General features: G+C 70.7%; 50 protein-coding genes and 2 riboswitches (2 of these 52 running past the window's edge). Of the genes, 31 read left to right on the top strand and 19 right to left on the bottom strand.

Annotation, left to right across the window (positions count from 1 at the left end; all coding sequences use genetic code 11):
• Positions 1–7 carry the end of a ferritin-like domain-containing protein gene (locus MED01_RS11050; protein ID WP_238668419.1) on the top strand. 1205 nt of this gene lie to the left of the window's left edge, so the window shows 7 of its 1212 coding nt (coding positions 1206–1212); its start codon lies off the left edge, out of view; its stop codon occupies positions 5–7.
• Positions 8–70: 63 nt separating this feature from the next.
• Here MED01_RS11050 and MED01_RS11055 read toward each other — a convergent pair whose 3' ends face one another.
• Both MED01_RS11055 and MED01_RS11060 read right to left on the bottom strand, forming a co-directional pair.
• Positions 71–421 (bottom strand): DUF1330 domain-containing protein, encoded by a 351-nt coding sequence (locus MED01_RS11055; protein WP_238668420.1) that lies wholly within the window; start codon positions 419–421, stop codon positions 71–73.
• A gap of 123 nt (positions 422–544) precedes the next feature.
• Complete coding sequence (locus MED01_RS11060; protein ID WP_238668421.1) at positions 545–1135, bottom strand: TetR/AcrR family transcriptional regulator; 591 nt, start codon at positions 1133–1135, stop codon at positions 545–547.
• 118 nt (positions 1136–1253) lie between these two features.
• Here MED01_RS11060 and MED01_RS11065 point away from each other — a divergent pair, with 118 nt between their 5' ends.
• Positions 1254–1607 (top strand): TraR/DksA family transcriptional regulator, encoded by a 354-nt coding sequence (locus MED01_RS11065; protein ID WP_238668422.1) that lies wholly within the window; start codon positions 1254–1256, stop codon positions 1605–1607.
• Between the two features lie 46 nt (positions 1608–1653).
• On the opposite strand, the gene MED01_RS11070 is transcribed toward MED01_RS11065, so the two are convergent.
• Positions 1654–3045 carry an FAD-dependent oxidoreductase gene (locus MED01_RS11070; protein ID WP_238668423.1) on the bottom strand — a complete coding sequence of 464 codons (1392 nt, stop codon included), beginning with the start codon at positions 3043–3045 and terminating at the stop codon, positions 1654–1656.
• A 45-nt stretch (positions 3046–3090) separates the two neighbouring features.
• Positions 3091–3588: a GNAT family N-acetyltransferase gene (locus tag MED01_RS11075; protein WP_238668424.1), complete on the bottom strand. Its 498-nt coding sequence runs from the start codon at positions 3586–3588 to the stop codon at positions 3091–3093.
• 96 nt (positions 3589–3684) lie between these two features.
• Between MED01_RS11075 and MED01_RS11080 the strand changes: the two genes are divergently transcribed.
• From MED01_RS11080 to MED01_RS11090, 3 genes are read left to right on the top strand one after another with little or no spacing between them, the layout of a single operon-like run.
• Positions 3685–4038, top strand: coding sequence for an ArsR/SmtB family transcription factor (locus MED01_RS11080; protein WP_238668425.1), 354 nt, complete (start codon positions 3685–3687; stop codon positions 4036–4038).
• Positions 4035–5126 (top strand): ACR3 family arsenite efflux transporter, encoded by a 1092-nt coding sequence (arsB, locus tag MED01_RS11085; protein ID WP_238668426.1) that lies wholly within the window; start codon positions 4035–4037, stop codon positions 5124–5126. Before MED01_RS11080 ends, arsB begins: the two co-directional genes overlap by 4 nt.
• Positions 5127–5144: 18 nt before the next feature.
• Positions 5145–5585, top strand: a complete 441-nt coding sequence (locus MED01_RS11090; protein ID WP_238668427.1) for an arsenate reductase ArsC — start codon at positions 5145–5147, stop codon at positions 5583–5585.
• Here MED01_RS11090 and eno read toward each other — a convergent pair.
• A complete protein-coding gene (gene eno / locus MED01_RS11095) occupies positions 5567–6832 on the bottom strand; it encodes a phosphopyruvate hydratase (RefSeq protein ID WP_238668428.1) in 1266 nt (421 codons plus the stop codon). The two genes, MED01_RS11090 and eno, sit on opposite strands and share 19 nt — an antisense overlap.
• A 118-nt stretch (positions 6833–6950) precedes the next feature.
• Between eno and MED01_RS11100 the strand changes: the two genes are divergently transcribed.
• Positions 6951–7865: a MerR family transcriptional regulator gene (locus MED01_RS11100; protein WP_238668429.1), complete on the top strand. Its 915-nt coding sequence runs from the start codon at positions 6951–6953 to the stop codon at positions 7863–7865.
• On the opposite strand, the gene MED01_RS11105 is transcribed toward MED01_RS11100, so the two are convergent.
• Both MED01_RS11105 and MED01_RS11110 read right to left on the bottom strand, forming a co-directional pair.
• On the bottom strand, positions 7862–8857 hold the full coding sequence (locus MED01_RS11105; RefSeq protein WP_238668658.1) for a ribonucleotide-diphosphate reductase subunit beta: 996 nt from the start codon (positions 8855–8857) through the stop codon (positions 7862–7864). The two genes, MED01_RS11100 and MED01_RS11105, sit on opposite strands and share 4 nt — an antisense overlap.
• Before the next feature lie 56 nt (positions 8858–8913).
• On the bottom strand, positions 8914–11232 hold the full coding sequence (locus tag MED01_RS11110; protein WP_238668659.1) for a ribonucleoside-diphosphate reductase subunit alpha: 2319 nt from the start codon (positions 11230–11232) through the stop codon (positions 8914–8916).
• Positions 11233–11425: 193 nt separating this feature from the next.
• A riboswitch (cobalamin riboswitch) is annotated at positions 11426–11642 on the bottom strand.
• A 431-nt stretch (positions 11643–12073) separates the two neighbouring features.
• On the opposite strand from MED01_RS11110, the gene MED01_RS11115 reads away from it, so the two are divergent.
• On the top strand, positions 12074–13471 hold the full coding sequence (locus MED01_RS11115; protein ID WP_238668430.1) for an enolase C-terminal domain-like protein: 1398 nt from the start codon (positions 12074–12076) through the stop codon (positions 13469–13471).
• 7 nt (positions 13472–13478) lie between these two features.
• Complete coding sequence (locus MED01_RS11120) at positions 13479–14201, top strand: FadR/GntR family transcriptional regulator (protein WP_238668431.1); 723 nt, start codon at positions 13479–13481, stop codon at positions 14199–14201.
• Between the two features lie 10 nt (positions 14202–14211).
• Here MED01_RS11120 and MED01_RS11125 read toward each other — a convergent pair whose 3' ends face one another.
• From MED01_RS11125 to MED01_RS11145, 5 genes are all read right to left on the bottom strand, one after another.
• Positions 14212–15231, bottom strand: a complete 1020-nt coding sequence (locus MED01_RS11125) for an aldo/keto reductase (RefSeq protein WP_238668432.1) — start codon at positions 15229–15231, stop codon at positions 14212–14214.
• Positions 15228–16046, bottom strand: coding sequence for an ATP-binding cassette domain-containing protein (locus MED01_RS11130; protein ID WP_238668433.1), 819 nt, complete (start codon positions 16044–16046; stop codon positions 15228–15230). Before MED01_RS11130 ends, MED01_RS11125 begins: the two co-directional genes overlap by 4 nt.
• A complete protein-coding gene (locus tag MED01_RS11135; protein WP_091406812.1) occupies positions 16046–17098 on the bottom strand; it encodes an ABC transporter substrate-binding protein in 1053 nt (350 codons plus the stop codon). The genes MED01_RS11130 and MED01_RS11135 overlap by 1 nt, the downstream gene beginning before the upstream one ends.
• A gap of 40 nt (positions 17099–17138) precedes the next feature.
• Positions 17139–18146, bottom strand: a complete 1008-nt coding sequence (locus MED01_RS11140) for an ABC transporter permease (protein ID WP_091406814.1) — start codon at positions 18144–18146, stop codon at positions 17139–17141.
• Positions 18147–18467: 321 nt separating this feature from the next.
• Positions 18468–19346: an amidohydrolase family protein gene (locus MED01_RS11145; RefSeq protein WP_238668434.1), complete on the bottom strand. Its 879-nt coding sequence runs from the start codon at positions 19344–19346 to the stop codon at positions 18468–18470.
• A 276-nt stretch (positions 19347–19622) separates the two neighbouring features.
• Positions 19623–19764: riboswitch (cobalamin riboswitch) on the top strand.
• A 35-nt stretch (positions 19765–19799) separates the two neighbouring features.
• Between MED01_RS11145 and MED01_RS11150 the strand changes: the two genes are divergently transcribed.
• Genes MED01_RS11150 through MED01_RS11160 form a run of 3 tightly spaced genes read left to right on the top strand, consistent with a single transcriptional unit; the run spans position 19800 to position 21354 of the window.
• Positions 19800–20003 carry a CbtB domain-containing protein gene (locus MED01_RS11150; protein ID WP_238668435.1) on the top strand — a complete coding sequence of 68 codons (204 nt, stop codon included), beginning with the start codon at positions 19800–19802 and terminating at the stop codon, positions 20001–20003.
• A complete protein-coding gene (locus MED01_RS11155; RefSeq protein WP_238668436.1) occupies positions 19994–20761 on the top strand; it encodes a CbtA family protein in 768 nt (255 codons plus the stop codon). Before MED01_RS11150 ends, MED01_RS11155 begins: the two co-directional genes overlap by 10 nt.
• Positions 20758–21354, top strand: a complete 597-nt coding sequence (locus tag MED01_RS11160) for a histidine phosphatase family protein (RefSeq protein WP_238668437.1) — start codon at positions 20758–20760, stop codon at positions 21352–21354. The genes MED01_RS11155 and MED01_RS11160 overlap by 4 nt, the downstream gene beginning before the upstream one ends.
• A 78-nt stretch (positions 21355–21432) precedes the next feature.
• Here MED01_RS11160 and MED01_RS11165 read toward each other — a convergent pair whose 3' ends face one another.
• The gene (locus tag MED01_RS11165) at positions 21433–22935 is read right to left on the bottom strand and encodes an MFS transporter (protein ID WP_238668438.1); all 1503 of its coding nucleotides are present in this window, start codon (positions 22933–22935) and stop codon (positions 21433–21435) included.
• A gap of 233 nt (positions 22936–23168) precedes the next feature.
• Here MED01_RS11165 and MED01_RS11170 point away from each other — a divergent pair, with 233 nt between their 5' ends.
• Positions 23169–23801 (top strand): TetR/AcrR family transcriptional regulator, encoded by a 633-nt coding sequence (locus MED01_RS11170; RefSeq protein WP_238668439.1) that lies wholly within the window; start codon positions 23169–23171, stop codon positions 23799–23801.
• Positions 23802–23869: 68 nt separating this feature from the next.
• Here the strand turns inward: MED01_RS11170 and MED01_RS11175 are convergent, their stop codons facing one another.
• From MED01_RS11175 to MED01_RS11185, 3 genes are all read right to left on the bottom strand, one after another.
• On the bottom strand, positions 23870–24529 hold the full coding sequence (locus MED01_RS11175) for a phosphotransferase (protein WP_238668440.1): 660 nt from the start codon (positions 24527–24529) through the stop codon (positions 23870–23872).
• Between the two features lie 59 nt (positions 24530–24588).
• Positions 24589–30204, bottom strand: a complete 5616-nt coding sequence (locus MED01_RS11180; RefSeq protein WP_238668441.1) for a GH92 family glycosyl hydrolase — start codon at positions 30202–30204, stop codon at positions 24589–24591.
• 274 nt (positions 30205–30478) lie between these two features.
• Positions 30479–31558, bottom strand: coding sequence for a glycoside hydrolase family 19 protein (locus tag MED01_RS11185; RefSeq protein WP_238668442.1), 1080 nt, complete (start codon positions 31556–31558; stop codon positions 30479–30481).
• 451 nt (positions 31559–32009) lie between these two features.
• On the opposite strand from MED01_RS11185, the gene MED01_RS11190 reads away from it, so the two are divergent.
• From MED01_RS11190 to MED01_RS11220, 7 genes are all read left to right on the top strand, one after another.
• Positions 32010–33032, top strand: coding sequence for a polysaccharide deacetylase family protein (locus tag MED01_RS11190; RefSeq protein WP_238668443.1), 1023 nt, complete (start codon positions 32010–32012; stop codon positions 33030–33032).
• A 97-nt stretch (positions 33033–33129) separates the two neighbouring features.
• A complete protein-coding gene (locus MED01_RS11195) occupies positions 33130–34089 on the top strand; it encodes an acetamidase/formamidase family protein (protein WP_238668444.1) in 960 nt (319 codons plus the stop codon).
• 61 nt (positions 34090–34150) lie between these two features.
• Positions 34151–35569, top strand: coding sequence for a WGR domain-containing protein (locus tag MED01_RS11200; protein WP_238668445.1), 1419 nt, complete (start codon positions 34151–34153; stop codon positions 35567–35569).
• A 68-nt stretch (positions 35570–35637) separates the two neighbouring features.
• Entirely contained in the window at positions 35638–36741 is a 1104-nt protein-coding gene (locus tag MED01_RS11205; protein WP_238668446.1) for an endonuclease domain-containing protein, read from the top strand.
• Positions 36738–37460: a hypothetical protein gene (locus MED01_RS11210; protein ID WP_238668447.1), complete on the top strand. Its 723-nt coding sequence runs from the start codon at positions 36738–36740 to the stop codon at positions 37458–37460. The genes MED01_RS11205 and MED01_RS11210 overlap by 4 nt, the downstream gene beginning before the upstream one ends.
• Positions 37457–40702 carry a helicase HerA domain-containing protein gene (locus tag MED01_RS11215; RefSeq protein ID WP_238668448.1) on the top strand — a complete coding sequence of 1082 codons (3246 nt, stop codon included), beginning with the start codon at positions 37457–37459 and terminating at the stop codon, positions 40700–40702. The genes MED01_RS11210 and MED01_RS11215 overlap by 4 nt, the downstream gene beginning before the upstream one ends.
• A 9-nt stretch (positions 40703–40711) precedes the next feature.
• Positions 40712–41044: a putative quinol monooxygenase gene (locus MED01_RS11220; protein ID WP_238668449.1), complete on the top strand. Its 333-nt coding sequence runs from the start codon at positions 40712–40714 to the stop codon at positions 41042–41044.
• Between the two features lie 91 nt (positions 41045–41135).
• On the opposite strand, the gene pdxY is transcribed toward MED01_RS11220, so the two are convergent.
• The 3 genes from pdxY to MED01_RS11235 all read right to left on the bottom strand — a co-directional run bounded on the left by pdxY (position 41136) and on the right by MED01_RS11235 (position 44127).
• Entirely contained in the window at positions 41136–41987 is an 852-nt protein-coding gene (gene pdxY, locus MED01_RS11225; protein WP_091406844.1) for a pyridoxal kinase PdxY, read from the bottom strand.
• A 177-nt stretch (positions 41988–42164) separates the two neighbouring features.
• Positions 42165–42959 (bottom strand): S1 family peptidase, encoded by a 795-nt coding sequence (locus MED01_RS11230; RefSeq protein ID WP_238668450.1) that lies wholly within the window; start codon positions 42957–42959, stop codon positions 42165–42167.
• A gap of 151 nt (positions 42960–43110) precedes the next feature.
• The gene (locus tag MED01_RS11235; protein ID WP_238668451.1) at positions 43111–44127 is read right to left on the bottom strand and encodes a LacI family DNA-binding transcriptional regulator; all 1017 of its coding nucleotides are present in this window, start codon (positions 44125–44127) and stop codon (positions 43111–43113) included.
• 255 nt (positions 44128–44382) lie between these two features.
• Here MED01_RS11235 and MED01_RS11240 point away from each other — a divergent pair, with 255 nt between their 5' ends.
• From MED01_RS11240 to MED01_RS11295, 12 genes are all read left to right on the top strand, one after another.
• Positions 44383–46737, top strand: a complete 2355-nt coding sequence (locus MED01_RS11240) for an AbfB domain-containing protein (protein WP_238668452.1) — start codon at positions 44383–44385, stop codon at positions 46735–46737.
• Between the two features lie 348 nt (positions 46738–47085).
• Entirely contained in the window at positions 47086–48507 is a 1422-nt protein-coding gene (locus MED01_RS11245) for a cytochrome P450 (protein ID WP_238668453.1), read from the top strand.
• Between the two features lie 263 nt (positions 48508–48770).
• Positions 48771–49253 (top strand): helix-turn-helix transcriptional regulator, encoded by a 483-nt coding sequence (locus MED01_RS11250; protein ID WP_238668454.1) that lies wholly within the window; start codon positions 48771–48773, stop codon positions 49251–49253.
• 253 nt (positions 49254–49506) lie between these two features.
• On the top strand, positions 49507–50646 hold the full coding sequence (locus MED01_RS11255; RefSeq protein WP_238668455.1) for a nitrate- and nitrite sensing domain-containing protein: 1140 nt from the start codon (positions 49507–49509) through the stop codon (positions 50644–50646).
• Between the two features lie 26 nt (positions 50647–50672).
• Positions 50673–51896: a sensor histidine kinase gene (locus tag MED01_RS11260; protein ID WP_238668456.1), complete on the top strand. Its 1224-nt coding sequence runs from the start codon at positions 50673–50675 to the stop codon at positions 51894–51896.
• A gap of 16 nt (positions 51897–51912) precedes the next feature.
• On the top strand, positions 51913–52317 hold the full coding sequence (locus MED01_RS11265; RefSeq protein WP_030490280.1) for a roadblock/LC7 domain-containing protein: 405 nt from the start codon (positions 51913–51915) through the stop codon (positions 52315–52317).
• A gap of 54 nt (positions 52318–52371) precedes the next feature.
• On the top strand, positions 52372–53565 hold the full coding sequence (locus MED01_RS11270; protein WP_238668457.1) for an ABC transporter substrate-binding protein: 1194 nt from the start codon (positions 52372–52374) through the stop codon (positions 53563–53565).
• Positions 53562–54458, top strand: coding sequence for a branched-chain amino acid ABC transporter permease (locus MED01_RS11275; RefSeq protein ID WP_238668458.1), 897 nt, complete (start codon positions 53562–53564; stop codon positions 54456–54458). Before MED01_RS11270 ends, MED01_RS11275 begins: the two co-directional genes overlap by 4 nt.
• On the top strand, positions 54455–55474 hold the full coding sequence (locus MED01_RS11280; protein ID WP_238668459.1) for a branched-chain amino acid ABC transporter permease: 1020 nt from the start codon (positions 54455–54457) through the stop codon (positions 55472–55474). Before MED01_RS11275 ends, MED01_RS11280 begins: the two co-directional genes overlap by 4 nt.
• Positions 55471–56214 (top strand): ABC transporter ATP-binding protein, encoded by a 744-nt coding sequence (locus MED01_RS11285; RefSeq protein ID WP_238668460.1) that lies wholly within the window; start codon positions 55471–55473, stop codon positions 56212–56214. The genes MED01_RS11280 and MED01_RS11285 overlap by 4 nt, the downstream gene beginning before the upstream one ends.
• A complete protein-coding gene (locus MED01_RS11290) occupies positions 56214–56984 on the top strand; it encodes an ABC transporter ATP-binding protein (protein ID WP_238668461.1) in 771 nt (256 codons plus the stop codon). The genes MED01_RS11285 and MED01_RS11290 overlap by 1 nt, the downstream gene beginning before the upstream one ends.
• Positions 56985–57016: 32 nt before the next feature.
• Positions 57017–57404, top strand: partial view of a class I SAM-dependent methyltransferase gene (locus MED01_RS11295; protein ID WP_238668462.1) — the 5' portion only. The gene runs 416 nt beyond the window's last position; 388 of the gene's 804 nt are visible here — the first part of the coding sequence; it begins with the start codon at positions 57017–57019; its stop codon lies off the right edge, out of view.

A 57404-nucleotide genomic window follows, 5' to 3' on the forward strand; every position in this document is an offset into this window, starting at 1 on the left:
CATGTAGCCGATCCCCGCGCACGGCACGGCGTGCGCGGGGATCGCGGTACGGCAGGTCAGCGAGCGCTGGTCACTGGCCGAGCAGGGTCCGGATCTGACGCGCGTAGCCCGCCACAGTGAAGTCCGGGCCGACCGAGTCCACCAGGACCAGGTCGTTGATGGTGTGATCGACGCGCAGCGACAGGATCGCCTGGTACTCGGGTGAGTTGTACCAGGTCCTGGCGGTTTCCGCGTCCGGGAACTCGATCAGCACGACCGAACCGGGCCAGCTGCCCTCGAGGACCTGCACCTCGGCGTCCAGGACGAGCCACTTGGCGCCGTACGCCTCGGTGGTGGCCTGCACCTGCTCCAGGTAACGCAGGGAATCCTCGGTCGGAACTCCGCCCGGGATACGCAGGTGGTTGATCAGGTAGGTGCTCATGTCTCACTCCTCAGGTGCGGGGTGCTGCTTCCCGGTCGAAGGCGTACGACCGGTCGTCTTGGATTGGGTACGCGCCGCGCCGATGGGACGACGCGGGCTGTCACCGCTGGGATCGGACCCGGATCAGGTGAGGATCCGGGCCGTGGTGATCGTGAAGAACTCCTGGAGTGCGGCCGGGTCACCGGATGCCTTCGCCCGCGCTGCCGCGCCCTCGTAGCTGGAGACGACGAAGCCGGCGAGATCGGCGGCGGGTTCGTCGCCGTGCAGTTCACCGGCGGCCCGCGCCTGCTCGATCGCCGTGGCGAGCGCGGCGACCCAGCGGCCGAAGCCGGCGTCGACCGCGTTCCGCAGAACATCGCTGTGTGCCGGGATCTCGGTGGCGAAGTTGCCGAGCAGGCATCCGCGATCACCCATGGTGTCGCCGAGGCCGGTGATGTATCTCAGGTGAGCGGTGATCCGCTCCAGCGGCGTGCCGCCCCGCTTCTCGTCGAGCATTTCCAGCCCCATCGCCGCTGAGTATCTCGCCACCGAGTCGAGGGCGAGGTCTTCCTTGCTGGCGAAGTGGTTGTAGAAGGTGCCCTTGGGTGCCCCGGCGGCGGCGACGATGTCCTGGACGCTCGTGCCGTTGTAGCCGCGCAGGTGGAACAGGTCCAACGCCGCGTCGGACAACCGTTGCCGGGTTCCGACGGAGGCCGGTGACTTCGGTCGTGGCATCTCGTGGCCCTCCTCTCGCCCGGGGTGCCGGCTGACTGACAGACACCACGATATGACCGGTCGTCTCGGAATGCCAGTGATGTGACCGCTGTCATCCCCCAGGTACTGTGGAATGGTCATGAACAGCGATTTCAGCGCGGTCCGCGAGGAGTTGCTGCGGCTTCGCGAGCAGACCGAGGCTCAGGCCACCGCCCTGGACGGCGACCTGCGGAGTCTTTTCGAGGCGTCCCGGTCGTCCAACGCCGATGACGAACACGACCCCGAGGGCAGCACCATCGCCTTCGAACGCGCGCAGCTCACCGCCGTCCTGGACGCCACCCGCCGACGCCTGGCCGAGCTGGACGTCGCGCTGCGACGGGTCGACGACGGCAGCTACGGCCTGTGCGAACGGTGCTCCCGTCCGATTCCCGCCGAGCGGCTCGTCGCCCGCCCGTCCGCGCGTACCTGCGTGGCCTGCGCCAGCCGACGGTGACGGCGCCCGCCGACCGCGAGGGCCACGGGCACCGTCGTACCGGTGATCAGCTGGCGCAACAACCTCCTGCTGGCGCGGCGTTGAGGGCGACGAGGCTGATCGGCGCGGACCGCAGCCCACCGGAGATGCCCGTGGACAGTCCACGCCCCGTCGGTTGCGACCCACAGCAGTCGTCGCCCGCCGAGACGGCGGAATCACTGCTGCACACGCCGGTTTCGGGCAGGTCGAGCTGGACGTCGCGGGCGGCCGCCCAGTCACCGGCGAGCGCGGCGACCACGGAGCGGACCTGCTCGTAGCCGGTGGCCATGAGGAACGTCGGCGCCCGGCCGTAGGACTTCATGCCGACGGCGAAGTAGCAGTGCTCCGGGTGGGCGAGCACGTCCACGCCGTGCGGCGGCACCGTGCCGCAGGAGTGCTCGTTGGGGTCGATCAGCGGGGCCAGGGCACGGGTCGCGCCCAGCACCGGGTCGAGGTCCAGCCGCAGCTCGGCGGCGATGCCGTGGTCGGGGCGGAAGCCCGTGGCCGCGACAACACGGTCGACGGTGATCGACTCGGCGCTGCCGTCGCCATGCCGCAGGGCCACACTCACCCGGCCGTCGGTCGGGGTGAGCGCCCGCACGGAGAAGCCGGTGAGCAGCCGGATCCGTCCGGCGTCGACGTGCGCACGCAGCCGTGCGCCGAGCGCGCCCCGCGCCGGGAGGGCGTCGGCGTCTCCACCACCGTAGGTACGCGTCGGCGCGGCGGCCCGGATGGCCCAGGTCACCTCGGTGCCGGCCTCGACGGCGGCCAGCTCCGCCAGGGACAGCAGGGTGTTCGCGGCCGAGTGACCGGCGCCGACCACCAGTGTGTGCCGGCCGACGAACCGGCCCCGGTCGGCGCCGAGGACGTCCGGCAGCGCGTGCTCCAGGTACGCCGCCGCCTCCGCCTCCCCTCGCGCGCGCAGACCGGACGCGCCGAGGACGTTCGGCGTGCTCCAGGTGCCGGAGGCGTCGATGACGGCGCGGGCGACAAGCTCGTCGCCGTCGGCGAGGCGGAGCAGGAACGGTGCGGTGTCGCGCCCGGCGGTACGCAGCCGGTCGAGGCCGAGCCGGCTGATCGCCTCGACCCGTGCCCCGTACCGCACGTGTGGCTTCAGTTGCGGCAGTTGCGCGAGGGGCCGGAGGTAGTCGTCGACCAGCTCCGCGCCGGTGGGCAGTGTCCCCGGGTCGGGGGCGACCCAACCGGCCTCGTCGAGGAGCCGACGGGCGGCCTGGTCGATGTTGTAACGCCACGGCGAGAAGACCCGCACGTGCCCCCACTGGCGTACCGCGGCGCCCGGGGTGTCGCCGGCTTCGAGGACGGTGAAGGGCAGTCCGCGTTCGTGCAGGTGCGCGGCGGCGGCGAGACCGGTCGGACCGGCGCCGATGACGATGGTGGGAAGGTCGTCCAGAGCGGTCATCAGTGGCTCCTCGGTGTGGTGGCCCGGGTCGAGGGCCACGGCTGGTCAGGTGATGGTGGGGCTGCGGCGTTCCAGCAGGACGACGTCGCGCCAGCGGTCGTGATGGCGACCGACCCGCTCGCGTACGCCGATGACCCGGAAGCCGGCTCGTTGGTGGACTGTGAGGCTGGCGGTGTTCTCCGGGAAGACTCCGGATTGGATGGTCCAGATGCCGGCGGCCTCGGTGGAGGCGATCAGCGCGCTCAGCAGCAGTCGGGCGATGCCCCGCCCCTGGGCGGCCGGGTCCACGTAGACGGAGTGTTCGACCACTCCGGCGTAAACAGCGCGGGTCGAGGTCGGCGAGACGGCGATCCAGCCGAGCACCACCCCGTCGCTGTCGACGGCCACGAAGCGGTGCGCAGCCAGGCGCGCGGCGTCGAACGCCGCCCAGGTCGGGGCGGTGATCTCGAAGCTGGCATTGCCGGCGTCCAACCCGGCCTGGTAGATCGCCAGGACCCGGTCGGCATGGGCGTCGGTCATGGGCCGCACGGCGAGGTCGACCATCAGCGGGGTTCCCTTCCGGAAGAGATCAGAGGACTGTCTCGACGTCCATCGAATCAGACAGTTGCACACTGATTAGAGAAGTGTCAACCTAGAGCAATGTCGAATCAAGCAGGTCCGGCGGCTGACGTGTCGTGCTGCGCCCCGCTGGCCGAGCGACGCGTACCGGCCGAGGCCGCTGCGGTGCTCGCGCCCGCGTTCAAGGCCCTCGGCGACCCGGTGCGGCTGCAACTGCTGTCGATGATCGCCTCCGCCGAGACCGGGGAGATCTGCGTCTGCGACCTGACCCCCGCGTTCGACCTGACCGGTCCGACCATCTCGCACCACCTCAGGACACTGCGCGAGGCGGGGCTGGTCGACGCCGAACGCCGGGGCACCTGGGTCTACTACCGCGCCCGGCCGGGCATCCTGCGCCAGCTCGCCGCACTGCTCACCGTGGCGCCGGCGACATGACAACGACCCTGCGGAGCGAGCCGGGCGAGAGCGCCGTCGTCGGCCGACTCTCCCGACTCGACCGGTTCCTGCCCGTGTGGATCGGGCTGGCGATGGCCGCCGGCCTGCTCCTCGGTCGGCTGATACCCGGGTTGAACAGCGTCCTGGACGCGGTGCAGATCGGCGGGATCTCGCTACCGATCGCGATCGGCCTGCTGATCATGATGTACCCGGTCCTGGCGAAGGTCCGCTACGACCGGCTCGACACCGTCACCGGCGACCGCCGGCTGCTGATCTCCTCGCTGGTCCTCAACTGGCTGGTCGGCCCCGCCGTGATGTTCGCCCTGGCCTGGATCTTCCTGGCTGACCAGCCCGCGTACCGCACCGGCCTGGTCATCGTCGGCCTGGCCCGGTGCATCGCCATGGTCATCATCTGGAACGACCTCGCCTGCGGTGATCGGGAGGCCGCCGCCGTCCTGGTCGCCCTCAACTCCGTCTTCCAGGTCGTCGCCTTCGGTGTACTCGGCTGGTTCTACCTCTCCGTGCTCCCCCAGTGGCTGGGGCTCTCCGGCACCGAGTTGACGATCTCGGCCTGGGACATCGCCGCCAACGTGCTCGTCTTCCTCGGCATCCCGCTGCTCGCCGGTTACCTCACCCGCCGCCTCGGCGAGCGCGCCAGGGGCCGCGCCTGGTACGAGGCCCGCTTCCTGCCCAGGATCGGCCCGGCCGCCCTATACGGGCTGCTGTTCACGATCGTGATCCTGTTCGCCCTGCAAGGCGACGCCATCACCAGCCGGCCTCTGGACGTCGTCCGCATCGCCCTGCCCCTGCTGGTGTACTTCGCGCTCATGTGGGCCGGCTCCTACGCCCTCGGCCGGGCCATCGGTCTCGGCTACCAACGCACCACCACCCTCGCGTTCACCGCCGCCGGCAACAACTTCGAACTCGCCATCGCCGTCGCGATCGGCACCTTCGGCGTCACCTCCGGCCAAGCCCTCGCCGGGGTCGTCGGCCCGTTGATCGAGGTGCCCGTCCTGGTCGGGCTCGTCTACGTCTCCCTGTGGGCGCGCCGCCGCTTCTTCACTCCCCCGCGATCCGCGACCACGTAACCGGAAGGCAACCCCGACATGAGCGACAGACCCAGCGTCCTGTTCGTCTGCGTCCACAACGCCGGCCGCTCCCAGATGGCCGCCGGCTGGCTACGCCACCTCGCCGGCGACACCGTCGAGGTCCGCTCGGCCGGCTCCGCTCCGGCCGAGACGATCAACCCCGCCGCCGTGCAGGCCATGCGCGAGGTCGGCATCGACATCACCGACCAGACCCCCAAACTCCTGGAGTACGCGACAGCGCAGTCCTCCGACGTCATCGTGACCATGGGCTGCGGCGACACCTGCCCGGTCTTCCCCGGCAAACGCTACGAGGACTGGAAGCTCGACGACCCGGCCGGCAAGGGCGTCGACGCCGTCCGCCCGATCCGTGACGAGATCCGGGACCGGGTGGAGAAGCTCCTCACCGAACTGAGCCCCACCACTCGACCGGAGCACAGCCGTCAGCGACCTCCGGCGTAGACAGCGCGGTGGCCGAGTTCCTCCTCGATGCGGATGAGCTGGTTGTACTTGGCCGTACGGTCGGAGCGCGACAGCGAGCCGGTCTTGATCTGCCCGCAGCCGACGCCCACGGCCAGGTCGGCGATGGTGGTGTCCTCGGTCTCCCCGGACCGGTGCGACATCACCACCCGGTACCCGGCCTTGTGGGCGGCGTCCACCGTCGCCAGGGTCTCGGTGAGCGTGCCGATCTGGTTGACCTTGACCAGGATCGCGTTGGCGTAACCGCCGTCGATCCCGTCGCGCAGCCGGTCGACATCGGTGCAGAAGACGTCGTCGCCGACCAGCTGCACGCGCTCCCCCGCCGCCGCCGTCAGCCGCTTCCAGCCGGCGATGTCGTCCTCGGCCATCGGGTCCTCGATCGAGCTGATCGGGTACCGGGAGACAAGGTCGAGCAGGTAGTCGATGTGCTCGTCGACGGTCCGCTGACGGCCCTCGCCGACGTAGTCGTAGACGCCGTCGTGGAAGAACTCCGAACTCGCGGGGTCGAGGCAGATCAGCACGTCGGCGCCGGGCTGGTAGCCGCTCTCCTCGATGGCCCGCGACACGAACCGCAGCGCCTCGTCCGCGCCCTTGACGTTTGGCGCGAAGCCACCCTCGTCGCCGACGTTGGTGTTGTGCCCGGCGGCGGCCAGGGACGCCTTGAGGGTGTGGAAGACCTCCGAACCCATCCGGACCGCCTCGGCGAAGGTCTGCGCTCCGACCGGGGCGATCATGAACTCCTGGAAGTCGAGCGGATTGTCGGCGTGCGCGCCGCCGTTGATGATGTTCATCATCGGCACCGGCAGCAGGCGGGCGCCGACACCACCGACATAGCGGTAGAGCGGCTGCCGGTGGGCCAACGCCGCCGCCTTCGCGGTCGCCAGGGACACCGCCAGGATCGCGTTGGCACCCAGTCGACCCTTGTCCTTCGAACCGTCGAGAGCGATCATCGTCTCGTCGATCAGGGCCTGGTCCTCCGCGTCGAGCCCGAGCACCGCGTCGGCGATCTCGCCGTTGACCGCGGCGACGGCAGTGCTGACCCCCTTGCCGTGAAAACGCGTCAGGTCCCCGTCGCGCAGCTCGACCGCCTCGTTCGCTCCCGTCGACGCGCCGGACGGCACTGCCGCCCGCCCGGTCGACCCGTCGGCGAGGACCACGTCGGCCTCCACCGTCGGGTTGCCCCGGCTGTCGAGGATCTGCCGACCACGCACGCGACTGATTGCCGTCATCACACACTCCCTGCTCAAGCTGCCTGTTCGCAGCCAGACTGGCAGGAAACGGCGGCCCTGACACCGCGACGATGGACACGTTGACCCGTACCCCGGGGTGCGGGTTTAGGGTCGCGGGATGCGGGTGGGTGAGTTGGCACGACGGACCGGAACCACGGTCCGGGCACTGCGGTACTACGAGTCGGCCGGGCTGGTCGTGCCCCGGCGGCTGAGCAACGGCTACCGCGAGTACGACCCGATCGCGGTGCGGCTGGTGGCCCAGATCCGCGAGCTGATGGCGCTCGGCCTCACCGTCGAGGAGACCCGCCCGTTCGTCGAGTCGATCGCCGGTGGCGCCGACGACACCGACGTGTGCGCGGCGGCGGTGGCCACGTACCGCAGCACCATCGGCAACCTGCAGGAACGGATCGGCAAGTTGACCGCCCAGCGCGACGCGCTGGACGCCCGCCTGGACGCCGCCGCGACCCAGGTCGTACCCGGCAGTCCCGCCGAGGGCGCCGACCCCACCGCGCTGGTCGGCGTCCGGTTGCCACCGCTGTCCTTCTACGGCACCGACGGCCGCCCGGTCGATCTCGGCGCGCTCGGCGCCGGGCGCAGCGTCATCTTCGTCTACCCACTGACCGGACGACCGGGCGTCGACCTGCCCAACGGGCTGCTGGAGATCCACGGCGCGCGCGGCAGCACCGAGCAGGCCGCCTGGTTCCGCGACCACCACGCGGAACTCCGCGCGGCCGGTGCCGCACGGGTCTACGGCCTGTCCGCGCAGTCGACCGGTTACCAGCGGGAACTCGCCCACCGGCTGCGACTGCCCTACCCGCTGATCCCCGACCCGAGGCTGACCCTGGCCGACGCCCTGCGGCTGCCGACCCGCGCCGCCGGCGACATGACGCTCTACGAGCGGCTGACCCTGATCGTCGCCGACGGCGCTGTCGAACACGTCTTCCACCCGATCCCGGACCCGGCGTCGCACCCCCTGCACGTGATGCGGTGGCTCACGAAGCGACGCCAGGCCCCCGGATCGGTTGCCGCCTAGAAGTCGTCGTCGAAGGCGACGGTGCCGGTCACCCCGACCTGGTACGCCGACACCCGCCGCTCGAAGAAGTTGGACAGCTCCTGCACGTCCTGCAACTCCATGAAGCCGAACGGGTTGCTCGACCCGTAGTGCGCCGCGATGCCGAGCTGGGCGAGTCGGCGGTCGGCGACGTGCTGGAGGTACTCCCGCATGTCGGCCAACGTCAGACCGGGCACACCATGGCCCAACAGGTCCTCGGCGAACTGCACCTCACACTCGACCGCCTCGGTGAGCATCCGGCGAACCTGGTCGGCGAGGTCGTCGTCGAACAGGTCCGGCTCCTCGACGCGAACGGTGTCGACGACGTCGAACGCGAACGCCATGTGCATGGACTCGTCGCGGAACACCCAGTTGGTGCCCGAGGCGAGGCCGTGCAGCAGGCCGCGGGAACGCAGGAAGTAGACGTACGCGAACGCGCCGTAGAAGAACAACCCCTCAATGCAGGCGGCGAAGCAGATCAGGTTGAGCAGGAACGTGCGCCGGTCCTCGCGGGACCGCAGCTCGCGCAGGTCGTTGAGGGAGTTGATCCACCGGAAGCAGAACTCGGCCTTGCGACGGATCGAGGGGATGTTCTCGATGGCCGCGAAGGCCTCGAAGCGCTCGGTCTCGTCGGGCACGTACGTGTCGAGCAGGTTGAGATAGAACTGGACGTGCACGGCCTCCTCGAACAGCTGGCGGGACAGGTAGAGGCGACCCTCCGGGCTGTTGACGTGCTGGTAGAGGTTGAGCACCAGGTTGTTGGCGACGATCGTGTCACCGGTGGCGAAGAACGCCACCAGGCGGCTGACCAGGTGCCGTTCGGCCGGCGACAGCTTGTCCAGGTCGGCGAGGTCGGCGTGCAGGTCGACCTCCTCGACCGTCCAGGTGTTGCGGATCGCGTCGCGGAACCTGTCGAAGAAGTGCGGGTAGCGCATCGGGCGGAGAGTCAGGTCCATCCCGGGGTCGAGCAGCATGTGCGTGGTCCTCGTGTCGGTGATGCTGGCGTCGGTGGTGGCGGCTTCGGCGGGGGTCACTGGCAGGCCTCGCACGACTCGGGGTTCTCCAGCGAGCAGGCCAGCGCCTCCGCGTCGACGACGACTGGCGCGACAGCGCTGACGGTGGCCTGCTGGATCCGCGTCGCGGGACGCGAGCGCAGGTAGTAGGTGGTCTTCAGCCCGGCCTTCCAGGCGTACAGGTACATCGAGGAGAGCTTGCCGATGGTCGGCGCGGCCAGGAACAGGTTCAGCGACTGGGACTGGTCGATGAACGGGGCGCGGGCGGCGGCCAGGTCGATGAGCGCCCGCTGCGGCAGCTCCCACGCGGTGCGGAACAGCTCCCGTACGGCGGCCGGCAGCTCGGCGATCTCCTGCACGGACCCCTCCGCCCGCTTGATCGCCGAACGGATCCGCTCGGTCCACAGACCGCGGGCCTTCAGCTCGCGTACCAGAGCGGTGTTGACCTGGAGGAACTCCCCCGACAAGGTCTCGCGCTTGAACAGGTTGGACACCTGCGGCTCGATGCACTCGTAACACCCGGCGATCGAGGCGATGGTGGCCGTCGGCGCGACCGCCACCAGCAGCGAGTTGCGCAGCCCGTACGCCTCGACCCGCTCGCGCAGCGCGTCCCACCGCGCGGTCTGCGTACCCTCGACACCCCACAGGTCGGGCTGGAGCTGGCCCCGCGCGGCCCGGGTCTGCGGGTACGCCGGATGCGCGCCGAAGTCGCGCGCCAGGTCGGCCGAGGTCTCCAGCGCGGTCAGGTACAGCTCCTCGCTGATCAGGGTGGACAGCTCCCGGGCGGCCGGCGAGTCGAACGGCAGCCGCAGCGCGAAGAAGACGTCTTGTAGGCCCATCAGCCCGAGTCCGACCGGCCGCCAGCGGGGGTTGCTCGCCGCCGCCTGCGCGGTCGGGTAGTAGTTGATGTCGATGACCCGGTCGAGGAAGGTAACCGCGGTCCGTACCGTGGCGCGCAGCCGCTCCCAGTCGATGCCGCCGGCGGTGAGGTGGGCGGCTAGGTTCACCGAGCCGAGGTTGCACACGGCGGTCTCGGTGTCACTGGACACCTCGACGATCTCGGTGCAGAGGTTCGACAGGTGCACCACGTTGCCCGGCTCGGCGGTCTGGTTGCAGAGCCGGTTGGCGGCGTCCTTGAAGGTCATCCAGCCGTTGCCGGTCTGGGCGAGGGTCCGCATCATCTTCCCGTACAGCTCCCGTGCCGGGACCTGCCGCACGTAGAGACCCTGCGCCTCGGCCTGGCGGTACGCGGCGTCGAACCGCTCGCCCCACAGGTCGGGCAGCTCGGGCACCTCGTGCGGGTCGAACAGCGACCACGGCTCGTCGGCCTCGACCCGCCGCATGAACTCGTCCGGGATCCAGTTGGCCAGGTTGAGGTTGTGGGTGCGTCGGGCGTCCTCGCCGGTGTTGTCCCGCAGTTGCAGGAACTCCTCGATGTCCGGGTGCCACGGCTCCAGATAGACGCAGGCCGCGCCCTTGCGTCGGCCACCCTGGTTCACAGCGGCGACGCTCGCGTCCAGCGTGCGCAGCCACGGCACGATGCCGTTGGACTGCCCGTTCGTGCCCCGGATCAGCGCTCCCCGGGAGCGCACCCGGGAGTACGCGATGCCGATGCCACCGGCGAACTTGGACAGGTTGGCGACCTGGGCGTACCGCTGGTAGATCGAGTCCAGCTCGTCGAGCGGGGAGTCGACCAGGTAGCAGGAGGACATCTGCGTGTGCCGGGTGCCGGAGTTGAACAGGGTCGGTGAGCTGGGCAGGTAGGCCAGGCTGGACATCAGCCGGTAGAAGTCGACAGCCTCGTCCGCCGTCCGGGACAGGCCGCAGGCCACCCGCAGCAGCCAGTACTGCGGGGTCTCCAGCACCAGTCGGCTGATGGGGTGGCGCAGCAGGTAGCGGTCGTACACGGTGCGCAGGCCGAAGTACTCGAACCGGCGGTCGCCGTCCGGGTCGATGGCGTGGTCGAGCGTCGCGGCGTGTGCGGCGACGAACGCGGCGGTGTCGTCACCGATCAGGCCCTCGGCGTGGCCGACCCGGATCGCCGCGCTGAACGAGGTGATGCCCTGTCGACGCACCTCCTTGTCGACGTAGCCGGCCAGCAATCGCGCGGCGAGGCGCGAGTACTGCGGCTCCTCACCGATCATCTCGGCGGCGGTCTGGATGGACAGCCGGTCAAGTTCGGCAGTGGTCGCGCCGTCGTAGAGCCCGCTGATGGTGCGGGTGGCCACCCGCATCGGGTCGACGTCGGTCAGGTCGTCGGCCCACCGCTCGATCGCCCGGACGATCTTGTTCACGTCCACGGGTTCGGTGCCGCCGTCGCGCTTGCGGACCTGCATCGGCGTCCGCCGCGCTGTCGCGTCGCCGCTGGCCGGGACTACCTCGGTGACTGTCACCACTCGCTCCTCGGAGTTCGAGACCTGGTGGCCCGGACGCGAGGAGACAGACACCGACGGACGCCACGCCAGCCCGGCGTGGGTCAGGTGGCGTCAGCCGTCCCACGCGGCCTCGGACCGCCGCGCCACCCGGATGCGGGTACGCGGCGCGCTGGCAGGTCTTCGGACTCGCGGGCACGACCGGGCTCGCCGGTCTCCTACTGGCCGTCGCTTCCCAGGCCGATTGATGGCCCAGTGCTGATGACGGCGGTCGTTCCCACTCACCGCTGCGGGACAGTCCCGGATTTCCACCGGGTTCCCTGTTGCCTCGACCGCCCCGGATGAGCGGCCGAACCAGCTGCGCTCGACACCATATATAGGGACGCAGCCGTTGTCACACCCCACATGTCGGTCTCGGGCGTGTCGGTGGCCGACTCGGTGACCACTGTCACCACCCCGGCCGACAACACCCGGTCGACCGACGCCAGGCACCGGAGACGGGGCCCTGCGCGCTGGTGTCGACAGTCGACAGGGATGTGGCGTATCGAGGCCACGGTGCCGCAGACCGCACCCATATGCCACTGTCTATGCCTTGAGGTGGGCTGAACGCCCGATCTCCACGGGCTCGCCACCCTGCCACCTTCGCCCGTCAACGGGCACGATGGACGGTGAGGCGGATCGACCCGGCGAGGCAAACATCATACGTCTGCGGGCCCACGGTGATCGACATCGTTGACGGGCTGGAGCGGCGCTCCGTATACTCCCTGTGATCATCTGATCTTTAGCCTAGCCGGGCGAGGAACGCATGCCGCAGATCACTGCCGTCACCGTCGAAGACGTCCGCTTCCCCACCTCCCTGACCGCTGACGGGTCAGACGCCATGAACAAGGACGGCGACTACTCGGCGGCCTACGTCGTCCTGCACACCGACGGCGTCGACGGCGTGGGCGCGCCACTCGCGGGGCACGGCCTGACCTTCACCATCGGTCGAGGCAACGACATCGTCGCGGCGGCGGCAGTCCACCAGGCACAGCTTCTGGTGGGCCTGGACGTGGCGACGATGGCAGCGGACATGGGCGCCGTCTACCGCCTCCTCACCTCCGACTCGCAACTGCGTTGGCTCGGGCCGGAGAAGGGTGTCGTCCACCTGTCCCTGGCGGCCGTGTTGAACGCGTCGTGGGACCTGGTCGCCCGGGTCGCCGACAAGCCGCTGTGGCGGCTGCTCGTCGACATGTCCCCCGAGCAACTCGTCGACATCGCGGACCTGCGCTACCTGTCCGACGCGCTGACCCGGGACGAGGCACTGGCCATCCTGCGGGCCAAGGAGGGCACGAAGGCGGCCCGCCTCGCCGAGCTCGACCGGACCGGCTACCCCGCCTACACCACCTCGGCGGGTTGGCTCGGCTACGGCGACGACAAGCTGCGCCGGCTGTGCCAGGAGGCGGTGGACACCGGCTACGGCTACGTCAAGCTCAAGGTGGGCGCCAACCTCGACGACGACATCAGGCGATGCGCGATCGCGCGGGAGATCCTCGGGCCGGATCGCAACCTGATGATCGACGCCAACCAGGTGTGGGACGTCGGTCAGGCCATCGACTGGGTCACCGCCCTCGCCCAGTTCAAACCACTGTGGATCGAGGAGCCGACCAGCCCCGACGACATCCTGGGCCACGCGGCCGTCCGCCGCGCCGTCGCTCCGATCGGCGTCGCCACCGGCGAGCACTGCCACAACCGGGTGATGTTCAAGCAGCTGTTCCAGGCCGAGGCCATCGACTTCTGCCAACTGGACACCGGCCGCTTGGCCAGCATCAACGAGATCGTCGCCGTGCTGCTGCTCGCCGCGAAGTTCGACGTCCCGGTGTGCCCGCACGCCGGCGGTGTCGGGCTGTGCGAGATGGTCCAGCACGTGTCGGTGCTCGACTACGTCGCGATCTCGGGGGACCTCACCAACCGGGTCACCGAGTTCGTCGACCACCTGCACGAGCACTTCACCGATCCCTGCATCATCCGGGACACCGGCACGGGCAGCGGATACGTTCTGCCCAGCCAGCCCGGCTACTCCACCCGGATGCGTCAGGAGTCGGTAGCGCTCTACCGCTTTCCCGACGGCCACTACTGGGCGACGACAGACCCGACTACCGTGTCATCTCCGGAGGCGGCGTACGTGATCGCGGGTGGGAAGGCCACCCTCACCGGCCGCTAGGGGGATCATGTCTCGCACTGACGAAGTGGTCAACGGCATCAAGCGGATGATCCTCGAAGGGCAGTTCAGGCCCGGGGACCGGTTGCCCATCGAGAAGGACCTCGCCGAGCAGCTCGGAGTCTCGCGGGGGTCCCTGCGCGAGGGGATGTCGGCGCTGTCGATCCTGGGCATCGTCAACATCCGCCAGGGCGACGGCACCTACGTCACCAACCTCGACGCGCCACAACTGCTGGCCCCGATGGGTTTCGTCGTGGACTTCCAGGGCCAGGGCGACCCCCGGCACATCCACACCGTTCGCCGGCTGCTGGAGTGCGAGGCCGCCTGCCTGGCGGCGACCAGGATCACCGACGAGGCCCTGGCCCAGGCGGGTGACCTGCTCGAAGAGGCAGCCCGGTTGATCGGCCAGTCACCGCCGGACCACGAGCGGATCATGGAGATCGACATCGCCTTCCACCGGATCATCGCGGTGCACGCCGAGAACCCGGTGCTCGTCGGTCTGATCGAAGCCTTCGCCGGGCGCACCATCCGGGGCCGGCTCTGGCGGAGTCTGCACGAGGAGGGCGCGGACCTGCGCACCCATCACGAACACGTGGCGATCCTGAAGGCCCTCGTGGCGCGCGACCCGGAGCGGGCGCGCACCCGGATGGCGAACCACCTGATCGGCGTGGAGGAGTCGTTGCAGGGGTTACCCGACGACGCTGACGCCAGCGTCGAGACGGCCCGGTCGTGACAGCCGACCCTCACGACTGCACGTCGAGCAGCCCCTCGTCGTACAACGCCGTCCAGAGCTGATCCGGGACGTCGACACCAGTTCGACGCAGGGTCTCGGTCACCTGGGCCTCGTCACGCATGCCGACGACCGTCGAGACCACGGCCGGGTGACGACGGACGAACGCCAACGCCGCCTGGGGCAGCGTGACGCCGTACATCTGGCAGACCCGCGCTATCCGGCGGGCCTGATCGATCACCTCCGCCGGCGCCTGCTGGTAGTCGTAGACGGCGTCGGGCGGCGGAACGTCCCGGGCCAGCAGCCCGGAGTTGTAGACACCGGCGACCACCACACCGACGTGGCGGGCCTGCGCGACGGGGAGCAGGTCGGTCAGCGCGCCCTGCTCCAGCAGTGTGTACCGGCCGGCGCACATCACCACGTCCACGTCGGTCTCGGCCACGAAGCGGGCCAGCATCGCGGACTGGTTCATCCCCGCCCCGACGGCACCGATCACGCCCTGCTCCCGCAGCTCCACCAACGCCGGGATCGCCTCGCGCGCGGCCTGCTCCCAATGCTCGTCCGGATCATGCAGATACACCACGTCGATCCGGTCCAGGCCGGTGCGCCGAAGGCTCGCCTCCAGCGAACGGCGTACGCCGTCGCGGCTGAAGTCCCAGACCCGACGATGATCGGCGGGAACGTCGAACCCCTCCGGATCCCGCCGGTGCGCCGTCTCCGGTGATGGCACGAGCAGCCGGCCGACCTTCGTCGACACCACGTACTCGCCGCGCGGACGGGAGCGCAGGGCCGCGCCCAGGCGCCGTTCGGACAGGCCCAGCCCGTAGTGCGGTGCCGTGTCGAAGTATCGGATGCCGCCTGCCCACGCGGTGTCCACGGCGGCGGCGAACTGCTCCTCCGACGTCGCCCGGTAGAGATTGCCGCCCTGGGAGGCGCCGAAGCCCAGTGGGCTCAGCCGCAGCGACGGCCCGACGCCGCTGCGGGCCGCCGAACGGGCGGGGTCGCGCGCACCCCGCTGGACGACAGCGGTCACCGCTCGTCCCGATCCACGTTGGTGCTGCCGGTCATCGCCGCGACCAGATCGTCGGTGGTGACCTCGTCGGCGCGGAGTTGGGCAGCGCGCCGACCGAGGCGCAGGACCTCGACCCGGTCGGCGATCTCGAGCACCTGCGGCATGTTGTGGCTCACCAGCACCACCGACATGCCGGCGTCACGGGCCCGCCGAACGACGTCGAGCACCCGCCCGGTCTGGACCACCCCCAGGGCTGCTGTGGGCTCGTCGAGGATGACCACGTTGGTCGCCCAGATGATGGCGCGGGCCACCGCCACGCACTGCCGCTGCCCACCGGAGAGCATCGCGATGGGGGTGGTGACCCGGGGGATCCGTACGCCGAGTTCGTCGAGGGCGGCGGCGGCGCCCTGGCGCATGGCGCGCTTGTCCAACAACCCGAGCCGGCCGAGTGGCCCGGAGCGGAGGATCTCCCGGCCGAGATACAGGTTGGCGGCCACGCTGAGGTCGTCGGCGACGGCGAGGTCCTGGTAGACCGTCTCCACCCCGGCCCGTCGGGCATCGACCGGAGTGGAGAACTGGACCGGGCGGCCGCCCACCCGGATCTCGCCCTCGTCGGGCGGGTGCACACCGGACAGGGTCTTGATCAGCGTGCTCTTGCCGGCGCCGTTGTCACCGATCAGCGCGACGACCTCACCTCGGCGGACCGTGAAGTCGGCGCCACGCAACGCCTCGACGTGCCCGAACCGCTTGACGACGCCGCGGGCTTCGAGGACCGGCGGTTCCGCGTCGGTGGGTTGCTGATCGCTGTCCGCGGTGGCCGTGGGGATCGCGCCCATCACTGCACCGGCGGGTTGGCGCAGCTGGGCTCGAGCACCGCCTTGATCTCCGCCGAGTCGATGTTCTCCTTGGTGACGAACGTGACGCCGGTGTCGGCCGATGCCAGCGGCGCCTTGTCCCGAAGGTGCTTGACCATCTTGTCGACGCCGAAGTAGCCCATCTTGAACGGGTTCTGCACTACCAGCGCCGAGATCTGGCCGTTGCGCACTCCGGCGATCTCGTCCGGTGCGGCGTCCCAGCCGATGATGACCACCTTGCCGGACTTGCCGGCGGCCTGGATGGCCTGCGCGGCACCGAGCACGCTCGGCTCGTTGGCCGCGAAGACGCCGGCGAGCTTGGGGTTGGCGGTGAGGATGTTCTCGGTGACCCGTCGGGCCTCGTTGACGTCACTGCGGCTCGGCTGCTGGCCGACCAGCTTCAGGTTGGGGTACTGGGCGAGGCCGGCCTTGAAGCCGTCGACCCGCTCGGTGTTGGTCTGCGATCCGGGCTGGAACTCGACGAGCGCCACCTCGTGGTTGCCGGGGCCGAGTTCGGTGGCGAGCAACTTCGCCGCCTCGGTCGCCGACGCGCGGTTGTCGGTGGCGAAGAGGGGCACGTTCGACGGCTGCGGGCTGGTGCCAGAGTCGATCATGGCGACCGGGATGTTGGCGCTGAGCGCCTTGTCGGTGGCCGGTGCCAGCGCGCTGGAGTCGGTCGCCGCGTAGACGATGCCGTCGACCTTCTTGGTGACGAAGTTCTGGATCAGGTTGACCTGGCCCTCGACGTCGGTCTCGGTGGTCACCCCGTCCCACTGGACGGTGACGTCGCCCGCGCGCTGCGCGGCGCACTCGGCGCCCGCCTTCACCGTGTTCCAGTAGTCGGCCCCGACCGCCTTGGGTACGACGGCGAGCTTCAACGGGCCGCTCGCGTCCTTGGTCGCGCCGTCGCCGCCGTCACGGACCTCGACCCCGCCGCAGGCGCTGAGCAGGGCGGTCGCCGCGGCCGCGGCCAGGATCGCCTGCGCACGCAGGAGTCGTCCTCGCGTCCGCCGGCTGGTGGTGGTGTGTGCCATGGTGTGTGTCCTTCCTCGTTCGGACTCTCGGAATGGCATGTCAACCCCGTGATTCCAGCCGCCGGCGGCGGTACTGGTCGAAGTAGACGGCGGCCCAGATGATCACGCCAACGATCACCTGCTGGTAGTGGATGCTGATATCGAGCAGGACGGCGCCGTTGCGGACCAGGGCGATGAGGAACGCGCCGATGATGGTTCCGACGATCCGGCCCTGCCCGCCGAACAGGCTGGCCCCGCCGATGACGGCGGCGGCGATGACGTCGAGTTCCAGCGAGATCCCGTAGTTGGGCTGGCCGGAGTTGACCCGGGACGCCGCGATCATGCCGCCCAGCCCGACCAGCACGCCGGCCAGCACGTACACCCCGGTCAGGTGTCGCCCGACCCGGATGCCGGAGCGGCGGGCCGCCTCCAGATTGGAGCCCATCGCGTAGGTGTACTGACCGAAGCGGGTCTGGGAGAGCAGGAAGGCGACCCCGACGGCGACCAGGACGGTGATCACCACGGCGAACGGAATGCCGAGGATCTGCCCGTTGCCGAGCAGTTGGAAGGACCGGGGCAGGCCGTAGACGCCGACCGCTCCGGTGATGATGAAGACCAGGCCGCGGCCCACTGACATCGTCCCCAACGTCGCGATGAACGGCGGAATCCGGGCCACAGTGACCAGAAGCCCGTTCAACAGCCCGGCCAGCGCGCCGACGCCGATCGCGACCGCCGTCGCCGCCCAGAGCGAGAAGCCGAGGTCGCGCACGACCATCGCGCCCAGCACGCCGGCGAGCGCGGCGACCGACCCCACTGACAGGTCGATGCCCTTCGTGATGATGACCATCGTCTGGGCCGTGGCGATGATGGCGATCACCGCCGTCTGGGCCCCGATGTTGAAGAGGTTGTCCGCTGTCAGGAAGTAGGGACTCGCGAAGGTCAAGGCGATGAACAGGACGACCAGTGCGGTCGCGGCGGTGAACTCGGAGACGGCGTGGGAGATCCGTTCCCGGAACCAGTCGCTGAGTTCGCCGCGCTGCGTGCCGGCGGTTGCCTCGGCGCTACTCATCGTCGGACCTGACCTCCCCAAGCGTGGCGTCGACGTCCGGCGGGGACCCGCCGACGAGCCGAACGCCTGTGAGCGACCGATCCCGTCCGGACGGCGGTGCGGTTAGGTGCCCGCACATCCACTGGAGATAGGTCGGATGTTTCCCACGATCAGGCGTTACCTTGCCACGCATTCACGTATGTTGCCAAGGTCTTGCGGGCATGTTTTGCCATCGTTACCTGGACCACCGAAGGCATACGTCCGACCAAATCGACATCGACTGCTACCGCAAGCATGTTATCGATAACATGCTATGTCCCCAGCTCGGACGGCGCTGCCGTCTCAGGATGGGGCCAGCCGGTAGACCCGGCCGGCGGTCCCACGCCAGATCGCGGCCCGCTCGTCGTCGGACAGCGCATCCAGCAGGTCGCCCAGGGCGGCGACCCAGCCCGTGTACGAGGTGGCGAGCAGGCACACCGGCCAGTCCGAGCCGAACATCAGCCGATCCGGCCCGAACACGTCGAGGGCGTGCTCGACCGCGGGCCGCAGGTGAGCCGTCGTCCAGGACCCGCCGTCCACCTCGGTCACCAGACCGGAGAGCTTCGCCGTCGTGTTGGGCTCGGCCGCGAGCGCCCGCAGGTCGCGCTGCCAGTCACCGAGATCGGCGCGCCCGAGCGAGGGCTTGCCGAGGTGGTCCAGGACGAACCGCACCTGGGGCAGGTCGCGGACGAGCCGGGCCGCCGCCGGCAGTTGACGATGGCCCACCAGAAGGTCGAAGGCGAGGCCGGCGGCACCGACCGCGGCGATGCCGTGCCGCACATCGGGGCGGTCGAGATAGGTCGGGTCGGGTTCGGACTGGACCAGGTGCCGGATGCCGACCAGCCGTTCGCCGCCGCGCGCCCTCCGTAGTCGGGCCAGGCGGCGGTCGACATCGGCGGCGGTGAGGTCGACCCAACCGACGACCCCGCCGACGAGAGGGTCGTCGGCCGCGATGCCGAGCAGCTCGGGCGTCTCGGACCGAACGGCGACGGACTGGACGACAACGGTCTGGGTGACACCGGCGGCCTGGGCCGCCGGGGCGAGCTCGACCGGCGTGAAGTCGTCGTCGATCGCGGCCATTGTGTACGGATCGACCCAGGGCTGTGGGTGCCGCGCCCGGACCCAGAGGTGATGATGCGCGTCGACGATGCCCGGTCGGCGCGCGACCTCGCCGGTCGTCACCGGACTCGCCCTGGCGCGTTCTCGTCCACCCCACACCCCGCCCAGCCGCTGATCGAGCCCTCCGGTTCAGCCCGGAGCCACAGAGTCGATCTGGCAGGTTGACCATGTTAGCGGTAACAGACTGTTGTTGAGTACCGGAACGCGCGCCACCCCCGGCTTGGGGCAGTGTCGCCTTTTGGTCTGACGAATCCACCGGCAACTACGGCTGGTCCGCCTCGCTGACGTCCCGGTATGCGGACGCCGGGCGAGCGAGCGAAGTTCGGGTTGACCGGCTGCGGTGGCACCGATACCGTCGACCCACTATCTGCGGCGACGCGAGGGAAGCCGGTGTGATTCCGGCGCGGTCGCGCCACTGTGAGCGGTTCCCCACAACGGGGGGCCGCGAGCCAGGACGCTCGGTCGTCCGCAGCCTTGCGATGGGGACGCGTCATCCCTGGGGAGGTTCGTGTATTCATGTCTAGCTCCGCTTCCAGCCAGCCGGTGGTGCACCCCGTTGGCAGTGCTCGTCTGCTGTGGACGGTCCTCGCGACCGTTGCCGTGCTCACCCTGCTGGCGTACCTCGTCGCCTTCGACCAGGGGGCGGTGTCGCGCAGCGGGATGTACCTGCACGAGCTGATGCACGACGGCAGGCACCTGCTGGGCGTCCCGTGCCACTGACCACCACCACTCCCCCGTTCGTCGCCGTCCTCGTTCGCGGGCTGCTGGCCGGCCTGATCGCCGGCCTGCTCGCCGGAGTGTTCGCGTACGTCGCTGGCGAACGGCACGTCGAGGCGGCCATCGCCATCGAGGAGGCGTCGACGCACGCCGAGCCCGCCGCTGGTGCCCACGACCACGAGGACGCCCTGGTCAGCCGGACGGGTCAGCGCGGCGGTCTGTTCCTGGCCACCGGCCTGTTCGGGGCCGCGATGGGTGGCCTGCTGGCCACGGCGTACGTCCTGCTGTCCCGGCGGCGGCGCGGCGACGACGACGGGCGGTCGGGTCTGCTGCTGGCCGGCGCGGCGCTGCTCGGCGCGGTGATCGTGCCGTTCCTCAAGTACCCGGCGAACCCGCCGGCGGTCGGCGACCCGGCCACCATCAATCAACGGACGGTCACCTACCTGTTGATGGTGGTGCTCGGGCTGGTGGCCGTGTGGGCCGGTTCGCTGGGTTACCGGTCGGTCGGCGCCCAGGCACCGACGTGGCTGCGTGCCGCTGCGGCCGTGGGCGGGTTCCTGCTGGTGACGGCAGTGTCGTACGTGGTGATGCCGTCCTTCCAGGAGGTTCCGGCGGACTTCCCGGCGACCCTGCTGTGGAATTTCCGACTGGCCTCGCTCGGCACCCAGGTCGTGCTCTGGACCGGCATCGGCCTGCTGTTCGCGGCCCTGATGCACCACGAGCGGCGTCGCCGGGCCGGCACCGCACTGCCGAGCACGTGACCGGCACCAGCCTTCGGCTGGTCGCCCACGGTCACACATCCGCGCTGCGCCGCGCCCGCTTCGGCGGCGCCGACGTCGGGCTGGACGAGGGTGGCCTGCGCGCCGCACTCGCCCAGGCCCGCGCGGATGCAGACCGGCGCGGGCCCCTCGGCGTGAACGCCACCTGCCTGGCCAGCCCCGCGGTGGCCGCCCGACAGACCGCCGACGCCTTCGGCCTGGCGCCGACGATCGAGACCGCGTTGGCCGACTGTGACTACGGGAACTGGTCCGGACGGTCGCTTGAGGAGATCGCTGAATCGCAGCCGCAGGCCCTGCACGACTGGCTGTCCGCCCCGGACTCCGCCCCGCACGGCGGTGAGTCCGTCACGGCCGTGCGGGATCGGGTCGGCAGCTGGCTGGACGGGCAGCAGGCAGCCGGTGGACGAGTCATCGCTGTCACCCACCCGCTGGTGATCCGGGTCGCTGTGGTGCACGCCCTCGGTCTTCCGATGGCGACGTACCGGCAGGTGGACGTGGAGCCGCTGGCTGTCGTCCGGCTCACCAGCCAGGGCACGCGCTGGCAGCTCCGGCTCGGTACGCCGCGCGCAGCTTGAGGTCGCACCAGACGGCGCAGGCCGCACCCACCAGAGTGGACACGGCCTGCGCTCGCTCGGCGACTGTCAGCCGCCTGCTCAGTGGTGCCGGTGGGGCAGGTGCAGCTCGACCGGCTCGGGCGGAAGGTCGTCAACGCCGGCGGCGACCGCCTGTTCGTGACGGCGACGCGCCGAGGGCAGGGCGAGTGCCGCGAAGACGGCCAGGACCGCCACGCCCGCGCACACCCAGAACCCGGCGGTGAACGCCGCGTCGGTGGGCAGCCCCGTGGGGGTGCTGTTCGACGTGATGACCGCCGCCACGACCGCCGCGCCGATGCTGCTGCCGATGGTGCGGGCGATGGTGTTGACGCCGCTCGCCTCTCCGGTCTGCCCGGCCGGGACGCTCTCGATGATGGCGTTGGACATCGCCGCGAACGCCAGGCCGATGCCGGCGCCGGTGAGCACCCCGGAGAGCAGCACCTGCCAGGTCGCGCCGTGCGCGAACGCCGGCAGCGCGAATGCGACGACGACAGCGACAGTGCCGAGGAACATCGGAACCTTGGGACCGAAGCGACGGTCCAGCAGGCCCGCGAGGGGACCGAAGACCACCATCATCAGGACGGTGGGCAGCAGGAACAGGCCCGCCTGGGACACCGTCTTGCCGAACCCGTACCCGGTGGCGGCGGGCAGTTGCAGCAGGGTCGGTACCAGTACGAATGTCCCGAACATCGCGAAACCGAGGATCAGGGCGACGAGGTCGGTGGCCCAGACACCGCGAATTCGCATCAGGCGCATGTCGATGAGCGGCTCGCGTACCCGTAGCTCGACCCGGACGAACACCACCATCGCGACCGCGCCGAGCAGGAACAGACCGATGGTCTTCGGCTCGGTCCAGCCCCAGCCCTGCCCCTTGCTCACGGCCAGCAGCAACGAGACCAGCGATACCGACAGGATGGCCGCGCCGAGCATGTCGAGCCGCCCGGGCGTGCGGACCCGCGACTCGGGCATCCCGAAGATGGTCCCGAGCAGCGCGACGACGACGAGGACCAGCGGCAGCCAGAACAGCCAGTGCCACGACAGGTGCTCCACGATCGGGCCCGCGGCCACGATCCCGACGCCAGCGCCGACCCCGAAGATCGCCGACAGCAGGCCAACTGTGACGCCGACCTTCTCCCGCGGCAGTTGGTCGCGGACGATGCCGATCGACAGCGGCAGGATCGCTCCGGCGGCTCCCTGTAGCGCCCGCGCGACGATCAGCACGGTCAAATTCGGGGCCAGGGCGGCGAGCAGTGTGCCAGCGGCGAGGGCCGCGAGGACGCCGATGAGGACCCGACGCTTGCCGACCATGTCACCGAGACGTCCGAGAATGGGCGTCAACACCGAGGCTGCCAACAGGTACGCCGTGAGCACCCAACTGATGTCTCCGGTCGAGACGCCCAGGTCCCTTCCGATGGTCGACAGCGCGGGCGCCACCAGCGACTGGAGCACCGCGAACGCCAGGCCGCCCAGCGACAGGTACAGCACCAGGAGGGTGGTGTTGGCGCGCGGGGCGGCGCCGGACGCGGAGCCGAGGTCTGTCGGCTCCTCGATGGTGTGGGTCATGAATTCCCCGAACTAGATGTAAACGTTTGCTGACTTAGCCAGTATGCGCAGCCCGAAGAACATGTCAACAGTCGTTTACGTCACCCCCGGCCGGGCCGGAGTTTGCATCCTCCGGCAAGTCAACATATGTTTACTTGCGGCCTGGGGCACCACTGTCGCCCCGCAACGTCCCGGCCGCCGGCCCGAGCGCCGACACCCACCGCCACCGTGCCAGAGCGAAGGAAGGACGCGTCGTGACAGCCGAACCGCCTGTCCCCGCGACCGGTAGCACCGACGGCGAACCGGCCCAGCGTCGCCGTCGGGACGCGGCCGAGACGCGGCAACTGCTGCTCGACGCCGCCCGCCAGCGCTTCGCCAGGGACGGCTACGCGGCCACCACCGTCCGGGACATCGCCGACGACGCGGGCGTCAACGTGGCGCTCATCAGCCGCTACTTCACCTCGAAGGAGGGCCTGTTCGAGGCGTGCCTGCGCGCCGCGGGCGACGAACTGCGCCGAACGACAGGTCAGACGCCTGCCGACCGGGTGCCCGAGGCCATCGCCCGGCACATCGCCGACCTCGGCGCGGCCGGCCTGTCGAGCCAGCTGTCACTGCTGTTGCGATCATCCGGGGACGCGGGCGCCGACGAGATCCGACGCGCCGTGCTGGTCCGTTCCAGCGAACAACTGGCGGCGGCTCGCGGATGGCGTCCCGGCGAACCGGGCAGCGAACAGCTCCTGCTCCGCGCCCAGATGGCCCTCGCCGCCGGTATCGGAGTCGCGGTGCTGCGATCGTCCATCCGGCTGGAACCGCTGAGTTCCGCCACCGAACAGGACCTGGTCGGGCCGCTGCGCGACCTGGTCGACGCGCTGCTGCCGCCTTCTTGAGCCCGGCCGCGGGCCGACCCCGAAACCCGAAGCACGCCGCTCGGGGCTGTCAGCGCCACCGCGGCCGGTCAGCCGCCACGGGTGTGGACCAGGGCGGCGGCGCGCCCCAATGCGGACTTCTCGACGGCGGACAGCGCCGGATCGACCCGGCGCAGACCCACGGCATGCCGTAGTTGGCTGGTCCGGGGCGGCTCGGCACGCCGCTGAAAGGCATCGAGGCCGTTCCGGGCAAGATCGGCGAGCTGCGGGTCCGGGCTGACCGCCACCTCGGCGAGGATGAGAGCGGTCATGGCCACGTCCAGGTCGGCCGGCCCCTCGGTCGCGTTACGCCAATCGATGACCACCGGCCCGCGCGAAGTCACCATGACGTTCTGTGGATGCAGGTCGAGGTGCAGGACGCGGACCGTGGGGTCGGCGCTGAACCGGGCCGGCACCGTGTGGAGGCGGTCGTGCAGGCCCACAAGGAGGTCGGCGGCCGCGCCGATGCCGGTGCGCCCGGCGAGCATCGACGCCAGGAGAGTTTCGCCGTCGAGTCGTTCGAGCACCAGGTCGGGCCCCTGGGCGTCGTACACCACGGGCACCGGGTAGCCGGCCGCCGCGACGTACGCCATCAACGCCGCCTCGGGCGTACTGTCCCCGCCCTGGCGGTAGCGGCGCAGCACCCGCGACCCGTCGAGCGCGTAGACGTCGGCGTCGCGCCCCGAGGCGAGCAGCGCGTGATCGGCCATGGCAGACGACGCTAACAGTGGGTTGCGCCCCACGCTGCTGCCTTGTCCCCGGCTCGGTGCTAGCCGGTGACGGTGAACGGTCGGGACACCTTCGTCGCCGACGTGGCGCCGTTCAGCGTGACGCTGGTCGCGCCCGCCTTCGCCGCCCCCGGGACGCTGACCGTCGCGCCGGAGATGACGCCGTCACCGTTCGCGCGCGCGGTGCTGACCGCCAGTCCGGTCCCGAAGGCGATCGTGACCACCTCGTTCGGCGCGAACCCGGAACCGTCGACCATGATCGACGTGCCACGCGGGCCCGAGGTGGTCAACAGCGCCACCCGCGGCCGGTAGGTCCGTGCCTCCGGCTCTCCGGTCACCTGGACGGTGGCCGTGGCCGGGGTACGCGAGGACGCGCCCGTCGCGGTGACGGCGTACCGGCCGGGTTGCGCGTCACCGGAGGTCGGCACCGAGGCGCGGACCGTTCCCGTCGCCGAGGCGGCGACCTTCATGGTCCGGCCCGGGTCGGTGCCGACGCTGACTGTCACCTGCTCGCCGGCCGCGAAGCCGCTGCCGTTGACGGTGATCGCGTCACCGGTGGTGACGGCACCGGACGCGGACAGCGCGATCGCCGGCTGCGATCCGCCCCGAGCCACAGTCACCGTGAAGGACCCGGTGCTGCTCGACAGCGTGTCCCACGCGGTGACGCGCACCGTGTAGGTGCCCTCCCGTGGGTAGGTGTGCTTACCGCTCATCGCGCCGGACTCGCCGATCGTCACGTCGTCCGGAACCGTGCCGTCACCCCACTGGACGCGGGCGCGGTAGCCCGTCGTACCGGGAACACCGCCGGTCACCGCGCCGAGGTTCGCCGCGAGGGCCTGCCCGGCGGTGGCCGTCTGGTTCTTCGGGGCGGTTGTCGCCAGCGCCGGGGCGGGCGTGCCGTCGTTGGCCACGGCGAACACGTGGATGCGGCCCGCCGAGCGAGGGTCACCGGTCTGCGTCGGCAGGGTCACCGACACCAGCGTCTTACCCGCCGGGATCTGGTACGGGGCGGTGGCGAAGAGGAACGGCTGGGCGCCGTCGCGGCTGGTGCCCTGCAACCGGTACGCCGTCCGGGCGACGATGATGTTGCCGTAGGACGGGGTGCCGTTGGCGTTGCCGCCCAGCGTCCAGTCGCTCATCTGGATCGGGATGCTGGCCGTGCTGCCGTCGCTGAACGTCGCAGTGCCGGTGGTGCTCTGGTTGCCCTGCGTTCCGGCGCCGATGAACGAGATGCTCTTCGCGTCCGCCGGAAGGTCGAGAACCACTGTCGCCCCGTTGCCGGTGGCGTTGTCCGGCTGCCCGGCCGGGATCACCGGCACTGTGAACCGCAGCCCGGTCCCGGGAACCTGCTGCGACTGGCCCTGGGTGACACCGCCGGCCGCCAGGGCGGCCCGCGAGTACGCCCACGACTTGGCGTCGCAGTCGGCCGCCAGGGCCCCCTCGTCGCCGACGCAGACGCTGTCGAACGCGGCGGTGAGACCGGAGGCCGGGGCGTACGCCACCTCGACGCCGACCGTCGCGGAGCTCTGGCTTTCGCCGTCGGTCACCGTGACGTTCGCCTGGTGGTAGCCGGGAGTGGTGTAGGTGTGCGACCCGGCGATGCGATAGACGGCCCGCGAGCTCAACGTCACGGTGCCCGCGGTGACCGGCGTGCCGTCACCCCAGTCGATGGTGGCCTGGTAGCCGTTGGCGTCCCCGCCGGTGACGGTGGCCAACGGCACCGAGACGGGTACGCCGGTCATCGCGTGTACGCCGTCTGCAGCGGTGACGGTGATGTCGCCGCCGCCGAGGTCGAGGTCACCTCCGGCGAGCAACTCGACCTCGGCGAGGTTGGTCTGCGCGGCGCCGACGGTCTTCGTGACGGCGAGGCGGTACTGGGCGAACCGTCCCGGCTTGTCGATCGAGTACGGGCGGGTCTGGTTGCGCCACGGGAACACCTGGCCGGTGCGGGAGTCCACTGTGGTCCAGGTCAGCCCGTCGTTGGAGCCCTGGAGGCGCCAGTCCGCCGGATCGCCGGGACCGGACCCGGACGTGACCGTGTAGTACTTCGGCTTCTGCTTGCCACCACGGAAGGCCCAGGTGATCTGCGGGGTCGCCGAGGTGAAGGTCAACTGCGTGGTCGACGAGTCGTCGAACAGCTTCGACGCGTCCTGACCGCCGGTCGCGCTCGCGGTGCCGAGACCGGGACCGGTGACGTCCTGCAACGGCTTCGGCGCCTCGTCACCAGTGGTCAGCGACGGCGGCGCGTCGTTCCGGCCGCTGCCCCACGACGACGGCTTGGGACCCATCTGGAAGTCGATGGTGCCGCCCTTGGCGAGCTTCGCGACATCCACTGACAGGCCGCGCTGCTTCTTGCCGTTCACCGTCACGCCCTGCACGTAGACGTTCGCCGCGCTGTTGTTCGGCGCGTTGACGACGATGTCGCCGCTGCTGCGGTGCACTGTCATCCTGGTGAACTGCGGCGAGCCGATCGCCCACTCGGACGACCCGGCCTGCAACGGGTAGATGCCCAGCGAGCTCAGGATGTACCACGACGACATCTCGCCGTTGTCCTCGTCACCCAGGTAGCCCTGGCCGATCTCACTGCCGACGTAGAGACGCCGCAGGATCTCCCGTACCGTCTCCTGGGTCCTGGCGGGCGCGCCGGCGACGTTGTACATGTACGGGATGTGGTGCGACGGCTGGTTGCTCATGCCGAGCTGACCCATCCGGACCGCGCGCGCTTCGAGCATCTCGTGGATGACGCCGCCGTACCCACCGGGGCGATCGGCGTTCTCCGGGGTGGTGAAGAACGCGTCGAGCTTGTCCCGCAGCGCCTTCTGCCCGCCGTACAGGTTGATCAGGCCCTGGCCGTCCTGCTGGGCGGTGAACGCGAAGTTCCACCCGTTGGTCTCGGTGTAGACGCCACCCCAGTCCAGCGGGTCACCGGCGAGGAAGTTGCCGGCGGCGTCGCGGCCCTGGAAGAGCTTCGTCTTCGGGTCGAAGAGGTGGACGTAGTTGCGGGCCCGCTCCAGGAAGTACCGCGACTCCTCGGTGAGCCGGGCGCGCTCCGACTTCGGCGTGGCCGGGTCCTTGGCGAGCGCCGCACCCATGTTGCCGATGCCGAAGTCGTTGATGTAACCCTCCAACGCCCAGGACACCGACTCCCCGGTGGACGTCGGCGTGTAGCCGAGGAACAGGGAGCTCTCGATGCCCTTGCGTCCGACCGCGCTGCGCCCGGACGCGACTGTCGCGTCCTTGACGGCCGCGTCGTAGGCCGCGAGCGGGTCGGGCAGCTTGACCCCGGTGAGGTACGCCTGGGCCAGCGCCACGTTCGCGCTGGTGCCGGTCATCAGGTCGGCGTAGCCGGGGGACGACCAGCGGGCGATCCAGCCACCGTCGCGGTAGTGCTGGACGAACCCGTCGGAGATCTTGGCGGCGACGTCCGGGTACAGCAGCGCGTAGGCGGGCCACACGGTGCGGTAGGTGTCCCAGAAGCCGTTGTTGACGTAGATCTGCCCGTCGACGACCTTTGCGCCGGTCCGGGTGGGGGTCGACGCGCCGGTCGGCGCCGAGACCGGGCTCGCGTACTGCCAGCGCGGCGCGGCGGCGGTGCCGGCGTTCTCCGACTGCGAGTTCGGGTAGAGGTTCAGCCGGTACAGGTTCGAGTACATGGTGACAAGCTGCGACTCGGAGGCGCCCCGCAGCTCGACCCGGCCGAGCCGGTCCTTCCACGCGGCCGTCGCGGCGGCGTGGATCTGGTCGAAGCTCTTGCCGGTGACCTCCAGATCGAGGTTGCGGCGCGCCTGGTCGACGGAGAGGAACGACGTGGCGAGACGCATCGTCACCTCCCGCGACCCGGAGATGTCGAAGGTGGCCGACGTCGCGGCGGACGCCGTCGGCGCCCGGTCGAAGGCACCGGAGACGAACATCCGGCTACGGCCGGCGGACAGGCCGCTGCCGTTGTCGACCCAACCGGTGAACGTGCCGTCAGTGCCGATGGTGAACGTGCCGTTGTGGAAGACGAGGCTTCCGGTCGGCTGCCCGGTGGGGAAGGTGAACCGCATGATCCCGGCGTGGTCGGTGGGCGACATCTCCGCGATCAGACCGTTCTGGAGCGTGACCCGGTAGAGGTCCGGCTGCGCCGTCTCGTCGTCGTGACTGAAGGCGAGCGCACGGCCGGCGGGCTGACCGGTGAGCGGCCCGCCACCGACGACCGGCATGACCGACATCTGGTTGCGGTCACCCATCCAGGGGCTGGGCTCGTGGGAGATCGCGAGGCCCTGGAGCATCGGCAGGTTGGCCTCGTTGTTGATCCGGTGGTACTCGTACTCCCACGAGTCGGAGGTCGCGTCGGTCACCGGGGTGAAGAAGTTGAACCCGTTCGGCACGGCGGTGATCGGCAGGTTGTTGCCGCGCGAGAAGCCGCCCGTCGAGTTGGTGCCCCGTCGGGTGTCGACGTAGTTGGTCAGCTTCGAGCCGTCGATCGACGTCGGCGCGGCAGTCAGCTCGATGTCGTCGAGCCAACCCTGGAACCGGGTCTCCCCGGTGGCCTGCGGATTGTCGTAGGCGAGCAGGATGCGGTCGATGGTCTTGCCACGCGCGACGGCGCCAAGGTCGGCCTGCACCAGGTTCCACTGGTCGGCGAAGAGCACCTTCGCCGCACCCTGACCAGCGCCCGTGAGCGGGTAGCCGTGCTGGTCGGTTGCCGAGCGATTACTCAGGTAACTGCCGTCGGTGAAGTGCAGGTCGACTGCGGTGTAGGTGGACGGGTACCGGCCGTCCCCGCCGGTGAACTCGGGGAAGATCTTGTACGACAGTCGGGTCTTCGGCCCGACCGGGATGCTGACGTCGAAGAGCTTGTTCGTCGCGTACGACCGGCCGTTGTTCTCGGCGCCGCCGGCATAGCGCAGCGCGGCCAGTCCGGTGAAGCCGACGTCCGGCTTCGTGGTGTAGCCGCCGTTCGGGCCGGAGGTCGCCTCGCTGACCATGGGGGTGGCCGGCGGGCGGACGCCCGAGCCGTCGCTGATGTTCCAGTCGGCGAGCTGCAGGAGCGAGTCACCGGAGTTCGCGGTGACGTTGAGCCGGTAGAAGCCGTAGGCGTTCGGGTTGGTGAAGCTGTACGTCCTGGTGGCGAAGCGCCCGCTGAACTTCTCGCCGGCACGCTTGTCCAGGTCGGTCCAGGTGCTGCCGTCGTTCGACCCCTGGACGACGAAGTCCCTGGGGTCGCGGGTCGGGGCGTCGTCGGCCGCGGTCAGCGAGTAGCGCACCACAGTCGCCGGCTTGGCGAGCTGGTAGGTCACCCAGCCGCTGGACGCGAACGCGAGCCACTTGGTCGACGGATCGTCGTCACTGAGGTTCGCGGCGATCTCTCGCGGCTGGTTCTCGTCGCTCGCGGTCACGGCGCTGACCTGGCCGAGCAGGCTGCCGGGCAGGGTGGCGACGGTGCCGCTCAGGTTGGCCTGGAGCGGCTTTCCGTTCGGGCCGACCTCCACTGTGCTGGTGGCGGGCTGCGGGTCGGCGGACTCGAACGAGGAGGTGAAGTTGCCCGGCGGGGCGGAGGTGGGGGCGGCGTTCGCCAGGGGCGCGGCGACGAGCAGGCCCAGCGGTAGCAGGGCGGCTGTCGTCGCCGCGATCAGGCGGGGTGAGAGGGAACGCGCAAGGGGGGTGTGCGACATGAGGGACGGAGCCTTTCGACTCGAACCGGGTCGAGTACGTCGAACGTCTGGGCAGTGTGGAGCAGGTGGTGGGTCGAGCCCTGACATCGTTGTCATGAGACTTCATGAGCAACGGGAGCCGGGCCTGTGGACTGCCGCTGATAGTTCCGGGCGCGGCACTGCCGTGTCAACGGGTTGATCGCGCCGAAACGGCCGCCGCCCGCACCGGGCCCCGACGGCCGATGCGCCGGGCCTCGACGCCGTCCGACGACGTACGCCGAGGCCCGGCCACGGATCAGCAGTAGAGGTTGGCTCCGGCGGACACCCCGAGGATGCCGACGAACTGCTGGTACCTGGTGACGCGACTCTGCACCTGGGCGGGGTTTCCGCCGTTGCACTCGATCGAGCCGTTGATGCTGCGGATCGTCTGACCGAACCCGGCGCCGTTGACCATCGCATTGTGGGCGGTCATGGTGCCCGGCCCGTTCTGGGTCATCCAGTACCAGATACCGGTCTTCCAGGCCACCGCCGCGTCGGTCTGCACCAGCCACGGGTTGGTCAACAGCGGCAGGTTGAGGGCGTTGCCAGCGGCGTTGTAGTTGAAGTTCCAACTGAGCTGGATCGGCCCCCGCCCGTAGTAGGCGGCCTGCCCGGCGGGGCAGCCGTACGACTGGCCGGGGTCGCAGTAGTGCGGGTAGTTCGCGGTGTTCTGTTCGACGATGTGCACGAGCCCGCCGGTCTCGTGGTAGACGTTGGCCAGGAAGGCCGCGGCCTCCTGGCGCTGGACAGTGGCACTGCCGGTGCGCGCGAACGCCGGGTAGGCGCTGAGCGCGGCGACGAGCCCGGAGTACGTGTAGAACGAGTTGCGGCCCGGGAACATCTGGTTGAACTGGGCCTCGGTGACCACGAAGCCGCCGGGGTTGGTGGGCGGCGGAGTCGTCGGTGGCTGACCCCCACAGGTGTAGGGCTCCCAGTACCAGGTGCTGACGACGGGGTCGTACCCCGGATTGTCGTGCTCGGCGATGTAGTACGAACCGTTGGTGTAGCGCACGATCGCCCCGGCGGCGTACCAGGTCCCGGCGGTCCAGTTCGGGTAGGAGCAGGTCCCTCCGGTGGGCGGCGTGGTGCCCCCGCCGCACGCGCCGAGGTCTTCCCAGACACCGGTCGTGCCCGGCGGCGCCTCGTTCTGGGTCCACCACTTCGCCCGGTAGTTGCGGCCGTTGTGGGAGACCTGGGCGTCTCCCCAGTAGACGGCCGAGGCCTGCCACGATGCCGAGCAGGCCGCCGCCGACGCGGCAGTGGCCGGGATGACCGCCACCAGCCCGCCGGCGACGATCAGTGTCGCCAGCGCAACCAGCGCGCGCAGTCTCGTCATGTGATCACTCCTTTCTGGGACCTCACTGGCCGAAACCCTGATGGATATCGACAGGAGTGACTGTAACATCTTCTGTTCACAACCTTTACTATTCCCTGCGGCCAGGGCGACGGACCGTGGCCGGCGCGACGGGCGGAGCCGGCGGCCCACTGTCGATATTTCCGGCTGCTTTCCGGATCACGTCGCGTGCGGACCAACCGATTCGTTCGACCAATCTTCGATCCAGCCGGGCCACGCCTGGCCAGCACCCGAACAGCTCGCCGCGTTGTTCCGGGGATTTTCCGGAACTTGTTGACGCGTTGGAATTCTCGCTGTAATACTTCGATCCATTGGGGTCAATGCGATCGGCTTCGTTGCGGTTTCCGCTCCACCTACCCACTTGTCCACACCTGTCCGGACTGCGCAGGCCCGCACGCAGGGGCACGTCCGGGCCTGCGCGAAGGGGCACCAGATGAGCAGGCTCTTCCCCCGCACGGCCCTGTGGTCCAGGCGGTTGCGCGCGGCGCTCGCCGTCCTCGCCACCGCCGTCGCCATGTGCGGCGTCGTCCTCGCCGCCACCTCCACCCCGTCGAGCGCCGCCACCTGCAACGGCTACGTCGGGCTCACCTTCGACGACGGTCCGACCGGCAGCACCAGCACACTGCTGAACGTGCTGCGCGCCAACGGCGTACGGGCCACCATGTTCAACGTCGGGCAGAACGTCCAGAACAACCGGTCGGCGGCGCAGGCACAGGTGGCCGCCGGCATGTGGGTGGCCAACCACAGCTGGAACCACGCCCACATGACCTCGATGAGTCAGGCTCAGATGCAGTCGGACCTCTCCCAGACCAGCTCGGCGATCCAGTCGGCCACCGGCAGCCGGCCGGTGCTGTTCCGGCCGCCGTACGGCGAGACCAACTCCACGTTGCAGTCCGTCGCGTCGTCACTGGGCATGCGCCAGGTGATCTGGGACGTGGACTCCCAGGACTGGAACGGCGCCAGCGTCAGTCAGATCGTGGCCAACGCGAGCCGACTCCAAGCCGGTCAGGTCATCCTGATGCACGACGGGATCCAGAACACCCGCGACGCCATCCCCCAGATCATGGCCAACCTGACCAGCCGCAACCTGTGCCCCGGCATGATCTCGCCGTCCACCGGCCGCGCTGTCGCGCCCGACGGCACCACCCCGCCGCCCACCACCACCCCGCCGCCCGCCGGCGGCACCTGCACCGCGACCGCCACGACCCCCAACGTCTGGGGCGACCGGTACAACACGTCGGTGACGGTCAGCGGCGCCAGCACATGGACGGTGGTCGTGGCCATCACCTCGCCGCAACGGGTCAGCACCATCTGGAACGGCACCGCCACCTGGGACAGCAGCGGCACCGTCATGACCATGCGGTCCAACGGCAGCGGCAACACCTTCGGCTTCACCACGATGACCAACGGAAACAGCAGCGCCCGCCCACAGATTCGCTCCTGCACCTCGGGTTGACATCGCCCAGGTTGAGTCGTGCGCGGTGGGTGCGCCCGGCACCCACCGCGCACCCTGGCGACCCGGCGCGCGGACCAGCAGCCACTAGCCTGCACTGATGCGACACACCCTCACGCCCGGGGACGACAGCCTGCACGGCCACTTCTCCCCCGACTTCCCGCCGGTGCTCACCATCGACCCCGGCGACACCGTCACCTATCGCACCCTGGACTGCTGGTGGTCCGCCGGCCCGTACCCGGGCGGGCCGAACCGGGACCGGCCCCGGGTCGCACAGCACCGGCCCGACCACGGACACGCGTTGATCGGTCCGGTCGCGGTCCGCGGTGCGCGCGCCGGCCAGACCCTCGCGGTACGCATCGACGAGGTCGCCCCGGCCAGTTGGGGAACCACGGTGGCCGGCGGCTGGCCGAGTGGGTTCAACAAACACTACGGCGTACAGGACCAACAGGTGGTGCACGCCTGGGCGCTGGACCCGGTGACGATGACCGGCCGCAACCAGCACGGCCACACGATCGCGCTGCGGCCCTTCATGGGAGTGCTCGGCATGCCACCCGCGGAGCCGGGGCTTCACTCGACGACCCCACCGCGCCCCTGGGGCGGCAACCTGGACTGTCGGGACCTCACCGCCGGCAGCACCCTCCTGCTGCCGATCCCCGTGGACGACGCGCTGTTCTCGGTCGGGGACGGGCACGCCGCGCAGGGTGACGGCGAGGTCGGCGGCACCGCGATCGAGTGTCCGATGGACGAGGTGACGTTGACCTTCGACGTGCGCGACGACTTTCCGGTCACCGGCCCGGTGGCCCGTACCCCCGACGCATGGTTGACCCTGGGCGTCGGCGCCTCGCTCGACGACGCCACGTTCACCGCGCTGGACTCGATGCTGACACTGATGCAGCGGCTGCACGGCCTCAGCCGCTCGGACGCGGTGGCGTTGGCCAGCATCGCCGTCGACGTGCGGGTGACGCAGATCGTCAACCAGAGCGTCGGCGCGCACGCGGTGCTCCGTGACGACGCGCTGCGCTGGCCGGACGCCGATTCTGTCGGGGGGCACCGTTAGCGTGTGCTCACTGTCGCCGCGGCGGCCGGATCTCGCCGCTCGCTGACCCCTCGGAGGCCCCATGTCCCAGGAGACGACCTACCTCGAACTGTCCGAAGTGGACGGTGCGCACAAATTCTACGAGGTCATCGTCGACAACGCCACGCTGACTGTGCGCTACGGCCGGATCGGCGACCAGGGGCAGGTCAAGGCCAGTGCCTATCCGGACAACACCCGGGCCCGGGCCGCCGCGGCGAAGAAGATCGGTGAGAAGGTCCGCAAGGGCTACGCGCCGGCGGTCCCCGGCGTCCGCCAGAAGCGCACCGTGTCGCGGCGGCAGATCGTGAGCACCCGCTCCACCGCCCACACCGCCCCGGTGCTCTGGCGCTACGACTCCGGCGCCCCCGCCTTCGGCATCTTCGTCGACGGGCGGCACTGCATGGTCGGCAACGAGCACGGAGTCATCACCACGCTCGACCACGACGCCCAGGTGCGCAGCCAGGTCCGCCTTCCCGACGGGGTGAAGTGCATAGTCGCCGACGACGCCTGGATCTACGCCGGCTGCGACGACGGCAACGTCTACGACCTGTCCGGCAAGGTGCCCCGGGTGGCGTACGCCATCGCGCCGGAGATCGACATCTACTGGCTGGACATCCACGACGGCGTCCTCGGCGTCTCCGACGCCGACGGCGGGATCACCGCCGTCGACCACGAGGACGAGTTCCTGTGGCGTCGCCCCGGGCGGGGGCGTTCGGCCTGGATGGTGCGGTGCGACGACGACGCCATCTACCACGGCCACTCGCAGGGAGTGACCGGCTACGAGTGGCGTACCGGCAGCGAACTGTGGCACACCACCACCGGTTCGGTGCTCTTCGGCTGGCAGGAGCACGGCAGTGTGTTCGCCGGCACCAGCAGCCGCCAGGTGGTGCGGCTGTCCAAGTCGGGCCACCCCGAACGCACCTACCTGTGCGACGCCCCGGTCTTCTCCTGCGCCACCGCCGAGGGCGGCGAGTACGTCTTCGCCGGTGACAGCCAGTCCTCGATCTACTGCTTCGACGCGGCGGGCACCCGGCTGTGGAAGCTCGGCACCGGCTGCGGCTCGGCGTACTCCATGCAGTACCACGACGACCGGCTCTACGTGGTGACCACCGGCGGCCATCTGGCCTGCATCGACGCGAGCGAGCCGGCGATCCGCGCGGCGCAGGCCGGGAACGTGCCCCAGGTACGCGACATCAAGGCCCCTCGCCAGGCACCCCAGCAGGCGCAACCGACGATCGTCGAGGTGACCAGCGATTCGGGCGCGGGCGTGGTCGTGCAGTGCCTGGACGATCGGGGGCGGCTGCGGGTTCAGGTGCTCTCCGACGGCTACCGGCGCGACTGGTCGGTGCAGTTCCCCAAGGGGATTCGCGAGCCGGGCGCCCGCTACCTGGTGACCGAGGTGCGCGAGTCCAGCCGCGGTGGTTACTACCGCGCGTACGGCGACATCCGCCGGCTGCGCTGAGCGGCGAGCGCACCGCCTCGCCACCGAGGGGTCCCCGGTCGCGCCCGTCAGTGTCGTAGGGTGCCGCCATGGCGCACCCCGTCCGGGCCAACGGCGACGCCAGCAGGGCCTGGTGGGCTGCACCGCCGACGGGGCGAGTGAGTCACCTGCCGGGCATCGACCCGGAGCTGCTGCGGGTGGCACTCGACCCGTTACCACCGGCAGCGCCCGCGATCGTGCACTACCGGCCCACCGTGGCACTCCCCCTCGGTGACCTCGTGGACACCCTGCTCGACCAACTGGACACCGCGGCCCTGGCGATGTTCCCTCGCTGGCTGACGGGGGCCGACCATGTCGACGGCGAGGGCACACTCGGCGTGGCGGCGGTTCGGGCACTCGCGGCCCGTACCGCCGCCCGCTCCCGGCACTTCGGCCCGTTCCTGGCCGATCTCGCCGAGCGAGGGCTGCGCGGCCCGCACCGCCCCGGCGGCCGGTCCCGCTTCGCCCCGGGGGTACGCGCCGCTGGGCTCGCCCGGGTGATCGCCGACGCGTACGACCGGGAAGGTTGCGTACTCGTCGTGGCTCTGCCCGACCTGGACGCCGACGCCGAGCGGACGCTGGTGGCCGCCGCCGAGTGGCTGGTGCGGCACGGTGGCTTCACTGTGTGGTTGACCGGCGGACCGTTGCGCCACGCCGACCGGGTGCGCTCGGTGCCGATGCCGGTGCCGGCGCGATTCGCCGAGCTGGCCGGCCCGACCGATCGGATTGCGGCCATCGCCGCCGAGCCGGAGTCGACGGTGCTGGCCTGGCCGCCGATCGCTGGCGTGCCCCGCTCGGACAGCGCCGCCGAGCAGGCCCTGGAACGCGCGCTCGCGCCGCACGACTGGGCGCGCGGCCGGCGGTGGAACCAGACCTACGAGTGGCACGTCCTGGCCACGGCGTACCGTCTGGATCTGTTTTGGCCCGCGGAGGGTCTTGCGGTCGAGGTGGACGGCCCGGAGCATCGTGGGCGAATCGCTTTCGCCAACGATCGGCGGAGAGACGTCCAGCTGCAACTCCTCGGGCTGGACGTGCTCCGCTTCACCAACGAGCAGGTGCTCACCGACGCGCCGGCGGTGGTCGACGGGATCCGTCGGCTGCTGGCCCGGCGGCGCACGGGCGGCACGCACCCCCACGGAGATGAGACATCATGACGAGCCCGGCGGACGTCCCGCACCTGACGCCGAACCAGATCAACGCCCTCGTGGTGCTGATGGTCGAGGCACGCCGACTCACAAACGTCGAGCTGAAAGAGCTGGCCGGTTTCACGCTGACCGGCAAGGACAACACGAAACTCGTCGACCTGGGCCTGGTCGACACCGATCGGACGCACCGGCCCTTCGCTCACGAGCTGACCGACGAGGGCTGGCGGGTGGCACGTCAGCTGCACACCGCCGCGCCGCCGAAGCAGGGCGGCTCGACGACCCGGTCCCTGTTCGTCGTCCTGTCCAACCTGCACCGTTCGCTGGACCGGCTCCGGGTCAGCCACGGCGATTTCTTCAAGCAGACCGAGGCAACGGCCCCGGCGACCAGCGAGCCGGGACACGAAGCGCCGGCACCCACTGCGACAGCGACGACGGGGGCACCGGCGGCGGCACCGGTGTCAGCGGTGGAGGTGGAGGCGCTGGTTCGCTCGGCGTACCGGGATCTGGCCACCGCGCCGGGCGCATGGGTCGGCCTCGCCGACGTCCGCGACCGGCTCGCCGACACCGACCGGGCCGCCCTCGACGCGGCGTTGCGGGCGATGGTCGGCCGAGAGGACGTCCGCATCATCCCGGTGGCGAACACCAAGTCACTGACCGCACGGGACCGGGCTGCGGCCGTCCGGATCGGGAACGAGGACAACCACGCCCTGGCGATCGGCCCGGCATGATCTCGGAGGACCAGCGGGCCGCGCTGGAAGCGGTCAGTCTCAACCCGGCGGTCACCCCGGACGACGTCTGGCGACCCAGCCCGCACAACGTGCCGGAGCTGCACGAGAAGGTGGCCGCGGAGATTCTGCGCGGGGTGGCGCGGGCCCGCACCGACGACACGAGCATGCCGCTCGGCGTGGCCATGCAGGGCCGCGCGGGCGCCGGCAAGACGCACCTGCTCGGGGCGGTCCGAGAACGGATCCAGGGCGACGGCGGCTACTTCTTCCTCGTCGACATGGTCAGTGGCAAGACGTTCTGGGAGAGCGTGGCCCTGGCCCTGGTGGAGGGGATGGGCCGCCCCCACGTCGGCTGGGGCACCCAGTTGAAGACGTTCCTGCGCCGACTCACCCCCCAGCTCGGTCTGCCGGTGGAGGTTCGCGACGCGGTCGCCGGCACCCGACCGGTGACCCGTGCGCAGCTCGACACCTTCATCTGGGCGCTGCGCGAGCGCGATCGGGAGGTCGGGCGGGACGCCCAGGACACCGCCCGGGCGCTCGTCCTGCACGGCGCCATCGACTTCGAGGCACAGGACGTCGGTTACGCCCACCTGATCTCCGAAGCCGGTGACCCGGCCGCACGGGCGGCGTGGGGGTTGAGCGCCGCGATCCGCACCCCCCAGCAGGTCGTGCAGGACATCTCCCGGCTGATGGCCCTGACCCTGGACCCCACTGTCATCGCCGTGGACCAGCTCGACACGCTGTTCGCCCAGACCAGCACCTCACTGCTCAACCAGCATCAGGGTCTGGAGGACGGCCAGGCCAGGGTGCTCGGCCCGATCGCCGACGGCCTGCTCAAGCTGCGCGACATCACCCGCCGCACGCTTGTCGTCGTCTCGTGCCTGCCGGACACCTGGGTGCTGATGAGCCGCAGCGCGCCCACCCCGGTCGCTGACCGCTTCCGTACGGCGACCCTGCCGGACCGGATCCCCACCCCGGAGATCGGGCAGGCGATCGTGGCGAAGCGCCTCTCCGCCGCGTTCGCGGGCATGTTCTTCGGGCCACCGCACCCCACCTGGCCGATCGCCCCCGCCGCCTTCGCCGACGCACCCACCCTGACGCCACGCGCCCTGCTCCGCCGGGTGGACCGCCACATCGCCTGGTGCCGTGACCGCGACGACGTGATCGAGCTGGATCGGCTCATCGACGGCGCCGACTCGACGCCGACCGTCAGCACCGCCCGGGGCGCCGCCGCCGATCCGACGACTGACGAGCGCCGCCTGCACGAGTTGGACGCACGGTTCGCCGAGCTGGTCGAGGCCGCCGACGTGTCGGCCGCAGTCGACCCGAAGAGCGAGGACGAGCACATGCCGCCGCTGCTCGCCGCCGGCCTGGCCGCTTGGATCGCCGAGCAGGCGCCGACCGGCGCCACCTACAAGTACGATCCGCCGCCCGGCCGCAAGCCGGCGCTGCACGGGCGGCTCATCGAGGTGCTCGACGAGGCCACCGAGAACGAGGCGCACTGGTGCTTCCGGGCCGTCGCGCACCCCAATGCCGTCGCCGTCACCGCCCGGGTCAAGGCCGCCTGCACCCTCACGGGATTGGACCGGGACCTGCCACAACGGCGGCTGATCCTGCTGCGCAACGGTCCGTGGCCCACCGGGAAGCGTACGACCGAGGTGTTGACAGGCTTCGACGCGGCCGGCGGCCTGCGGTGTGCGGTGCCGGAGGCGGACCTGCGGGTCTTCGCGGCGCTGCGGGTGATGGCGGCCGAACCGTCCACTGCCTTGCAGGAGTGGCTGGTGGCCCGTCGTCCGGCCAGCGGCACCGAGCTGTTCCGCGCGGTCCTGCCTGGGCCCGACGGCACCCGCGGCGGTGACCAGCCGCCGACGCCCGACGACGAGCCACCGTCGGGCGGCAGCGAATCCGACCCGACGAACGCGCCGGCCGCCGACGTCCCCGCCGACGTGTCGACCGGTGCGGCAGCCGAGCCCGTACCCGCTGATCCGGCCGACCCCGCGGTCGGCGGGGGCGGTCGGGCCGTCGGGCTGGGACGGACCGTCGACGGCGGTCACCCCTTCACGGTTCCCCTGGAGTCGCTGCGCCGCCACGCCGTCGTGTTCGCCGGGTCCGGCTCGGGCAAGACCGTGCTGATCCGCCGGCTGGTCGAGGAGTGCGCCCGCGAGGGGGTCTCCGCGATCGTGCTCGACCCCAACAACGACCTCGCCCGGCTCGGCGACCCGTGGCCCGACCCGCCGGGCGGCTGGGGCCCCGGTGACGCCGAACGCGCCGCCGACTACCTCGCGCACACCGAGGTGGTGGTGTGGACGCCCCGGGTCACCGCCGGTCGGCCGTTGAGCTTCCAGCCACTGCCTGACTTCACCTCACTGCGGGACTGGCCCGACGAGTTCGACCAGGCCGTCCGCTCCGCCGTGGAGGCGCTCGCGCCACGGGCGGGCGTGGACCGCTCCAGCCGGCTCGCCCAGCAGGGCAAGGCCGTCCTCACCGAGGCCCTCCAGGCGTACGCGCGCAGTGGGATGGTCGGCCTGCCCGGCTTCACCGAGTTCCTCACCGATCTGCCCGAGGGGGTCAGTCGGCTGGCCCGCGCCGGGAAGCTCGCTGAGGAGTTGGCCGAGGCGCTCAAGGCGGCGATGGTCACCGATCCGCTCTTCGGTGGGGTCGGCGCGCCCGCCGACCCAGGGCTGCTGCTGACGCCGTCGGCGGGGCGGCGGGCCCGGGTGTCGGTGATCAGTTTCGTCGGCCTCACCTCCGACCAGGAGCGACAGAGCTTCGTCAACCAGTTGCAGATGGCGCTCTTCGCCTGGATCAAGCGGCACCCCGCCGGTGACCGACCGCTGGGCGGGTTGTTCGTGATGGACGAGGCGCAGACGCTCGCGCCGTCGACCGGCACCACCGCCTGCACGGCCAGCTCGATCGCGTTGGCCTCGCAGGCCCGCAAGTACGGGCTCGGGCTGGTCTTCGCCACCCAGGCGCCAAAGGGTCTGCACAACCAGATCTCCGGCAACGCGACGACGCAGTTCTTCGGGCTGCTCAACGCGCCGGCACAGATCGACGCGGCCCGGCAGCTCGCCGAGGCCAAGGGCGGACGGCTGCCGGACATCGGCCTGCTCAACAGCGGCGAGTTCTACGCCGCCGGGGAGGGGTTCTCGTTCGTGAAGGTCCGAACCCCGCTGTGCCTGACGCACCACCCGAAAGCGCCGTTGACCCCCGAGGAGGTTGTCGCCCGCGCCCGCCCGGCTGGGTAGCCTGGGGTCATGATCTTCATTACCGCCAAGTTCCGGATCCTGGCCGAGCACGCCGACCGGTGGCCGCAGATCGCCGCCGAGTTCACCGAGGCGACCCGGGCCGAGCCGGGCTGCCTGTGGTTCGACTGGTCCCGCAGCGTGGACGATCCCACCGAATACGTGCTGGTCGAGGCGTTCCGCGACGACCAGGCCGGCGGAGCCCACGTCCAGTCCGCGCACTTCCGCACGGCTCAGGAGACCCTGCCGCAGTACCTGGCCGAAACGCCGCGGATCGTGAACGCCACGGTGCCGCAGGAGGACTGGTCGTTGCTCGGCGAGATGGCCGTTCCCGAGGGTCGCTGAGCGCCACCGGTCAGCGGTCCAGGACAGTCGTCTAGGCAGCCGGTCCACGAGCCGCCGTCGACGCAGCCGGTCCGCCGTTCGCTACCCGCCGTCAGCGCAGCTGGCGGGCGGTGAACCGGGCCGGCGGGTCGGCGATCACGTCCTGCGCCGCGATCAGCTGGATCTCCCGCGTGCCGGCCGCGAGAGTGGCCTCGAGCACGGCGTAGACAGAGGCGATGGTGCGTTCCAGCGCGGTAGCGGGTGAGCCGGTCGTCCACAGGTGGGCGAGGTACAGCGCCGCTGTGACGTCGCCCCCACCGTTCGGGTTGATCGGCAGCAGCGGCGTGGTCACCGCCCAGGCGCCCTCGTCGGAGACCGCCACCACCTCCAGCGAGTCCGGAGGCAGGTCGCCGTGGAGCACGCTGGTCACCAGGACGTGCCGAGGCCCGGTCGCACGCACGACGTCGACCGCGTCCAGCACCTCGGCCAGCGAGTTCGTGGTGCGACCGGCGAGGAAGTCCAGCTCGAAGTGGTTCGGCGTGATGATGTCCGCACGGGGCACGACGGTGTCCCGTAGGTACTCCGGAATCCCCGGCCGGACGAACATGCCCCGGCCGGCGTCGCCCATCACCGGGTCGCAGCAGTACACCGCGGCCGGGTTGGTCGCCTTCACCGTCGCCACCGCGTCCAGGATCACCGCGCCCATGGCGGGGTCGCCCTGGTAGCCGGAGAGCACCGCGTCGGCGCTGCCGAGGACCCCGCGGTCCTCGATTCCGGCGATCACCTCCGCCACGTCCGCCGCCGGGAGCATCGGGCCCCGCCACGCGCCGTACCCGGTGTGGTTGGAGAAGTGCACAGTCAGGACCGGCCAGACCTCGTGCCCGAGGCGTTGCAGCGGAAAGGCCGCAGCCGAGTTGCCGACGTGACCGTAGGCGACCGACGACTGGATGGACAGGATCTTCACCGGCCCATCATCGCCGCTACGGCCGGCGGCGCAGCGACGGCCCGCCGACACTGTCGGGTGGCCCACTCGTCGCCCAGGCGGCGGACGCCACTGACGGGCGACCCGGACCGTGTCGTCCGGGCCGCCCGAGCGGTGGCGGGGCGACCAACGCGCTGGGTGGCCGTCCCCGTCGTACGGTCAGCCGCCGAGGCTCGCCGCGGCCGAGGCGATCGATGAGGCGAAGTAGCTCACCTGGGTGTAGACACCCGGGTAGTTGGGCCGGGCGCAGCCGTTGCCCCAGCTGACGATGCCGACCTGGATCCAGGCGTTGGAGGCGTCGCGACGGAACATCGGGCCGCCCGAGTCACCCTGGCAGGTGTCGGTGCCGCCGCTGGCATAGCCGGCGCAGATCTCCTGCGCGGGGATGAGATCCCCGCCGTAGTTGGCGTTGCAGGTGGAGTCGCTGACGAACGGCACGTTCGCCTTGAGCAGGTAGCGCTGCTGGCCGCCACCCTCCCGGGCGGCGCCCCAACCAGCCACTGTGAAGGTGCCGCTGTCGTACGCGGTGGTGCTGGCGATCGGCAGCGTGCTCAGCCCGGTGACGGGGCTGGCCAGCCGGATCAGCGCCCAGTCGCGGCCGGCGCCGTTGTAGCCGGGGGCACGGTAGACGTAGTTGGACCGGACGGTGATCCGGCTGGACGACTGGAGGTCGACAGTCCCGAGCGTCGCGGTGATGCTGGTGTTGGTGCCGGTAGCGCCCACGCAGTGCGCCGCGGTGAGCACCAGCCGGGCGCTGTACAGCGCCCCGCCGCAGCCCATCGAGAGACGCACCATGAACGGGAACTCGCCCTGAGCGGCGCGGGTGCCGCCGACGACGTTCGGCGTCATGGGGCTGTCGGCCGCGGCGGCCGGCGCGGTGAGGGTGAGGCTGGCCGCGGTCACCGCGGCCAACGCGGTGGCCAGCAGGCCAGTGAGGGTACGCCAGCGAACCATGCATTCCTCCGCATCAGGATGGCACGCCTCGTGAGCGCACCGCAGTCGAGATAGCGGTCATCATATTGAGGATTATGGATCTAGTGGGTCATCCTCTCTGGGTCGTACCACCGGCGGTATGGATCTCGCGCGGCGCGTGGGCGACCGGCGGTCAGGCGTCCGGCGTGCCGGTGCTCTCCCGGCGGAGAAGCCGGAACGGGGTCTGCACGGTCAGCGGCCCCGCGACCTCCGTGCCCTCGATGCGCGCGACGAGGCGACGCACCGCGACACGGCCGATCTCCCTCTTGTCCGGGGCGATGGTGGTGAGGGTCGGGGCAGTGAACCGCCCCTCCTCGATGTCGTCGATCCCGACCACCGCGACGTCCTCGGGCACCCGGTGACCGGCCTCGGCCAGCGCCCGCAGCGCGCCGATGGCGACCAGGTCGTTGTAACCGAACACCGCGTCCGGCGGGTCACCGAGGGCGAGCAGGTCACGCATGGCACGCATGCCGTCGAGCCGGCCGAACGCCTCGGTGCCGGCGACCAGCAGTGGTCGGTACGGCAGGCCGGCGGCCGCCAGGGCCTCCCGGTAACCCCGGACCCGCAGATGGGCCGACTGCCGGTCACCTCCCGGGGTGGCGCCGATGAACGCTATCCGGCGACGGCCGATCGCCACGAGATGTTGGATCGCCGCGTGACTGGCGGCGACGTTGTCGATGGCGATGTGGTCGTGTGGCACGTCGTAGACGCCCTCGCCGATCAGCACGAGCGGGCTGCCGGCCGTCCGGGCCAGCACCTCCTCCCGGCCGATGCGCACCGGGCTGAGGATCAGGCCGTCGATGATGCGCTGTCGGGAGCCGTCGAGGAGCGCCAGCTCCGCCTCCCGGTCCGCGGCGGTGTTCTCCATGACCAGCGTGTAGCCGAGCGCGGCGGCCTCGGAGATGGCGATCTCGGCGAGCTCGGCGAAGTACGGGTTGGTCAGTTCCGGGATGGCCAGGGCGATCAGGCCGGTACGGCCCCGGCGGAGGTGGCGGGCGCCGAGGTTGGGGCTGTAGCCGAGTTCGTCGATCGCCTGCTGCACCCGTTGTCGGGTCCGCTCCCCCACCGGCCGGTACCCGTTCACCACGTTCGAGACGGTGGCCAGCGAGACACCGGCGCGCTGGGCGATGTCCTTCAGGTTGACGACCATCCCCAGCCTTTCGGGAATTCGACCGGCGGGTCGACCGGGCATTGATGAACAAGCATTGACGGGAGGGTCGGCGCGGCTCTATAACGTTATACAGGTGATGATGGATGTCAATATGCCGGTCACCGTTGGCGCGTGGAGATCCCACCGACATCCGTCGCTGACGCCCGTCCCTCGTCAATGACCACCCGATGCCCACCACCCACGCGCTTCGGGCCTGGCTGCACCGCCCGCGGCGTCTCGTCCCCCGGAGACGGCATGACACGTCACGTCCCCATCCGCCCCGCCCTACCTCTGCTGCTCGCCATCGCCCTGGTCGTCGGCGTTCTCGCCGCGCCCGCCTCACCGGCGTACGCCGCACCGGCCAAGACGCCGCCACTGAGCACCCCCTGGACCAGCCAGGCGCTGACCGGCACACCACTGCCGGAGTACCCGCGACCCCAGATGACGCGGCCGGACTGGCTCAACCTCAACGGCGAGTGGCAACTACGCCAGTCGACGACCGACGACGCCCCGCAGTTCGGCACCAACCTGCCCGAGCGGGTCAACGTGCCCTTCCCGGTGGAGAGCGCCCTGTCCGGCATCCAACGGGCCGCCAACGACAACCGCAACTACCTGTTCTATCGACGGACCGTCACCATCCCGGCGAACTGGTCGGGTCGGCGCACCCTGCTGCACTTCGGCGCCGTCGACTGGCAGAGCACCGTCTGGGTCAACGGTGTCCGCGTCGGCGCGCACACCGGCGGCTACGACGCCTTCACATTCGACGTGACGCCCCAGCTCACCACCGGGACGAACGAGATCGTCGTCAAGGTCTGGGATCCCACCGACAGCCGGCAGAACGGCAGCCTGCCCGCCATCGGCAAGCAGACCAAGACACCTGGCGGGATCTTCTACACCCCCAGCTCGGGCATCTGGCAGACGGTGTGGATGGAGCCGGTGCCCGCCGCGTCGATCAGCAGCGTGGACGTCTACCCGAACCTGAGCAACAACACTGTGCGGGTCCGGGTCTTCACCAGGGGCGACGTGAGCGGCCACAGCGTGCTCGCCGAGACGCTGAACGGCACCACAGTGGTGGGCTCGGCCACCGGCGGCTTCACCGACTTCAGCGTGCCGGTGCCCAACGCCCGCCGCTGGTCACCCGACGACCCGTTCCTCTACAACCTCTGGGTGACGCTGCGCGGCGCATCCGGCGCCACAGTGGACCGGACCACGCACTACTTCGGCATGCGGGAGATCACCACCGGCCTGGTCAACGGGGTGCTGCGCCCCAAGCTCAACGGCCAGTTCGTGTTCCAGGTCGGCACCCTCGACCAGGGCTACTGGCCGGACGGGCTCTACACCGCGCCCACCGACGCCGCCCTCGCCTTCGACCTGCAGAAACACAAGGACCTGGGCTTCAACATGGTGCGCAAGCACATCAAGGTCGAGCCGCAGCGCTGGTTCTACCACGCCGACCGGCTCGGCCTGCTGGTCTGGCAGGACATCCCGTCGCTGACCGCACAGGACGTCGACCCCACCGATGCCCAGCAGGCGCAGTTCGAGGCCGAGGCACGCGAGATCGTCGACGAGCACCGCAGCTCACCCGCCGTGATCGCGTACACGCCCTACAACGAGGGCTGGGGCGAGCGGTCCCTCGCCGACACCCGGCGGGTCGCACAGAACATCAAGAACCAGGACCCGACACGTCTGGTCAACCCGCACAGCGGCCACAACTGCTGCCAGTCCCTCGGCAACCCCGGCAACGGCGACATCGACGACTGGCATGTCTACCTCGGCCCGGACTCGCCCGTACCGTCGAGCAGCCGGATCGCGGTGCTCGGTGAGTTCGGCGGCCTGGGCCTGCACACCCCGGGCCACGAGTACAGCCCGAACGGCAGCTTCTTCGCGTACGAGTGGCAGTCCAGTTCGAACGCCCTCACCGACCGGTACGTGGGGCTGGTGCAGGGCACCCAGAACCTGATGCTCGGCAAGGGGCTCAGCGCCTCGATCTACACCGAGATCACCGACCTGGAAGGTGAGCTGAACGGGTTCCTCACCTACGACCGACAGGTGATCAAGATGGACCAGGCGCGGGTACGCGCCGCCAACACCGCCCTGATCAACGCCTCGAAGGCCATCGGCAGCTCGGCACCCGTCGCCCTGCCGGTCAACACCCGCCGGTCGTTGCGGGTGACCACGCCCGGCTTCACCAACCGCTACCTACGCCACCAGGACAGCCTGGCCTACACGGAGGTGGTCGACGCCGCGAGTTCCAGCCTGCTCAAGGCCGATGCCACGTACGCGATCCGGCCGGGCCTGGCCGGATCGGGTTGCTACTCGTTCGAGTCTGTCAACTTTCCCGGGCAGTACCTGCGCCACCAGAACTCCCGGGTCCGCAACTCGCCCGACGACGGCTCCGCGCTGCTGCGCGCCGACGCCACCTGGTGCGCCCGCACCGGGCTGACCGGCACCGGCGTGTCGCTGGAGTCGTACAACTTCAGAGGTAGGTTCCTGCGGCACTACAACGCGGAGGTCTGGCTCAGCAACGGCGCCGGCGGAGACGCGTACAACACGCCGACGTCGTGGACGGCCGACAGCACCTGGAGCATCGCCGCCCCGTGGGCACCGTGACCGCTGTGCGCTGAGCGCACCGTCAGGACAAGAAGAAGCGCGGGGGTTCCGGTGTGGCCGGAACCCCCGCGACGCGTGGGCGGTGTCGCGGGCCGCCTCCGCCCGCCCGGGGCTCGGCCCCTCCCAGTCGGCGCTGACGCCTTCCGTCGCGGTCGATGACCGGACTCCGGCGTCACTCGTCGCCTCGGGGGTCGTTTCCCCGGTCATGAGCGAGAGCGGCGCGTTGATTGCACAGTTCGGCCAGGTCGACTTCACGGCAAGGACCGAGCCGCAACTTGCATATGGCCAGGTTCGCTCGGCTGTTGCAACACGCAATTATGCCGACCAATAAATAGACAAGAATCAATCTTGACTTGTACGGCCGGTCAGCGCACCGTAAAAAGCCAGAGGCAGATGCACGCCATTATCGGCCCGGCTGAAGTGGATCGCCAAATGGGGGCGCTGCCGGTTCCGCGCCGGGCGCATCAGGAGGCTTTCATGCGGTTGAATCCGTTCGCTGGAGTCTATCTCACCGATCCGGCAAGCATGTGGCGACGCATTCTCGACCATCCCGACGGGGCGCACTACGCCGAGGATCTGGGCCTGTGGTTGATCAGCCGGCACGCAGATGTCCGGCGGGCCCTCGCCGACGCCACGACATTCGCCAACGCCCTCACCCTCGCCCCGGTCTACGAGGTGTGCCCACCGGCACTGAACGTCATCATGCAGATCGACGCGCCACCCACGACGGCCGCCGCCGATCCACCGACGCACCCGCGCACCCGGCGGGCCCTGCGGGCGACCTTCGCGAACACCGCCGAGCGGGTCGAGGCCGAGTACGGGGCGATCATCCGACGCCGGGTCGACCAGTTGGTGTCCCGTCTCGCCGCCCGTCACGGCGATCAGGTCGACCTGATCCCGGAGCTCGCGACCGAACTTCCTCTGCTGGTGGTCCTGGACATCCTCGGGGTGCCCGACGCCGACATCGGACGGATCCGGAGTTGGGCGGACGGCCAGATCGCCCTCGTCTGGGGGCAGCCGGACCCGGCCGAGCAGGTACGCCTGGCGCAGGGTCTGCTGGAGTTCTGGCACTACTGCGAGGACCTGGTCCGCCAGCGGGTGGACAGTGGACACCGGGGCGAGGACTTCATCAGCCGCGCCCTGGACTACCGGGACGACGACGACAGCGTGCTCACGGTGCCCGAGGTGGCGAGCCTTGCCTTCAACCTCCTGGTCGCGGGCCACGAGACCACCGCCGGGTTGCTCGCGCACGCCCTCGACCAGGCCCTGTCCGCTCCCCAACGCTGGTCGGCGATCACCGCGAACCCGCGGCTCCTCCCCGCCTTCGTGAGCGAGACGCTCCGGTTCGCGCCCGCCATCGACGGCTGGCTGCGCGTGACCACCCGTGATGTCACAGTGGGGGCGGCGACGATCCCCGCCGGGGCGCGTTGCCTGCTGTTGATCGGTGCGGCGAACCGGGACCCGGCGGCGTTCCATGACCCGGACCGGTTCGACCCGCACCGGGCCGATGTGGGCAATCACCTGTCGTTCGGTCACGGTCCCCATTTCTGCATCGGTGCGGGATTGGCGCGACTTGAGGCCGGAATCGCCCTCAGCCGGCTCGCCGAAGCCATTCCCGGGCTGAGGTTGGCACCGGAGCAACATCGCTCGTACAAACCCAATGTCGCGTTTCGTGCGCACGGCACGCTGCTCGCGATAATCGACGTCACGGCGCCCGCGGACGTGCCGGCGGCACGCGACGGGGCGACGGCCGAAGTGCACGCGGCCTGAGTGGGCACGGGTGCCAGCGGTGCTGACCTGCTGACGGGTCGACTGTGGGTGGGCCGGCCTCGACAGGTCCCCACCCGGCGCGCCTCAGCGCCAGCACCGGGTCCGGCGAGGACCTTTCCCGCTTTCGCCGACGATCCATGCCGGTGAACGTCTTCACACCCATCACGTCCTGGGTTAAGAATTGCCCTCTGTGAATGTTCAACTCATCGGCCAATCTCGATCTGGCGTCCGCCGCTGAATGTCCGTTCCACGAAGGTGAGCGCATGGAGCACACGTCCCCGTCGAGCTCGGCTCACTCTGCCGCCAGTCAGCGGTTCCGACGGGAGTTGCGCGACTGCCGCGTCCAACGGGGTCTGACCCAACGAGCCCTGGCGGACCTGGTGCGGTTCAGCCGGGAGACGGTCGCGGCGGTCGAGTCAGGTCGCCGGTTCGGCAGTCACGAGTTCGCACTGCGCTGCGATGACGTGCTCGGCACCGGCGGCCGGCTGGCCGCGCTGTGGCCACGGGTCGCGGCCGAGCAGTTGGCGGCCGACGGTCGCCGAGGCCCCCGCGCGGCGGAACCAGCTCCACTGGATCGGCAGGTGCCGCGACAGCGTGGACGGCGGGACGCGCGCGACCCGGGCGCCGTGGTGGACGCGATCGACGAGCTGCGCGAGTTGATCGGCCAGGTGCTCAACGGTCAACCCGAACCGGATCAACCGGAGCGGCGGCACCCGTCGGTGGAACCCCTCGACAACCAGCGCTGACCCGGCGAATCCAGCTCGATCGCACGGCGTCACCGGTCGCTGACGTTGGGTACAGATGCTGGTACGGGCAGTTTGTACCACGGCCAGGTCTGGTCTACGAGCGCGGCTTCCGGCCGAATGGGACTTGCATTCGGCAACGTGCGGATAGACCGTCATCGACGAGTCGTGGGAGTCAATCTTGGCGTCGAGCACCCGGTCCCACGCGGCCAGACCCTACCCGACCCGGCGACGCGGCTGGAAGATAGCCGGCCGGATGCGCCTCATCGTCGTGGCCCCACTCGTCGCCGTGATCGGCTTCGCCGGTCTCGCGCTGACCGAGAGCGCACGCCAGACCGCCCGCGCCAGCGACCTGCAGATCCTGGCGCAGGTCGGTGCCGAGGCCGGCGACCTGGCCTACCGCCTGCAACGCGAACGCATCGCCGCCGCCGACCTGCTCACCTATGCCCGGCCGGAGCAGCAGGACACCTTCGGCGCGGAGATGGCCGCCACCGATGACGCCGTCGCCCGCTACCGCGGGCAGCGTGACCGACTGTCCACCGACAACGGCGCCGGGTCGGCACTCCTGCGGCGCATCGACGCGGCTCTGAACGGCCTCGCCCCGCTGCGCACCCAGGTGCGCACCGCCACGCACGCGTCGGTGTCGGCGATGACCTTCAGCTACCGCATCGCGATCGCCGATCTCATCAACTTCCGGGAGAACGTCTCACACGGCGTGGTGGACGCCCCACTCGCCGACGGGATCCGAGCCTCCGCGGCGCTGTCGAAGACCGCCGAGGCCATCGGCCAGCAACAGGTGGCCGTGCTACGCGCCGTCGCGGGCGGCGAACTGACCCCGGCCATGCAGCAGGACATCACAGCGGCCCGCACCAGCTACACCGAGTCGAGCCTGTCGTTTTTGGCCCTCGCCCCAGCCGAGTGGGGCATCTGGTGGGAGCAGGCCGGCACCGGCAAGGAGGCGCTGACCCTGCAACGGATGCAGGACGAGGTGTCCCGGGCTCAGCCGGGAGCGCAGCTGAAACTGGAGACCGACGCCTGGGTGTCCACCACCCAGACGCGCGCCGCCCGGCTGGCCGACCTGCGCGCCCGGGTCGACGACGCGGTCCGCGACGACGTTCGGGCCGCGCACGCCGACCAGCGCCGCAGGGCCGTGGCCGAGGCAGCCAGCGTCCTCCTGGCCCTGATCCTGACCGCGTTGGTGACCTGGGCCGTCGCACGGCAGATCACCCGACGGCTGCGCCGGCTACGGGACGCCGCCAACGCCGTTGCCTTCGAACAGCTTCCCGCCGTGGTGGCCCAACTCCAACAGCCCGGCAGCGCCGCCGTCGACCCACAGAAGCTTGCCCAACAGCAGTCCAGCGCGCCGCCCTCGAACCGTCCAGCGACGACGAGATAGGCGAGCTGGGGCAGGCGTTCAGCGCCGTGCACCAGGCCGCCGTGCGGACCGCCGCCGAACAGGCGGTCATGCGCGCCAACACCGCCGACATCTTCATCCACCTGAGCCGCCGCGAACAGCGACTGGTCGACGCGGTCCTGGCCCAGGTCGACCTGGTCGAGCGGGACGAAACCGACCCCGACCGGCTCGACCAGCTGTACACACTCGACAACCTGGCGACCCGGATGGGCCGGATCAACGCCAGCCTGCTGGTGCTCGGCGGTGTCGGCGTGGGTCGCGTACGCCAGCGCGACGTTCCCCTGCAACAGGTGCTCCAGGCAGCGCTGTCCCAGATCGAGCACTACGCACGGGTCCGACTCGGCATGATCGACGGGGACGTCGCGGTGGCCGCCAAGACCGTCGACGAGGTCGTGCACCTGCTCGCCGAACTCATGGACAACGCCACCACGTACTCGCCGCCGGGCAGCGAGACCTGGGTGAGCGGCCGGAGCCTGGGAGACCGCGTCATCGTCCAGATCAGCGACGAGGGTGTGGGGCTGTCCACGCAACGGATGCAGCAGCTCAACGAACTGCTGGCCCACCCACCGGCCATCGACGTGGCCGCCGTACGGGCGATGGGCCTGGTCGTCGTGGGTCAGCTCGCGGCCCGGCTGGGCGCCACAGTCCAACTGCGACGCGGCCCCCGACGCGGCATCCTCGCCGAGGCGACACTGCCCGCGGCGATCATCCGGTCGCTGCCACCGGAGGAGTACCTGCTCGCGCCCGGCAGGCTGTCGCGGCGGGCAGCGCGGACGCCCAGCCCGCCGCCGTACCAGCCGCGCCCCGAGCCCACCGCCGGTCGCCGACCGACCGAACGGACCCTGCCGGCCGCGCCGGTCTTCCGACCGGCTCCCCCACCCCCTGACCGGGGTGACGCGCCCACCGAGGAGCTGCTCATCTTCGAACAGGTCAACCACTGGTTCCAGAACGACGTCGTCGACGGCCAGAACGGCCAGCAGTGGTCCAGCCCTGCCGACGACGCCTGGCGTACGGCCGCTCAGGCGCACACCCCCGAGGTCGCCACGACCACGAACTCCGGCCTGCCCAAACGCCAGCCGCAACGGCACCTCGTGCCCGGCGGTGTGACAGTGCCCCAGCAGCAGCAACGGTCCGAGTACCGCGACCCGGCCCAGGTGGCGACGGCGATGGCCGCGTACGCGCGGGGCGTGGCGAACCGACGGCGCACCCCGATCAACCTCGGTAACAAATGACGCGACAGGAGAGCACGTGACCGACCAACAGGATCTCGGCTGGCTGCTGGACAACTTCGCCGCGCGCGCGACCGAGGTCAGCCACGCGATCGCCATTTCCAGCGACGGCCTGATGGTGGCCGCCACCCGCGACCTGCCACCGGACCGGGCCGACCAGTTGGCCGCCACGGGCAGCGGGCTGGTCAGCCTGCTGCGGGGGGCGGCGGCCTTCTTCGACGCCGGCGCGGTGATCTCCAACGTCACCCAGCTCGAGGGCGGGTTCATGTTCTCCATGGCCTTCAACGACGGCGCATCGCTGCTGGTGCTCGCCGCGCCCGAGTGCGACGTGGGCAAGGTCTCCTACGAGATGACCGAGCTGGCCAACCGCATCGGGGACGCGCTGACCCCCGCTGCCCGGGCGGCGCTCGCCCGCAGCCGCTGACCACCCCGGCGCCCCCACGCCGGAGACCCCTTTCCCCTTCCTCTGGAGTTAGACATGCCTCTCACCACGCCTTGGCGCAGCCGTGCCCTCACCGCCGCGCTGCTCGCCGCCGTGCTGACCACCAGCACGGCCTGCGGCGACGACGCTCCGGGCACGAGCGCCGGCGGCTCGATAAAGATCGGCCTGCTCGCGTCGCTGTCCGGGACGTACCAGGCGGTCGGCACGGAGATCCGCGACGGCTTCCAGCTCTACCTGGACACCCACGACGGCAAGTTGGGCGGCCGGCAGGTGGACCTCGTCGTCGCGGACGAGGGCAACGGCGCGCAGACCGCTGTCCCGGCCGCGACCAAGCTGCTCAAGCAGGACCGGGTGTCCGCACTGACCGGCATCGTCGGTGGCGGCTCGGTCGCCGGCGTCACCCCGGTGCTCAACGAGACCAAGGTGCCACTGGTCGGCTCCAACGGCAGGCCGGAACTCAAGGACGTCTCCCGGGTCTGGCACACCTCGTACCTCTCCGACGAGCCCGGGGCGGCGATCGCCCAGCACGTCCGCGACAACGTGAAGGGCTCGGTGTACGCGATCGGCCCGGACTACCAGGGCGGTTGGGACGAGCTGCGCGGCTTCACCGACGCGTTCGGCAAGATCGGCGGGAAGCTCGCGAACGCCGACGGCAAGACGACCTTCACGCCGTTCCCCGCCACCACCAACTTCCTCCCGTACTTCGCCCGCATCAAGGCCTCCGGCGCGGCGGCCGTCTACACCTTCTACGCCGGCAGCGCCGCTGTCGACTTCGTGAAGCAGTACGCGCAGTCCGAGATCAAGGACATCCCGTTGTACGCGGCCGGGTTCCTCACCGAGGGCGGCGTGCTCAACGCGCAGGGCGAGGCCGCCCGCGACATCTACTCGGTGCTCAACTACTCGCCCGACCTGGACAATGCGGAGAACCGCGCCTTCGTGGCCGCGTGGAAGGCGAAGCACGACGGTTCGCCGACGACCTACGCGCTGGCCTCGTACGACGCGGCGGCGGTGCTGGACCGGGCGATCGGCGCCGCCGGAAGCGACCCGACCCCCGAGGCCATCAACACCGCCATCGGCCAACTCGGCCAGATCGCCAGCCCACGCGGCACCTGGCAGTTCTCCACCACCACGCACTCCCCGGTGCAGAAGTGGTACCTGCGGCAGGTCCGCCAGGACGGCCGGGCGCTGTCCAACACCGTCGTGGGTGACCTCGCGACCGTCGGCCGGTGATAGCTGTGGCGGCCGGCACGAACCGGATCGACCCGTACCTGATCCCGGCGTTGGACGGAGTCGCCTACGGGCTGCTCGTCTTCGTCGCCGCGTCGGGCCTGGTCTTCTGTTTCGGCGTCGCCAACATCCTCAACCTGGCGCACGGCCTGCTCTACGCGATCGGCGGGTACACCGCCGCGGCGCTGCTCGACGGCGGCTGGGCGAGCCTGGCGTTGGCCCTCGCCGTCGGGGTGCTGGCCGCCGCCACGACGGGGGTGCTCCTGGCCGGCCTGCTCACACCGGTCGCCGCCGGCAATCACCTGAGTCAGGCGCTGTTGACGTTCGGGGTGGCGCTGGCCGGCGGCAGCCTGCTCGTCGCCGGCTTCGGGCCCGACAACCCGCAGGTCCAGGTGCCCGCGGCCCTGGAGGGGTCGGTGACGGTCGCCGGTCACCGCTACGCCGCGTACCGGTTGGTGTTCATCGTCGTCGCCGCCGTGCTCGCCGTCGCCCTCTACCTGGTGGTGCGACGCACCAGGGCCGGGATGCTGGTCCGGGCGGCCGTCGACGACCCGGAGATGGTCGCCTGTCTGGGCGTGAGTCCGGCACGGATCCGGGCCGGTGTGCTCGCCGCCGCCGGTGCGCTGGCCGGCGCGGCCGGGGTCCTGGGCGCGCCCATCATCGGCCCCGGCACCGGCACCGCCGACACGGTGCTGCTGCTCTCCCTGGTGGTGGTCGTCCTCGGTGGTCTCGGGTCGATGGCGGGCACCCTGCTGGCCGCGCTCGCGATCGGCGAGATCCAGACGCTGGGAGTGGCGCTGCTGCCGTCCGCCGCGCCGTTCCTGCTGTTCGCCGCCATGGCGGCCGTGCTGGCCGTGCGGGCGCGCGGCCTGGCCGGCAGGTGGAGGACGGCATGAGAGGCGAGGTGATCCGGCGGGTTCGGGGCGGCATCGCGGCGCTGGTCCTGGTCGGCCTGGTCGTGGCGCCCTGGATGGTCGACGACTACACCACGGCGATCCTCGCCCGGACGCTGGCGCTGGCACTGGTCGGGGTGAGCGTGGCCCTGCTCACCGGCGTCGCCGGCATGCCCACCCTCGGCCAGACCGCACCGTACGCGGCCGGCGCCTACGCGTGCGCCGTGGTCGGCAGCCGGGTCTCCGACGTCGGCGTCGTGCAGCTCGTCGTCGCGGCGGCCGCAGGGGCCCTGCTGGCCGCGCTCACAGTGCCGCTCGTCGTGCACGCCCGAGGGGTGATCGTCCTGATGATCACCCTGGCCATCGGTGAACTCGTCGTCATCGTCCTGGGGCGGTGGCGGTCGGTGACCGGTGGCACGGACGGGCTGGCCGGCATCCCAGCGATCCGCCCGTTCTGGGGGCTCCCGGCCCTGGCCAACGATCAGGCCCGCTACCTGTACGCCCTGGCCGTCGTGGCCACGCTGGTCGGCGCGGTGCTGGTGCTGCTGCGTACCCGGGCCGGGCTGGTGCTGCGTGCCGGCCGCGACGACGAGACGCGGCTGCGGGCCAGCGGACACCGGGTGGCGCTGCACCTGTCCGGCGCGCACATCGCCGCCGGGGCGATCGCCGGTGCCGCCGGCTCGCTCCTGGTCGTCGCCCAGCAGTACATCTCCCCCGCCGACTTCGGCTTCGACACGTCCGCGCTGCTGCTGCTCGGTGTCGTCATCGGTGGCACCGCCTCGGTGGGTGGCGCCCTGGTGGGTGCGGCGTTGGTCATCGCCGTCCGGGACTGGCTGTTCGGGGTGCTGCCCGGCCACGCGCCACTGGTGCTGGGCGCGCTGTTCGTGGCGACTGTCTACCTGCTGCCCACCGGCGTCGACCGGGCCCGGGGTCGGCTTCGCCCGCCGGGCGTCCCGCCGCTGCGGCCGGACCAGCCAGCCGCCCCTGATCAGGCCACCGTTGCGGAGCTGCACCGATGACCGGCCTGTTGGAAGCCCAGCAGATCAGCGTGCGGTACGGCTCGCTCGCCGCGCTCGACGGTGTGGACCTGTGCATCCACGACGGCCAGCGGCACGCGTTGATCGGCCCGAACGGGGCCGGCAAGACGACCCTGCTCAACGTGCTCGGCGGGTCCACCAGGCCGCAACGCGGCACGGTGCGGTTCGACGGACGGGACGTCGGTCGACTCGGCCCGGCAGCCCGGGCCCGGCGGGGCATCAACCGCATCCACCAACGACCCGCGGTCTTTCCGACGCTCACCGCGACGGAGAACGTCGTGGTGGCCGCGCTGCCACGGATCATCCCGCGCCGCCGGTGGTGGCCGGGCGGACGCCGACGCGCCGCGCAACGCCTGGCCGGTCCGCTGCTGGATCAGATGGGGCTCACCGCCGTCGCGGCGGTGCCCGCCGGGCACCTCGCGCACGGGCAACGACGCCAGTTGGAGATCGCGATGGCCCTGGCCGGTCGCCCCCGCCTACTGCTCCTCGACGAACCGGCGGCCGGGCTGTCCGCCGTCGAGGTCGGCCGGCTGGTCGAGTTGCTCCAGGCGCTGCCCCGGGCGGTCGCCGTGTTGCTGGTCGAACACCGACTGGACCTGGTGTACGCCCTCTCCGACACCGTCACCGTGCTGCGCGACGGTCAGACGTTGGCCGCCGGCACACCTGACGAGATCCGTACCTCGCCGCTGGTGCGGCAGGCCTACGCCGACGGGGTGGCCTGATGCTCACTGTGGATCGTCTCTGCGCTGGCTACGGCGGGGGAATCGTCCTGCACGAGGTCAGCCTGCGGGTACGCCCGGGCAGCATCCAGGCCGTGGTGGGCCGCAACGGGGCGGGCAAGAGCACACTCGTGCACACCATCGCCGGGCTGGTGCGGGCGTCCAGCGGTCGCGTCGAGATCGGCGGTGTGCACGTCGCCGGCCGGCAACCGCATCGCATCGCCCAGTCCGGCGTCGGTCTCGTCCCGCAGGGCCGACGGGTCTTCTCCCGGTTGACGGTGGCCGAGCACCTGCACCTGGCGGCCGCGCCGTGGCGGGCCCCCACCTCCGGCGGCGAGGGCTGGACGGTGGCCCGGACCCTGGAACTGCTGCCGAGGCTGGCGGTGCGGCTGCGACACCGCGGCTGCGAACTCTCCGGCGGTGAGCAGCAGATGCTGGCGATAGCCCGCGCGCTGCTCGGCCAACCCCGGGTGCTGCTGCTCGACGAACCATGTGAGGGCCTCTCGCCCGATCTGGCGGCGCGGGTCCGCGAACTCGTCAACGGTCTCGCCGCCGACGGCCTGACCGTGCTGCTCGTGGAGCAGCAACTCCAGCACGCCATCGAGCTCGCGGACCGGGTGGCGGTGCTGGAGTACGGCCGGGTGGTGTACGACCGGCCGACAGCGGAGGCCCGCCGCGATCCGGCCCCACTGGCGGCGATGTTGAGCGTCGCCGCCGTCGCGCCGCCCCCGGCCAACCGACCGACCCCTCGGCTCTGGGCCGACACCCCGTAGTCACCCGACCCTTCATGGAGAGGTAGACACCGATGACAACCGCTACGAGCGATGACACGTACACGTTCGACAACGGCGCACCGGACGCCGTGCCCCAGATGCACGCGCTGGAGTCCTTCCTGGATCCGATCACGACGCGTCGGCTGGCCCGCCCGGTGCTGGAGCCGGGCGCCACCTGCTGGGAGGTCGGGGCCGGTGGCGGCTCGATGGCCCGGCGGATGGCCCGTGCTGTCGGCGACGACGGCCACGTGCTGGCCACCGACATCGACCCCACCCACCTCGTGGCCGAGGGCAACCTGCACGTACGCCAGCACGACGTGCGCACCGAACCGCCACCGGGGGACGCGTTCGACCTGATCCACGCCCGGCTGGTGCTGCTGCACCTCCCCGATCGACGACGGGTCCTGCGCACGCTCACCG

Origin of the sequence: Micromonospora alfalfae, from assembly GCF_022230925.1 — a bacterium.
GTDB classification, from domain to species: Bacteria; Actinomycetota; Actinomycetes; order Mycobacteriales; family Micromonosporaceae; genus Micromonospora; species Micromonospora alfalfae.

Excerpts from the sequence above, each read along its gene's own strand:
- MED01_RS11220 (WP_238668449.1), top strand. The coding sequence starts at position 40,712 with ATGATCTTCATTACCGCCAAGTTCCGGATCCTGGCCGAGCACGCCGAC.
- MED01_RS11165 (WP_238668438.1), bottom strand. The coding sequence starts at position 22,935 with ATGACCCACACCATCGAGGAGCCGACAGACCTCGGCTCCGCGTCCGGC.
- MED01_RS11215 (WP_238668448.1), top strand. The coding sequence starts at position 37,457 with ATGATCTCGGAGGACCAGCGGGCCGCGCTGGAAGCGGTCAGTCTCAAC.
- MED01_RS11285 (WP_238668460.1), top strand. The coding sequence starts at position 55,471 with ATGACCGGCCTGTTGGAAGCCCAGCAGATCAGCGTGCGGTACGGCTCG.
- arsB (WP_238668426.1), top strand. The coding sequence starts at position 4,035 with ATGACAACGACCCTGCGGAGCGAGCCGGGCGAGAGCGCCGTCGTCGGC.
- MED01_RS11105 (WP_238668658.1), bottom strand. The coding sequence starts at position 8,857 with ATGCTGCTCGACCCCGGGATGGACCTGACTCTCCGCCCGATGCGCTAC.
- MED01_RS11240 (WP_238668452.1), top strand. The coding sequence starts at position 44,383 with ATGACACGTCACGTCCCCATCCGCCCCGCCCTACCTCTGCTGCTCGCC.
- MED01_RS11140 (WP_091406814.1), bottom strand. The coding sequence starts at position 18,146 with ATGAGTAGCGCCGAGGCAACCGCCGGCACGCAGCGCGGCGAACTCAGC.
- MED01_RS11130 (WP_238668433.1), bottom strand. The coding sequence starts at position 16,046 with ATGGGCGCGATCCCCACGGCCACCGCGGACAGCGATCAGCAACCCACC.
- MED01_RS11110 (WP_238668659.1), bottom strand. The coding sequence starts at position 11,232 with ATGCAGGTCCGCAAGCGCGACGGCGGCACCGAACCCGTGGACGTGAAC.
- MED01_RS11230 (WP_238668450.1), bottom strand. The coding sequence starts at position 42,959 with ATGGTTCGCTGGCGTACCCTCACTGGCCTGCTGGCCACCGCGTTGGCC.
- MED01_RS11080 (WP_238668425.1), top strand. The coding sequence starts at position 3,685 with ATGTCGAATCAAGCAGGTCCGGCGGCTGACGTGTCGTGCTGCGCCCCG.
- MED01_RS11135 (WP_091406812.1), bottom strand. The coding sequence starts at position 17,098 with ATGGCACACACCACCACCAGCCGGCGGACGCGAGGACGACTCCTGCGT.
- MED01_RS11200 (WP_238668445.1), top strand. The coding sequence starts at position 34,151 with ATGTCCCAGGAGACGACCTACCTCGAACTGTCCGAAGTGGACGGTGCG.
- MED01_RS11055 (WP_238668420.1), bottom strand. The coding sequence starts at position 421 with ATGAGCACCTACCTGATCAACCACCTGCGTATCCCGGGCGGAGTTCCG.
- MED01_RS11280 (WP_238668459.1), top strand. The coding sequence starts at position 54,455 with ATGAGAGGCGAGGTGATCCGGCGGGTTCGGGGCGGCATCGCGGCGCTG.
- MED01_RS11065 (WP_238668422.1), top strand. The coding sequence starts at position 1,254 with ATGAACAGCGATTTCAGCGCGGTCCGCGAGGAGTTGCTGCGGCTTCGC.
- MED01_RS11060 (WP_238668421.1), bottom strand. The coding sequence starts at position 1,135 with ATGCCACGACCGAAGTCACCGGCCTCCGTCGGAACCCGGCAACGGTTG.
- MED01_RS11185 (WP_238668442.1), bottom strand. The coding sequence starts at position 31,558 with ATGACGAGACTGCGCGCGCTGGTTGCGCTGGCGACACTGATCGTCGCC.
- MED01_RS11070 (WP_238668423.1), bottom strand. The coding sequence starts at position 3,045 with ATGACCGCTCTGGACGACCTTCCCACCATCGTCATCGGCGCCGGTCCG.
- MED01_RS11190 (WP_238668443.1), top strand. The coding sequence starts at position 32,010 with ATGAGCAGGCTCTTCCCCCGCACGGCCCTGTGGTCCAGGCGGTTGCGC.
- MED01_RS11150 (WP_238668435.1), top strand. The coding sequence starts at position 19,800 with ATGTCTAGCTCCGCTTCCAGCCAGCCGGTGGTGCACCCCGTTGGCAGT.
- MED01_RS11195 (WP_238668444.1), top strand. The coding sequence starts at position 33,130 with ATGCGACACACCCTCACGCCCGGGGACGACAGCCTGCACGGCCACTTC.
- MED01_RS11205 (WP_238668446.1), top strand. The coding sequence starts at position 35,638 with ATGGCGCACCCCGTCCGGGCCAACGGCGACGCCAGCAGGGCCTGGTGG.
- MED01_RS11120 (WP_238668431.1), top strand. The coding sequence starts at position 13,479 with ATGTCTCGCACTGACGAAGTGGTCAACGGCATCAAGCGGATGATCCTC.
- MED01_RS11075 (WP_238668424.1), bottom strand. The coding sequence starts at position 3,588 with ATGGTCGACCTCGCCGTGCGGCCCATGACCGACGCCCATGCCGACCGG.
- eno (WP_238668428.1), bottom strand. The coding sequence starts at position 6,832 with ATGACGGCAATCAGTCGCGTGCGTGGTCGGCAGATCCTCGACAGCCGG.
- MED01_RS11180 (WP_238668441.1), bottom strand. The coding sequence starts at position 30,204 with ATGTCGCACACCCCCCTTGCGCGTTCCCTCTCACCCCGCCTGATCGCG.
- MED01_RS11210 (WP_238668447.1), top strand. The coding sequence starts at position 36,738 with ATGACGAGCCCGGCGGACGTCCCGCACCTGACGCCGAACCAGATCAAC.
- MED01_RS11115 (WP_238668430.1), top strand. The coding sequence starts at position 12,074 with ATGCCGCAGATCACTGCCGTCACCGTCGAAGACGTCCGCTTCCCCACC.
- MED01_RS11090 (WP_238668427.1), top strand. The coding sequence starts at position 5,145 with ATGAGCGACAGACCCAGCGTCCTGTTCGTCTGCGTCCACAACGCCGGC.
- MED01_RS11175 (WP_238668440.1), bottom strand. The coding sequence starts at position 24,529 with ATGGCCGATCACGCGCTGCTCGCCTCGGGGCGCGACGCCGACGTCTAC.
- MED01_RS11270 (WP_238668457.1), top strand. The coding sequence starts at position 52,372 with ATGCCTCTCACCACGCCTTGGCGCAGCCGTGCCCTCACCGCCGCGCTG.
- MED01_RS11255 (WP_238668455.1), top strand. The coding sequence starts at position 49,507 with ATGCGCCTCATCGTCGTGGCCCCACTCGTCGCCGTGATCGGCTTCGCC.
- MED01_RS11290 (WP_238668461.1), top strand. The coding sequence starts at position 56,214 with ATGCTCACTGTGGATCGTCTCTGCGCTGGCTACGGCGGGGGAATCGTC.
- MED01_RS11100 (WP_238668429.1), top strand. The coding sequence starts at position 6,951 with ATGCGGGTGGGTGAGTTGGCACGACGGACCGGAACCACGGTCCGGGCA.
- MED01_RS11235 (WP_238668451.1), bottom strand. The coding sequence starts at position 44,127 with ATGGTCGTCAACCTGAAGGACATCGCCCAGCGCGCCGGTGTCTCGCTG.
- MED01_RS11250 (WP_238668454.1), top strand. The coding sequence starts at position 48,771 with ATGGAGCACACGTCCCCGTCGAGCTCGGCTCACTCTGCCGCCAGTCAG.